Origin of the sequence: Lentzea sp. NPDC092896 (assembly GCF_044754905.1) — a bacterium.
Lineage (GTDB): Bacteria > Actinomycetota > Actinomycetes > Mycobacteriales > Pseudonocardiaceae > Lentzea.
Genome location: NZ_JBIVPX010000001.1, coordinates 2,444,729 through 2,500,224, shown reverse-complemented (window position 1 = coordinate 2,500,224; position 55,496 = coordinate 2,444,729). Strand labels below are relative to the sequence as shown.

Genomic DNA, 55,496 nt, shown 5'->3' with positions numbered 1-55,496 from the left:
CCGCCCATGCCAAGCGACGACTTGACCGTGAGCCCGTCGACGAGCGGCGTGAGCCCGTCCAGGAGGGCCGGATGCCCCGGCGCGACGACGGGCGGCGCCGGGATCACTCCGGTGTCGTACGCCATCGCGGTCACCGCGGCCTCGATCGCCGACGCCGCGCCCTGGCAGTGCCCGGTCAGCGGCTTCACGGAGTAGACCCCGGTGTCCGGCCCGAACAGCTGCTCCAGGACGGCCGCCTCGGCGGTGTCGCACTGGGCGGTGCCGGGACCGTGCGCGTTGAGGTAGCGCACGTCGGCGGCGTTCACCCCGGCGTTGTCCAGCGCGTCGGTGAAGCACGCGGTGATCTGGTCGAGCTGCGGATCGATCGACGTCACGTGGTACGCGTCGTGCGACATCGCGCCGCCCAGCGTGAGGGCGTACGGCCGGGACGCGTGCCGGGAAAGGACGAACGCCACCGACGCCTCGCCCATCACGAAACCTCTGCTGCCCTGTTGGAACGGACGGCACGCGTCGAGCGGCTCGGCGTCCACGATGGCCACACCGAGCCGGACGAAGTGAGCGACGTTCTCCGGCGTGAGAGAAAGATCCGTCGCGACGAACACGACGTCGTCGACGATTCCTGCGTCCAGCCACGCTTTCGCCGTGATCAGGCCGGCGTTGCCCGACGCGCACATCGCCGAGACGTTCATGGCCGGCCCGTGGAAACCGTATTCCTGCATCAGCATCGACATCGGCGTGGACGGCATCAGCGCCAGATAGTCGTGCACCGGCAACGATCCCCCGCGCGTGACGTAGAAATCGCGCCACAGGTCGACCTCGCCCAGCACCACGGCGTGCAGGAGACCGACCCGGCGACCGGGACGCCAGCCGCGGGTGCCCGCGTCCTCGATGGCCTCTCTGGCCGCGGCTCGCATGGCCTGCGCGAACCGGCTCGGCCCGTCGAGCGGATCACCGCCGTCGCCGACTCGCGCCGCCCAGACCGTCTCGCCGGGGTTCCTGCCCAGCTCGGGAACAACGGTGGCGGCGGGTTTCCCGCTCGCCAGACCGTCCCACAGAGACCGGCGGCTCCAGCCGTACGCGCTGACGACGCCGATTCCGCAGATGCTCACACCTCGCGCGACCATATCCAGCTCCACCACCGAGGGCCGACACCTCCTACCAGGGTAACTGCCCTGAACAGCTAGCGGGTGAGCGATCTATTGGTCCACAATGGACACTGAAGTCGACCCCCTGATCAAGCGGCGGTGTCCGGGTACCGATATAACGGCACACCATGTTTACGCCAGACGGATGCGCCTGCGGCCGCCTGTGCGGTAGGACTTCACGATGGCCACGCCACCGCGAATCCGAGGGAGCGCAGGACCTGGGAGCCACGACGTGAGCGGCCTGATCGGTGACGCCGAGTTCGACCACGAGCTGCTGGCCGGCCTCGCGCTCTCGATCGGCGCCTCGGTGGTGTGGTGGCTCGACCTGCGCGAGGACCGCCTCGGCTGGATGCCGGGCCTCGACGTGGTCGTCGGCGTGCCCGGCGCGGACCCCGAGACCGTGCGCGCCGCGCTGGCCGCCCTGGTGGCGCCGCTGACGGTGGCCGCGAGGTCGGCTCCCGCCTGGCAGGACTTCGAGCTGGAACAGCCCGTCGAGACCCCGGCCGGCACGCGCCGGCTCCAGTTCCGCGCCCGCGTGTCGACCCGCGACAACGCGCCGGCGCTGGTCGGCGTCGTCGCCGACGTGACCTGGCGGCACACCCAGCAACAGCAGCTCACCGACCTCGCGGACCGCTACCGGCTCCTGGTGGACCTCTCCCCCGACGCGATCGTGGTGCACGAGTCGGGCCGGATCGTGTACGCGAACCCGGCCGCGGTCCGGTTCGTCCGAGCGCTGTCCGACGGCGAGATCCTCGGCAGGCTGATCACCGACTTCGTCCACCCCGCCTCGCAGCAGGAGATGCTGCGCCGGATCGCGAAGCTGACCGAGCCCGGCGCCGCGAGCGAACCCGCGGACGCCGTGCTGGTCCGGTTCGACGGCGGCACGACCGACATCGAGTCGGTGTCGGTGCGCACCACGTGGGAGGGCAGGCCCGCGTTCCAGGTGATCATGCGGGACGTCACCGAGCAGAAGGCGGCCGCGGCGGCGTTGAGCTACCAGGCCGCACTCGCCGCGCACGTGAGCGACGCGCTCATCGCGACCACCGCCAGCGGTGTCGTGACCAGCTGGAACCCCAGCGCGGAGAACGTCTACGGCCACCTCGCCGCCGACGCGATCGGGCGGCCCATCGGCCTGGTGGTCGGGGCGCCGCTCGATCCGTCGGCGATCCTGGACGCGGGCGGCGTGATCCAGGCGGAGCACCGCAGATCCGGCGGCGAGGCGCTCGCGGTGCGCGTGTCGGTCGCCAGGATGGACGACGGGTACGTGCTGATCTGCGCGGACGAGACCGCGCGCAGGCGGGCCGAGCACCGCTTCACCGCGGTGGTCGACGCCATCGAGGAGGGCGTGCTCGTCGTCGGCGCCACAGGCCTCGTGGAGTCCGTCAACCCGGCCGCCGAACGGATCCTCGGCGTGGGCGCGCACGAGGCGACAGGCGAGCTCGCGTCGTCCGTCGGACTGCACGACGAGGCGGGCAGGCCCATCCCGCTCGAACGGTTCCCGTCGGCCATCACCCGCACGACCGGCAGAGCGCAGCACGGACGGATCGTCCGGGCGCCCCGGCCGGACGGCAGCCACGTCTGGCTGTCGCTCAGCGCCCGCCCGCTCAGCCAGGACGGCACGCTGCCGACGGCGACGGTGTTGTCGTTCACCGACATCACCGAACGGCGCATGATCGACACCCGGCTCGAGCACGAGGCGACGCACGACGCGTTGACCGGCCTGAGCAACCGCACGGTGACCATCAACCGGCTCAGCCCGCCCGCCAGGGCCCACCGGTCGGGACTCACCGCCGTGCTGTTCATCGACCTGGACAAGTTCAAGGTCATCAACGACTCCCTCGGCCACAGCGCGGGCGACGAGGTGCTGCGGGTCGTCGGCTCGCGGCTGAGCCTGAGCGCCCGCCGCGGCGACGTCGTGGGCAGGCTCGGCGGCGACGAGTTCACCGTCATCGCGTACGGCGTGACGGGCGAGGACGAGGCGACCGCCCTCGCCGACCACATCCGCTCCGAGATGAACCGGCCCATCACCGTGGACGGCCGGCAGCTGCACGTCGACGCGAGCGTGGGCATCGTGCTCGCCGAGCCCGGCGACCCCCGCGACGGCGCCGACCTGCTGCGCGACGCCGACCTCGCGATGTACCAGGCCAAGACCAGGGGGCGCGGGCGGATCGCGTTCTTCGACGTCGAACTCCGCGACCGCATCCAGCGCCGCCTGCAGCTGGAACAGGACCTGCGGATGGCGCCGCTCAACGACGAGCTGTGGCTCGCCTACCAGCCGATCGTCGACCTCCGCACGGATCGGCGCACCGCCGTCGAGGGCCTGCTGCGCTGGACGCATCCCCGGTACGGCCTGATCTTCCCCGGTGAGTTCATCACGCTCGCCGAAGAGAGCGATCTCATCAACATCGTCGGCGCGCACATGCTGCACACCGCCGCACGCGAGATCGCCGAGCAGGCACCGGATCTGCAGCTGACCGTGAACCTGTCCGCACGCGAGCTCGACGACCCGTGGCTCGTGTCGGCCATCCGCAACGCCACGCACAAGGCGGGACTGACGCCCGCCTCGCTGTGCCTGGAGATCACCGAGAGCGCTCTCATGCGCGACCCGGCACTGGCCGCCCGCACCCTCTCCTCGTTGCGCGACCTGGGAGTGCGGCTCGCGATCGACGACTTCGGCACCGGCCACTCCTCGCTCGCCCAGCTGCTCACGCTGCCGCTGGACACGCTCAAGATCGACCGTTCCTTCACGGCGGGCCTCGGGCGTTCCGACGAGGCGACCGCGATCGTCACCAGCATCATCGCCATGGCCCACGCGGTCGACCTGACCGTGATCGCCGAGGGGGTCGAGCACCCGGAGCAGCTGGAGATCCTGCGGGAGCTCGGATGCGACCAGGCGCAGGGGTATCACCTCGGGCGGCCGGCGCCGCTGGCCGAGCTCTGACTTTGTTGACGGTGTGACCGGGCAGGTCCTAGGGTCGGTGCAGCACCAAATTGAAACGTTTCAATCGGCCGCCTGCGTTACCAGCACTCCCCTAGCCCAGGAGAAACGCGATGCGAAGTCGATCCCTGCCGCACGCCCCCAGTCGGTTACTCTGCGTAATATTGTCGGCACTTCTAGCCATGTCCGTGATCATCGTGGTCCCCGCCGCGGCGGCTCCCGCCGATCTCACCGGAGCGCACTGGATCTGGTACCCCGAGGGCAATCCCGCGTCCTCCGCCCCTGCCGAGCACCGCTACTTCCGCCGCACCTTCACCCAGCCCGCCGGGCAGGTCGGTGAGGCCCGGCTGGTCGTCACCGGCGACGACACGGTCGACGTGTGGCTCAACGGCGAACCTCTCGCCGCGTCCGCCCGCTACGTCAGCTCCTGGCAGCGCGCGGTCACCGTCGACCTGCGCTCCGCCCTCGTCACCGGCACCAACACGCTGGCGGTCGCGGTGCGCAACACCACCGCCGGACCGGCGGGCCTCGTCGGCCGCGCGCGGATCGTCACCGGCGGCACGGCCACCGACCTGGTCACCGACGGGGCGTGGAAGGCGGGCCGGGGCGCGGGCGAAGGCTGGGAGAAGCCTGCTTTCGCCGACGGCGCCTGGCCCCAGGCCGCGGACCTCGGTTCGTACGGGATCGAGCCTTGGGGCAGCGGCGTGACCACGACCGATCCGGGCGAGGCGACGCCGTTGACGGTCGCCTCGATGACGACGGAACGGCGCGTCGCCCCACTGGGTGTGGACGCGAGGCGGCCGAGGCTGGGCTGGACGCTCACCTCCACGGCCTCCGCTCAGCGGCAGGGCTCGTACCAGGTGATCGTCGCCAGCACGAAGGCACTGGCCGAGGCCGGGACCGGTGACCTCTGGGACAGCGGCCGGGTGCACGACGAGCAGTCCGTCGACGTCCTCTACGCCGGCGCCGCGCTGACGTCGCTGACCGCCTACCACTGGCGGGTCCGCGTCTGGGACACGCAGGGCAGAGCAGGTGGCTGGAGCGCGGTCTCGTCGTTCGAGACCGGGCTCTACAACGCCGCCTCGGAGTGGCGGGGAGCGTTCGTCGGCGGGCCGGTCGGCCAGGGCTTGGACGGCGCCACCTGGATCTGGTACCCGGAAGGGTCACCGACGGCCGGTCTGCCGCCGATGACGAGGTACTTCCGCAAGACGTTCACTCTCGCGTCGGTGCCGGCCGCCGCCACGCTCGCGGTCACCGCCGACGACACGGCGACCGTGTGGGTCAACGGTGTGCAGGTCTACTCCAGTCCGCAGGTGGAGCACTCCTGGCGGCGGGCGGGCGTGATCGACCTGACCGGCCGGCTGCGGGCCGGTGCCAACACCATCGCGGTGTCGAGCGCCAACACGTCCGACTCCCCCGCGGGTCTGGTGGCCAAGCTGTCCGCGGACGCCCTCGTGGTGCAGTCCGACGGGAGCTGGAAGGCGTCGACCCAGTCCCCCGCAGGCTGGGAACAGCCGGGGTTCGACGACGGCGCCTGGGTCCAGGCGAGGGCACTGGTCGGCATCGGCGGAGCGCCGTGGGGCAACGAGGTCGTCGTGCCGCAGCCCGCACCGTTGCTGCGCAAGGGTTTCACCGTGACCAAGCAGGTGCGCAGCGCCCGGTTGCTCACCACCGCGCTCGGCATTCACGAGACGCAGCTCAACGGCGCCAAGGTCGGTGAGGACGTGCTGGCACCGGCGTGGACCGACTACAACAAGCGCGTGCAGTACAAGGTGCACGACGTCACCAGCCGCATTCGCCAGGGGGACAACGCTCTCGGCGCGTGGCTGGGCAACGGCTGGTACTCCGGCAGCCTCGGCATCGGCGGCAACAGGTTCTACGGAACACAGCCGTGGTACTCGGCGCAGCTCGTTCTGACCTATGTGGACGGTACGACGCAGACCGTGGCGACGGACGGTTCCTGGAAGTACCGGGCCAGTCCGATCATCGCCGACGACCTGTACCACGGTGAACGCCAGGACGCCCGGCTCGCGATCCCTGGATGGGACGGTGCCGGCTTCGACGACAGCGGCTGGCGGTCCGCCCAGGTCCGGCAGGGCGCGTTGCCGAACCTGGTGGCGCAGGTGGACGCCGGCACGAAGGTCCAGCGGGATCTGCGCCCGGTGGCGCTGACCCAGCCCAAGCCGGGCGTGTGGGTCTTCGACCTCGGCCAGAACTTCTCCGGCTGGAACCGGCTGCGCGTGCAGGGTCCCTCCGGCACCACCGTCACGTTGCGGCACGCGGAGGTCCTCAACTCCGACGGCACGCTCTACACCACCAACCTGCGCGGCGCGCAGGTCACCGACCAGTTCGTGCTGGCGGGCACCGGCCAGGCCGAGACCTTCGAACCGAGGTTCACGGTCCACGGCTACCGCTACGTCGAACTGACCGGTCTGCCCAGCGCGCCGACACTCGACACGATCACCGGCCGGGCGGCGTGGACGAACGGCGAGGAGATCGGCGGTTTCGACACCTCGGACGCGATGCTCGACAAGCTGCAGAACGCCATCGTGTGGGGCCAGCGGTCGAACATGCTCTACGTCCCGACCGACTGCCCGCAGCGCGATGAGCGGCTGGGGTGGACCGGGGACATCGCGTCGTTCGCCCCCACCGCCACGCACAACCTGGACGTGTCCGCGTTCCTCGACAAGTACACCGACGACCTGGTCGACGCCCAGCGCTCCGACGGCGCGTTCACTGACGTCGCACCGAACGTCGGCGGCATGGGCGGCGGCACCGCGGCGTGGGGCGACGCGGGCGTGATCGTGCCCTTCACGCTCTGGCAGCGGTACGGCGATCTGCGCGTGGTGCAGGACAACTTCGCCGCCATGACGAAGTGGGTCGACTACCTGCGTTCGACCGCGGAGGCGGATCTCATCCGTGATCGCGGCGGATTCGGCGACTGGCTCAACGTCAACGACGACACGCCTCGCAACGTCATCTCCACGGCGTACTTCGCGTGGTCCGCACGGCTGGTGTCGCGGATGGCGCAGGCCATCGGGAAGACGGCCGAGGCGGCGTCCTACGGTGCGCTCGCCGACCAGGTCTCGGCCGCGTTCACCAACCGGCTCGTGGCCGCGGACGGCACCGTCTCCGGAAACACGCAGACGGGGTACTCGCTCGCGCTGGCCTTCGGGCTGGTGCCCCAGGGGCGCGTGCAGTCCCTGGTGGACAAGCTCGTGGCCAGGATCCGGGCCGCGAACAACCACCTCACCGTCGGGTTCGTCGGGGTGTCGCACCTCCTGCCGGTGCTGGCCGACCACGGCCGGGCCGACGTCGCGTACCAGGTCCTGATGCAGCCGGACTACCCCGGCTGGGGCTACATGATGAACAAGGGAGGGACGACCGTCTGGGAGCACTGGGACAGCATCCGTCCCGACGGGTCGTTCGAGGATCCGGGCATGAACTCCTTCAACCACTACGCGATGGGCTCGGTCGGCGACTTCCTCTACCGCACCGTCGGAGGACTGAGCTCGGCCTCGCCCGGCTACCGGTCGTTGCTCATCGCGCCGAAACCGGGCGGCGGGCTGACCTCGGCCAGGTCGTCGCACCGGACGCCGTACGGGGAGGCGGTCAGCGAGTGGAACACGACCGGAGGGCGCTTCACCCTCCACGTGGTCGTGCCCACCGGGACCTCGGCCGTCGTGCGCGTGCCGGCGACCACCGCGGTGACGGCTCCGGCCGGGGCCGTTCCGCTCGGCTCCGGTTCCGGCGTGTCGTCCTTCCACGTTCCGGCCGGTGACTACACCTTCACGGTGTGACAGGTGAACGGTTCGGCGCGGAGCAGTCCGCGCCGAACCGTTCATCGCTAAATTCCCTTAATACTATTATCGGCCGTTCGCCGCCCAAATTTTTATTAGGCATCTGGACCGTTTTCCCGAAACGCAGCACTCTGGCTGTGCACCCCGCAACCCTGCCGGGGGCGATTCTCGTTGCACAGTCGGGAGTTCTCGATGCGCATTTTCCCTGCCACGCTCACGTTGGTGTCGATAGCCGCGCTGGCGGCCGGTTTCGTGTCCGCACCCGCCGCACAGGCCGATGTCTCCACTCTGGAAACAAGGCTCGGCACGTCCGCCGCCGGGTCCTATCTGGACGATTCCGGAAAGCTCGTCGTCACAGTGACCGACCAGGCCGCGCTGGCGACCGTGACCGCGTCCGGCGCACGAGCCCGGCTCGTCCAGCACAGCGCGGCCACCCTCGAGGCCGGCACCGCCGTTCTGGACCGGACGGCGAAGATCCCCGGCACCTCCTGGGGCACGGACCCGGTCACCAACCAGGTCGTCGTGTCCGCCGACACCACCGTGACCGGCACGGCGCTCGCCCGGCTGAAGACCGTCGTCGCCGGCCTGGGCGGCACCGCGCGACTGGAGCAGGTCCCCGGGTCGTTCCGGACCACCATCGCGGGCGGTGACGCCATTCTCGGTGGCGGCGTCCGCTGCTCGCTCGGGTTCAACGTCAAGAGGCCCGGCACCAGCACCGCCTACCTGCTCACCGCCGGCCACTGCGGCAACCTCACGTCCACCTGGTCCACCTCCGGCGGCCAGGTCATCGCGTCCAGGACCGGGACCAGCTTCCCCGGCAACGACTACGCGCTGTTCCAGTACACCAGCAACATCAGCAGGCCCGGTGAGGTCAACCTCTACGACGGGACCCGGCGTTCGATCGACAGCGCGGGCAACGCCGTGGTGGGTCAGACGGTCGGCCGCAGCGGCAGCACCACCGGGTTCCACCGCGGCAAGGTCACCGGCCTCAACGTCACCGTCAACTACGTGGACGGCACGACGGTCACCGGCATGATCGCGACGACGGTGTGCGTCGAGGGCGGCGACAGCGGCGGGTCGTTGTTCGCCGGCAACACCGCGCTCGGCCTCACCTCCGGCGGCAGCGGGAACTGCACCAGCGGCGGGCGGTCCTTCTACCAGCCCGTCACCGAGGCGCTCAACGCCTACGGGGTGACGGTCTACTAGCCGACCGAGTGATCGGAGCTGTGCCGGGAAAAACCGGTCCCCGCTGGGGCATCCGACGTATTGACGCTCTCGATACGTCGGATGTTAACTGGGTGTGACACCGCCCTGTTCACCTTCTCCCTGCTCCGGAAGGTGCTCCATGAGGTCGCTTCGTCTGTTGCCCATCGCCGTGCTCGCAGGCGCCACCCTGACCGCCATCGCTCCCGCCGTCGCCGCACCCGGCGACGTCGCGTTCTCGAACTCGTCGGGCCGGCTCGACGTCGACCACGCGAACTACCTGTCCCAGCACGACCTCGTCTACAACCGGCCGAACACCAACCCCGACCACGGCCTGACGGTAGGCAACGGCCGGACCGGCGCGATGGTGTGGCAGTCCGGCGGCCTGAGCATGCAGGTGTCCAATGTGGACGCCTCGCAGCAGACCGCGTTCGGCGCCGGACTGCTCAACCTCGCCACCTCGCCCGCCATGGACACCGGCTACAGCACGTTCCAGCAACGACTTTCGCTGTACGACGGCACGTTGACCACCAAGTACGACAACAACCGCACCGTCACCATCATGGGCCAGCCCAACTCCGAGGTGATGGGCATCCACGTCGAGGACACCCGCGGCGGCGTCGGCGCGGTGACGCTCGAGCTGTCGCTGTGGGACGTGGCGAACCTCGGCAACAGCGGCGACGTGCCGGACATGACCACCTGGCGGACGGTCAGCAGCTACGCGGACGCGTCCGGCGCGGGGATCAGCCGGGGCCAGACCGACGCGCAGCGCTTCGGGTACACGCTCGCCGCGACGGTCGAGGGCGCGAACTACAGCGCGTCCGTCGTGAACAACAGCCGCGTCCGCCTGTCGATCACCCCGTCGCAGAGCTACACGGTCTGGTTCACCGCCTCCACCCGGCTCAACGCCCCGGGCAACAACTCCGTCAACCAGGCGAAGAACGCCCTGAACGCGGTGAAGTCCACCGGCTACGGCACGACCTTCACCAACTACCGCAACTGGTGGCACAACTTCTGGCAGAAGTCGTTCGTGCAGTACGGCGGAATGGGCGGCGAGGCGGACTACCTGGAGAACGTGTACTACCTGTCCACCTACCTGGTCGCGGCCGGCGGGTACGGCAACTACCCGTTCCACTTCATCAACGGCGTGTTCCGCGCGACGGGCGACGCGACGAAGTGGAGCAACTCGTACTGGTACTGGAACCAGCGCGACGTCTACAACTCGTTCCTCGCGTCCAACCACGTAGACCTGATGAACACCTTCAACAACCTCTACAGCCGCAACTACAGCGCTCTCAAGGCGTACACGCAGACGCGCTACGGCGTGGACGGCCTGTGGGTGCCGGAGACCATGGGCTGGGACGGCAACGCCCGCGGCACGATCAACAGCGACTACACCAAGAACGTGCTGTCGACCGGGTACGAGGCGGCGTTCAACATGTACCTGCAATATCGGTACACCAACGACGCCGACTACCTGCGCAACGTCGCCTACCCCTACATCCGCGAGGTCACGAAGTTCTACTCCCGCACGCTGTCGGTCGACGGCGGCGGGAAGTACTACATGGCCAACTCCAACTCCCACGAGACCTACTGGAACGTGCGCAACGCGATCACCGACCTCGCGGCCGTGCGCAGCCTCTTCCCGATCGCCCTGACGGTGTCACAACAACTCGGGGTCGACGCGAACCTGCGGCCGGAGTGGCAGCGCATCCTGGACAACCTGGTCGCGTACCCGCAGGAGAACGGCGCGTACCTGCCGCACCAGCCGCCGTTGTCGCAGACCCGCAACGGCGAGAACGTGGCGTCGGAGCTGATCTGGCCGTACAACGTCACGGGTCTGGGCTACCCGGACTACCAGACCGCGCTGAACACGTGGAACAGCAGGCCTTTCCCGTACGGCAACGTGTGGGCCAACGACGCGGTCCAGGCCGCGCGGCTCGGTCTCGGCGACCAGACGTTCACCGGCATGAAGCGGATGTTGCAGCAGTACCAGAACTACCCCAACGGTTTCACCAACAACACCAACGGGGTCTTCGAGTACCACGGCGTGCACCTGTCGGCGATGAACGAGGCGTTGCTCCAGTCGTACAACGACAAGATCCGCGTGTTCCCCGCCGCACCGACCAACTCGTCGTTCGTCGGCAAGTTCACGCTGCTGGCCAAGAACGGCTTCCTCGTCAGCTCCGAACGGGAGGCGAACGAGACCAAGTACGTCGGCCTGCGCAGCCAGTGGGGCGCCACCGCACGGGTGGTGAACCCGTGGGGCGGTCAGCAGATCCGCGTCCGGCGCACCTCGGACAACGCGGTCCTGCTGACCACCTCGGCCGCCGAGTTCGAGTTCGCCACCGCGGCGAACGCCACCTACGTCGTCGAACGGACCGCCAAGCCGCTCAGTTCGTACGCCACCACCCGTCTGACCGGCAGCCAGAACCAGGGTGCGAAGTCGTTGAGCGGCAAGGCGTCCACACTCGGGCTCAACGCGAGCGGCGGCGGCCTGGTGAACAACACCGAGGGCGGCTACGACGGCAACTGGCACCTCACGACCGGCCGTGGCTACGGCGACTACAACGACGACACCCACCACTCGACCACCGTGAACGCCGCCGCGACCTACACGTTCACCGGCACCGGCATCCAGTACCTCTCCGAACGCAACGGCGACATGGGCACGGTCGACGTCTACCTCGACAACGCGTTCCAGTCCACAGTGGACCTCCGTGTCACCGGTGCACGCCAGGTGCAACAGGTGGTGTGGCAGAAGTCCGGCCTGACGCGCGGGCAGCACACGATCCGCATCGTCAACCGCAGCACGTCGGTGGGCATGATCGACGCCTACCGCGTCACACCCTGATCTCCGCGAGGCACACGCAGTCGAAGCGGGTCGCCGGGCGACGGAGTCTCCGGACTCCGTTCGCCCTCGACCTGGATCTCGATGTTCGTCCGGTGCGAGATCGGGTCCCAGATCTCCTCGATCGGCGACAGCATCGACCCGCCACCACCCCGGCGGCGGGCCCGCGCGGCGTACAGGACGAACACCGCCAGGCCGAGCGGCACGCTGAGAAACGCCGCCAGAGACCCCAGAAGCTCCATGCGCCCGACGGTACAGTAACGTCGTGTTTCCAGAAACGGTCTGTTACTGAAACGGCGGGCGATGATCCGGCTGACCCGGGCTGAGCAGCAGCAACGCACCCACGAACACCTGCTCGCCACTGGGCGCGAGGTGTTCCTGCGCCGCGGCTTCCTGGCGGCGACGGTCGAGGAGATCGCCGCCGACGCCGGGTACACCCGCGGCGCCGTCTACAAGCACTTCGGCGGCAAGGAAGGGCTGTGGCTGGCGATCGTCGAAGCCGGCGCGGACGCCCACCTGCACGGGCTGCGGGACGCGCTCGGCCGTGCCACCAGCCGCGACCAGGTGCTCGCGGCCCTCGCTCCCGCCGACCCCACCGACGAGGACGCCGCGAAGTGGAGCGCGGCGGCCGCGGAGGTGCTGGCCGCGACGGCGCAGCAACCCGAGACCGCGACCCTGGTCGCCGCCATCCAGCGGCGGCACGACGACCAGGTCGTCGCCCTGCTCACCGAGCACTCGCAGCGCCTGGACCTCGACCCCGCGATGCCGCTGGACCAGGCGGTGGTCATGCTCGGCGCCCTGGGCATCGGACTCGCCCTGCGGCAGGCGGTCGCCCCCGCGTCCGATCCCGGCGCCATCCTCGCCCACGTCCTGGGCACGATCTTCCGGTGACCGTCAGGGCTGGAGGCGCACGACGTCCTCCAGCACGGCGCGCACGGAGATCGCCGGTCGTCCGAGCAGGTTCTCCAGCGCCGGGTCGGTGACCGCGAACTGACCGGCCCGCGCCGCGCGGAACATGCCGAGCGTGAACTCGGCCGCCGCGGCCGGCATGCCCTGGGCCACCACCGTCTCCTTCCACTCCTCGTCGTCCACGACGACCCGCTTGACGTCGCGGCCGGTGATCTCGCCGAGAACGCGTGCCACGTCGGCGAAGTCGAGCAGGTCCGGCGCGGTGAGCGGCGGCGTCAGGCCGTCGAGCGCGCCGGGGCGCGTCAACGACAGGACGTCCGCCTCGACGAGGTCGGCGTGCGCGGTCCAGGAGAACGGCCCGTCCTCCGGCAGCCGGAATTCACCGGTCCGCAGCGCGGCGGGCACGTAGTGCTCCAGCGTGCTCGTGTAGAAGCCGTGCCGCAGGGCCGTGAACGCGACGCCCTGGCCGGCGAGGTGCCGCTCCGTCGACGCGTGCTGCCGTCCCGGGTCGAACAACGAGTCGGGCGAGGCCGCCTGGTGGCTGGTGTAGAGCACGCGTGACGCGCCCGCTCGCACGGCGGCGTCGATCGCGGCCACGTTGGCACCGGCGGCCTGCGGGCCCCTGATCGAGGCCGAGACGACCAGCACCTGGTCCGCGCCCTCGAAGGCGTGCTCCAAGGTGGACGGATCGGTGAAGTCGCCTGCCCGGACGCGGACGCCGCGAGCGGCGAGTGCCGCCGCCTTGTCCGGGTCGCGGACGCTGGCGCCCACGGTGCCGGCGGGAACGTGGTCCAGCAGCTTCTCGACGATCTGGGCGCCGAGCCTGCCGCTGGCTCCGGTAACGATGATCATGCTTCCTCCTGCGTGAACCAGTGATTCGTTTTCACGCTACCATCGATTCGGATCGTTGGTATCAACTTCCTGATACCATCGATCCATGTCGGAGCCGACCACCACTGACACCCGGTCCGGGATCGTCGCCGCCGCGGCCCACCTGCTCCGCACGAGCGGCGCCAAGGCGGTCACCACCCGCGCGGTCGCCCAGGAGGCGGGCGTGCCACCGCCGACGATCTTCCGCCTGTTCGGCGACAAGGACGGCCTCCTGGAGGCGGTCGCGGAGCACGTGCTGGCCGGTTACGTCGCCACGAAGGCGGCGAAGGCCGCCGGCGAGGACGGCGACCCGGTCGAGGACCTGCGGGCCGCCTGGCACGCCCACATCGCGTTCAACCTCGCCAACCCCGACGTGTTCCTGCTCCTCGTCGCGCCGGGGCGGCTGCGGAACTCCTCCACCACCAATGACGGCACCGAAGTGCTGCGGGCGCGAGTCGCACGGGTGGCGGCCGCGAGGTTGCTGAAGGTGTCCGAGGCGCGAGCGGTCGACATGATCCACGCCGCCGGCACCGGCGCGGTGTTCGCGCTGCTGGGGCAGCCGGAGGACCGCCGCGATCCGGACCTCGCCGCCGCGTTGCTGGACGCGGTTCTCGGCGAGATCCTGACCTCGGCGTCCGTCCGGCCCGACTCCGGGCCCATCGCTCTCGCCGTGGCGCTGCAGGCCGCACTGCCTGACTTCCCGGCGCTCAGCGAGGCCGAGCGCACTCTCCTGGCGGAGTGGCTCACCCGTGCTGTAGCCGAACTCCAGGACCGTCCACAGCGGTGACCGGCACGTTCCGGCGCAGCGAGATCGCCACCACCGCGACGAGAAGCTGCACCGCGAGGACCACCGCCTGCGTCATCGGCGAGTAGGCGTTCAGCACGGCCGACGTCGCGTTGACTCCGAAGTGGACGGCGATGGCCGCGGGAACACCACCGAGCTCGTAGGCGTAGCCGGTCAGCAGTGCCATCGGGAAGACGCTGAGCGTGAACAGCAACCCGCTCCAGCTCAGCAGCCCGAAGCCCGCCTGCACGGTTCCGGTCATGAAGAACAGCGGCAGGTGCCAGACCGCCCACGCCGCACCGAGAACCAGCCCGACGCGGAAGCGCCCCATCCTCGCCAGCAAGCGCGGGTAGGCCGTGCCGCGCCAGCCCGGTTCCTCGGCGAGCGGGCCACCGACGAGCATGCTGACGAAGAACGGCGCCGCGCCACCGGCGGTCGCGATCAGCGCCCGTCCCTCGTCCAGACTCAGCGCCGGACCACCAAGTGCCTGCGCGAGCACCGTGCCGCCGGCCACCGTCGCGACCGCCAGCATCAGCAGGGGTAACGCCCACAGCAGCCGGGCGTTGAGCCGGAACCTGACGGTGTGGACGGGAACCGGCCCGCCACGCCGGCGAATCCTGACCGCGATCGCGCCGAACACGGGGCCGAAACCGCCGAGCAGGAACGGGATCACGGTCGGGAACGTCGTCGGCGGCTGTCCGAGCACGATGGCGACGAGCCAGAACCCCCACGTGGTGATGAAGGTGACCGTGAAGAACGTGGCGAGGCCACTCCCCCGGCCGGCCCGCGCGTTGTCGTTCATCCTCTGCTCCTCAGGTGCGATCGCTATCAGTTTCGAGAACATTATCAGACTTGATAGCAGTGTCGAGCCCTCAGTGCCCGAGGCGGGCCAGCAGCAGGTTGGGGTCCGTCGCGGTGAGGTAGGCGGCGCTCGGCACGTAGACGGTCCGGCCTCGCACCGCGATCGAGGTCGGGCCCTGCAGGCCGTCGGCGGCGGTCAGGACGACCTCGTGCGTGCCGTCGGACTTGACGAGCGCGACCTCGTTCACGGTGTCCAGCGCGGCGATGATCTCGTCGCCCCTGCCGGTGAACGCGAAGTCGTCGATGCCGGCGAGACCGGTGGCGGCGACCTGCACGGGACCAGCGCTTCCGTTGGCGCGCAACGGGATGCGCAGGACCGTGCCCTGATCCAGGTTGGTCACCCACACCGAGCCGTCGTGCAGCTTGAGACCGTTCGCGCCGAGGAAGCCCGTCGGCTGGAGCTCCTGGCCGGACGCCCAGACGGTCGCGCCCCCGGTCGTCGGCACCTTCCACACGGCGCCGGTGGAGTCGGCGACGTAGAGGGTGCGGGTGCGCTGGTCCAGCGCGAGACCGTTGGGCAGGCTCCCTGCGGGCAACGGCGCGATGCGGCGCGGTGTCCCGCCCGGCCGCAGGCTCCAGACGCCGGTGAGGTCCGCGGTGCCGGTGGCGTAGAGGAAGTACAGGGTGCCGTCGGACGCACGATCGATGCCCACCGTGAGCGGGAAGCCCAAAGCGGGCGTGCCGGCTCCGCCGTCCGCGGGTGCGGGCAGCGTGGCCAGGATCCGGACCCGGCCACCAGGCGAGATCTCGGCGATCTGCCGGGCCTTCGCGAAGGTCACGTACGCGGTTCCGTTGGGAGACAGCACGATGCTCTCGGGCGTCTGCCCCTTGGCCAGGTCGAAGTGCTGGACGACCTGCGGAGCGCACAACGCGGCGGCGTGCGCCGGTGTCGCGGCGAAGGTGGTCGCGGCCAGGATCGCGGCGACGAAGGCCTTGCGGACATGCTTCGCAGACATGGGTTCCTCACTGTTTTCGGGCGTGCGGCAGCGCCGCACCCTTCTGATGTTGTTGCTGTGCGGGCGTTCTACGCCCGGATCAGGTGAGCGAGCAGGGACAGCGCGACGTCCGACGGGGAGCCCGGCGGGGCGGTCGCGACCACGATGCTCGGGCTCGGTCCGTTGCTCAGGGTCTGTTGCGTGACGACCAGCGGACCGACGAGTGGATGCCTCATCTCGTACACGGCCGTGGCGCAGGCTTTCACGCGATGGTCGGCCCACATCGAGGCGAAGTCCGTGCTCCTCGCGCTCAGCTGCCCGACCAGTTCGTGCAGCGCGGCGTCGTCGGGATGCTGCCCCGTCATCAGACGCAGGTTCCCCACCACCGCCTTGGCCTTGCTCTGCCAGTCCGCGTACAACTCACGGGTGTGCGCGTCCAGGAACACGAGCTGAGCCATGTTCGGCCGTTCTGCCACCCGGTCCACCGCGGTGAAGTCCAGGTGCCCCGCGAACAACGCGTGTCCCAGCCTGTTCCAGGCCAGCACCTCGCTGCGACGGCCGAGCACGATCGCGGGAACGTCCGCCAGTGCGTGGAGCAACTGGACGGTCGCCTCCGGCACGCGTTCGGGAGCGGGGCGGCGTGCCCTGCGCGCCTTCGCCGGCTTCGCCAAGGCGTGCAGGTGCTGCCGTTCCGCGTCGTCCAACTGCAGAGCGGTGGCGAGCGCGTCCAGCACCTCGGGTGAAGCGCTGAGGGAGTGTCCCTGTTCGAGCCGCGTGTAGTAGGAGACGCTCACACCGGCCAGCTGCGCCAGTTCCTCCCGGCGCAGACCTTGCACGCGTCGCCGTTCGCCGTAGGTCGGGACGCCGACGTCCTCCGGGCGAAGCTGCGATCGCCTCGTCTGGAGGAAGTCCCCGAACTGTGCGGTTCCGCTCATGGATTCGAGTATGGGCTGCGATCAGGAGCGGTACCTGTCCCAGCCAGGGATACGCAGAGCAGGGAGTGGTCCGCCCGCGAGGCACCCGCTGAAGTGGGCTCCATGAGCACAGTCACCGAGCTGGACCCGTCCGATTTCACCTTCACGCGCCGCACGTGGATCGATGCCGAGCCAGGCGACGTCTACGGCCTCGTGAGCGATGTGTCCGCGATCAGCCGCTGGAGTCCCAACGCGAGCGACGTCGCGTTCGACGAGGGTTCCGGACCCGAGGCCGGCGCGTGGTTCAGCGGCCGCAACCGCAGGGACGGCAAGGAGTGGACCACCCGGTCGCAGGTGGTGAAAGCCGAGCCGGGAGCCGTTTTCGCCTTCGTGGTCGACGGCGTCGTGGAGTGGAGCTGGACGTTCGAGGCCCACGACCGCGGCACCGTGGCGGAGCAGTCGTGGCGGTTGCTGCGCATGGATCCGGTGCTCGGGGGCACTCGCGCGGACGTGGAAGCGTTGCGCGACTACATGGCGGCCAGCGCCGAGGCCACGCTCACCGCGCTCGCCGACTGGGTCACTCGGAACCCTTCGGCTCGTCGGGCACCACGACGAGACTGACGACCCGCCGCCGACGTCCGCCGTCCCGCGCCCCGCCCATCCGCGACAGGACCGCGTGCTGGATCTCCGCGTTCATCGCGGCGAACTCCTCGTCGGTCAGCCAGACCGCGGCCTGCTGGTAGAGCACGCCGTCCGCGTGCGGATCGGCGCCGTCGTGGGCGAGATAGCGGTCGAAGTCGCCCATCAGCGAGGCGGCGAACGTCGAGTACGACCGCAGGTGGTCCTCGCGGGTCATCGCGGCGCGCGCGTCCTGGTCGACCGCGGCCTCCTCCTTGCGCACCCGGTAACTGCGCTCGACCGTGCCGCGGACACGGCGTTCGTCCGCCACTTCGAGCACGCCGCCCTCCGCGAGAACCGCGATGTGCCGGTACATGGTGGCCGGCGCGATGTCGGGCAGGCGTTCCCTCAACTGGGCCGTGGTCAGCGGATCAGTCTCGAACAACGCCTGCAGGATGCGCATCCGCACGGGATGCAGGAGGAGGTCCGCGGTCGCCATGTCCCCATCTTCTCACGTACGGTAATGTTCTCAGAGTCGAGAATATTCGTGGCGCTGAGAGACATGCGGAGCTGGGACTTTGCAGAACTTGGACCTGACGATCAACGCGAGTGACGACACGCCGTTAGCGGGCACCCTGTCGATGCCTGACGGCGCCGGACCCCATCCGGCCGTTCTGCTGCTGCACGGTTCCGGGCGGCTCGACCGCGACGGCAACGCCGGGCGGCTCAGGCAGAACCTCGGTCCGGCGCTGGCCGAATCGCTCGCCCGGCAGGGCATCGCGTCCCTGCGCTACGACCGGCGCGGTGTCGGTGCCTCCCCCGGCGACTGGCTGGCGACCGGGTTCGCCGACAACCGGGACGACGCCGCGGCGGCACTCGACGCTCTCGCGGCGCGCCCGGACATCGGAAGCGTCGGCGTCGTCGGCCACAGCGAAGGCGCGCTGCACGCCATGGCGCTCGGCTCGCGCCCCGGTGTCGCGGCCGTCGTGCTGCTGGCAGGGTTCGCGCGCACCGGCGAGGACGCCCTGCGCTGGCAGGCCGAAGCCGTCGCCCGTGGTCTTCCCGCGCCGCTGCGGCCACTGGCCCGGATGGCCGTCCGGCGGGTGATCCGGCTCAAGTCGCCCGGCCCGGACGTCGTGCGCGTCGCCGGGAAGCCGATGAACGCCCGGTGGACGCGCGAGATGCTGGGCCACGACACGAGGTCCGACCTCGCGCGCATCCGCGTTCCGGTGCTGGCCGTGACCGGCGAGAAGGACGTCCAGGTCGATCCCGACGACCTGCGGCAGATTCACGCTCTCGTCCAGGGCTCGGCGGAGGTGCGGCGAGTGCCCGACCTGACCCATCTGCTCCGCCGCGACCCCGGCCGTCCGTCGATCCTCTTCTACCCCAGGCAGTTGCGCCGGCCGGTGGACGACGAACTCGTCAGGACCACGACGACCTGGCTCGCCCGCACCCTCGCAGGAACCGAACAGGAATGACGATGCACGACCCACTCGCCCGGCCGTGCGGCGTGCATCGCGAAGGCGGGCAGCGCGTAGGCCACTTCGGCGGGCCGATCATGGTTCCCGACGAGGTCGACGAGCGGTGGTTCCCGCTGGTCGCGACGATCGACTGCGCCGCGGTGCCACCGGAGACGACCGACCTCGCGCTGCCGCCCGACGGGCTGCTGCTGTTCTTCAGCTATCCGGAGGAGGACGGCATGGGAGACGTGGTCCACGTGCCGCTGGACGCGGTGGTGCGGGAGCGACCACTGCACCCCGACATCACCCACGACGAGGACTTCGCCGAGATCTTCCAGGAGATGCAGCGCGGTGAGATCCACCTGGTGCCCGCCCTGTCCCTGCCGTTCCCCGGCGAGACGAACGACGCGGCCGAGGCTCTCGCGCGGCAGTGGGGCGACCCCGCCTCGCGGTTCCTGCTGGGCGGCTACGGCACCGAGTTCGACGGCCGCACACCGGCCGAGTGGGCCGCGGAAGTGGCCGCCTGGCAGGCGAAGGAAGGACCGCGGTCCGACCGGGCGACCGACGGCGAGCACTGGGTGCTGCTGGCCGAGCTCAACATCTACCGCCCCGGCGGTGGCGCGACCATGTTCTGGGCGATCCACCGCGACGACCTGGCCGCCCGGCGCTTCGAGCGGGCCCAGTTCGTCGTGGACTGGAACCCCTGATCGGCTAAGCCGGTAGTCCTCGCGCGGCGATCGTCAGAGCCTCGGCGGTCGCCGCCGCGAGAGACGCCGGCGTCTCGGCGTTGAACGCGTGGTGCTCCACGGCCACCCGCAACGCCCCGTTGATCATCGCCGCCTGGATCGCGGTGGCCAGGTCGGGCTCGGCCAGCCCCGCGCGGTGGGCGAGCGCCTCGGCGAAGGCCGGTTCCGCCTCCCGGTGCGCCTCCAGCCAGACCGCGCGCAGGCCCGGATCGGTCCTGGTCAGCCGGACCAGGTTCAGCATCTCGCCCGCCGCCGCGGGGGTCTCGACGTGGGCGGACGCGATCGTGCTGACCAGCTCGGCCACGCCCTGGTCACCGCGCCACGACCGCAACCGCGCCGCGGTCTGCTCGATCCCGCTGGCCAGCAGCGGCATGACACAGCTCTCCTTGCTCGGGAAGTAGCGCCACAGCGTGCGCGCGGAGATGCCCGCCTGCGCCGCGATCTCCTCGACGGACGTGTCCGCGACCCCCTTGGCCAGGAAGAGGCGGACGGCCGCGCGCGCGACCTCCAGCCTGGTCTCGGCCTTGCGCCGTTCGGTCAGCGGTGGGCGTCCGGTCCGCTCCGCCGCGCGGGTCTGCTGATGGCCGGTCATGCCACCTCCGTCCTGTGTGCTCCACATCCTACTTTTTGTCTTTCAGCGACATAGTGGCGCAGCGTGCCAATAAGTCGGTACGGTGATCGCATGACCACAACCAGTGACTTGGACGGCAGCAGTGTCGTCGTGACCGGCGCCGGATCGGGCATCGGACGGGCAGCGGCCCGTCAGTTCGCGCAACTGGGCGCGAAAGTGGTGGTCGCCGACGTCAACGGCGACGCCGCCAAGACCGTGGCCGAGGAGATCACCGCCACCGGTGGCACCGCGGTGGCCGTGGCGGGCGACCTGACCGATCCCGCCGTGGTGGACGAGGTGGTCACGACCGCGGTGAGCGCGTTCGGCGGCCTGGACGTGCTGGTGTGCAACGCCGGGATCATGGACTCGATGACGGCGGCGGCCGACGTCTCCGACGAGGAGTGGGATCGCCTCCTCGCCGTCAACCTGGCCTCGCCGTTCCGGCTCACCCGCGCCGCGTTGCCGCACCTGCTCGCCAACGGCAAGGGCGCCATCGTGTACACCGCGTCAGAGGCCGCCCTGCGCGGCAGCGCCGCCGGACTCGCTTACACGGCAGCGAAAACGGGACTCGTCGGCCTCATGCGCTCGGTCGCGGTCATGTACCGCGAGTCGGGTGTCCGGGCCAACGCCATCGCGCCCGGCGGCACGGCGACGGGCATCTCCACCTCCCCCGACCCCGCCGGGCACGGACCCCGGGTCGTCGGGCGGTACATGCCGAACGTCGGCCGCATCGCGGAGCCCGACGAGCAGGCCGCCGCGATCGTGTTCCTCGCCTCCGCCGCCGCCTCCAACATCACCGGCGTCGTCCTCCCGGTCGACAACGGCTGGTCCGCGGTCTGACGACCACTCTTTTTCAGCGAAAGGCTCCTTCTGTGCTGTCCGTTTCCGAAGACCTCGGCTTCGACCCGCACGAACTGCGCGCCAGGTACCGGGCCGAGCGGGAGCGCCGCATCCGTCCCGACGGCGCCGCCCAGTACCGCGACGCCTCCGGCGAGTTCGGCTACTACGCCGAGGACCCGCACGGCGATCCGCACTTCACCCGCGAACCGTTGCAGGACACCGTGGAGGTCATCGTCATCGGCGGCGGGCTCGGCGGCCTGCTCGCCGGGGCCCGACTCCGGCAGGCCGGTGCCGGCTCCATCCGGGTGATCGAGAAGGGCGGCGACTTCGGCGGTACCTGGTACTGGAACCGCTATCCCGGCATCCACTGCGACATCGAGTCCTACATCTACCTGCCGTTGCTGGACGAGCTCGGCTACGTCCCCGAGTGGAAGTACTCGCCCGGCGAGGAGATCCGCCTGCACGCCCGTGCCATCGGCGAGCACTTCGACCTCTACCGCGACGCGTGCTTCCAGACCGCTGTCACGGAGCTGCGGTGGGACGAGGACGCGATCGAGTGGATCGTGTCCACCGACCGAGGCGACCGGATGCGGGCTCGGTACGTCGTGATGTCCAACGGCACCCTGGACCGGCCCAAGCTGCCCGGCATCCCCGGCGTGGAGACCTTCACGGGCCACACCTTCCACACCAGCCGCTGGGACTACGGCTACACCGGCGGCGACGCGAACGGGAACCTCACCGGACTGGCCGGCAAGCGCGTCGCCCTGATCGGCACCGGCGCGACCGCGATCCAGGTCGTGCCCCACCTCGGCCGGGACGCCGGGCAGCTGTACGTCTTCCAGCGCACCCCTTCCACTGTGGACTACCGAGGCAACCGGCCGACCGAGGCGGACTGGGCCGCGTCGCTGGCACCGGGCTGGCAGCGGAACCGGATGGAGAACTTCCTCGACATCCTCAGCGGCGGCCAGACCGACGAGGACCACGTCGGCGACGCGTGGACGTCCAGCGCCCAGTTGTTGCGGAAGATGACCCAGGGCCAGGCGCACGAGTCGCTGACGCCGGAGGAACGCGAGCGCGTCGAGGAACTCCTCGACTTCCGCAAGATGAACGAGGTCCGCGCCCGCGTCGACAGCATCGTGGCGGACCCGGACACGGCCGAACTGCTCAAGCCCTGGTACCGCTACGCGTGCAAGCGGCCGACGTTCAGCGACGAGTACCTGCAGACCTTCAACCGCCCCAACGTCACGCTGGTCGACACCGCGGACCACGGCGGCGTCGAACGCGTCACGGAGAACGCGATCGTGGTCGGCGACCGCGAGTACGAGGTGGACTGCGTCATCTTCGCGACCGGGTTCCAGGTCGGCATGTCGGACCTGGTCACCGGCCGCCTGCCGGTGTACGGCCGCGACGGCGCCCACCTGCTGCAGAGCTGGAGCCGCGGCCCGCGGACGTTGCACGGCTTCTACAGCAACGGTTTCCCCAACCTGTTCACCATGGGCGCGCTGCAGAACGCCGCGTCGGTGAACTTCACACACGTCCTGGACGAGCAGGCGAGCCACATCGCGGCCGTCGTCGAGGAGGCCGGCAAGCGCGGCGCGCGGTGGGTCGAGCCGAGCGCCGAGTCCGTGGACGCCTGGGTGTCGGCTCTCGGCGCCAACGCCGAGGAGCTCTACCGGTTCCACCTCGAATGCACGCCCGGCTACTACAACAACGAGGGGAAACCCCAGCCGCGCAACGGGTACGGCGCGGGCGCCTCAGCGTTCCACGCCCTGCTCGAGGACTGGCGGGCGAACGACATCGACGACGTCATGGTGATGGGCGGATGAGCCCCTTCCGCGGTACCAACGGCATCGCGTTCGGCCCGGACGGCAGGCTCCACGTCGCCGAGTACCTCAGCGGACGCATCAGCGCCGTAGATCTCAGCACCGGCGAGATCGAGGTGATCGTGCCGATCGACAGCGTGGTCCAGTCACCGGACGACCTGGCGTTCGGTGCGGACGGCTCGATGTACGTCGCCGACCTGGTGCCCGGCCGGGTGTGGCGCCGGAACCCAGTCGGCGAGTACGCGCTGGTCAGCGACGAGGTGAAGGTGCCGAACGGCATCACGTGCGTCGGAGACCGGCTGTTCGTCAACGAGATGCGTCCCGGCGGCCGGCTGCTCGAACTGTTCCCGGACGGTGGCGAGCCCGTCGTGCTCGCCACCGGTCTGGCCATGGGCAACGCGATGCAGGCAGGCCCCGACGGACACCTGTACTACCCGCACATGCTCACCGGTGAGGTGCACCGGATCTCCCCCGACGGTGGCAGACCCGAACTCGTCGCCGACGGCCTGCACACCCCGGTCGCGGTTCGCTTCGACCGCGAAGGCGCGCTGCTGATCCTGTCCGCCGGCGCCGAGGGCGAGATCACGCGCATCTCCCCCACCGGGCAACGGGAACTCCTCACCACCGGGGTGTTCGGGCTCGACAACGCCGCGGTCGACGACGACAACCGGGTGTACGTCTCCAGTTTCGCCGGTGGCGGCATCGCCGAGGTCCACCCGGACGGCCGGATCCGGCAGATCGTGCCGCAAGGCCTGGTCGGGCCTTACGGCATCACGGTCGACTCCGGCGGCGTCGTCCACGCGGCGGACCACTATCGCGTGGCCGGCGACCGGGCGGTCAGCTTCACGCACGGCGTGGCCGCCGATCAGGACCGGCTGCACACGACCTCGCAGTACGGCGAGGTGCGCACGGACGGGAAGGTGCGCGCCAAGGGCCTGCGCTGTCCGCTCGGTCTCGCGGTGCGCGACGACGGCGTGCTCGTGGTCGCGGAGACGGGCGCCGGGCGGATCATCGCGATCGACGCCGACGACACGATCACCGTGCTGGCGGAGGGTTTCCGCGAGCCGGTGGACGTGGCGTTCGACACCGAGCAGCGTTGCTACGTCAGCGACGAGCAGGGCGTTCACCGCGTCGACGGACAGCCCGTGCTGATCGCCGGAGGTCTGGCGGCACCGCAGGGTCTGGCCGTCCGAGGTGACGAGCTGTTCGTCGTGGAGGCCGGTCGGCGGCGGCTGCTGGCGATCGACCTGGCCACCGGTGAGATCAGGACTGAGGCCGACGATCTCGCCCTCAGTCCACTGGAGACGGTTCCGCGCGCGCTGCTCGTGCACGGAATGCCGGGGTGCCCGCGTGGGTTCGCCGGGCTCGCCGTCGCACCGGACGGCACGCTGCACGTGTCCGGCGACGGCACCGTTCTCCGGATACCACCGCAGGTCAGATCACCGATTTGATCGTGCCGCCGTCGACCCTGATCGTCGCGCCGCTGACGTAGTCCCCGTACGGGCTCGCCAGGTAGGCCACGGCGCCGGCGATCTCCTCCGGACGGCCGAAGCGGCCGATGTCGTTGGGCACGAAGTCCCTGGCGGCGTTGCGTTCGATGTCCTCCCACCGCTCGCCCCAGCCGTTCGCAGGCGCGTGACCGGTCAGCCACTCGCGGACCGAGTCGACCATGATCGCGCCCGGTGAGACCACGTTCGAGGTCACACCGGTCTCCTTGAGCTCACGGGCCAGGGAGACGGCGAGGCTGTGGCGGGCGGCCAGGGTGGCGCTGTAGTGCGGCTGGACCGGGATCGGCTGGGAGCCGAGGCCGCCGCCGATCTGGATCACCCGGCCCCAGCCGCGGGCGCGCATGCCGGGGACGAAGCGCTGGATCATCCGCACCGCGGAGACCACGTTGGTCTCGTAGATGTCCCGCCACACGTCCGGGGTCGCGTCCTGCCAGCTCTCGTGGCCGTAGACGCCGGCGTTGTTCACCAGCACGTCGATCTCGCCGGCGGCCTCGGCGACCGCGTCGGCCCCGGCATCGGTCGCGAGGTCACCGATCGCCACCGCCGCGGCGCCGATGTCCGCCGCGACGGCCTTGGCTCGGACCTCGTCGCGCCCGTGCACGACGACCTCCGCTCCTTCCGCGGCCAGCAGCCGTGCGATCGCTTCGCCCAGCCCCGAGCTTGAGCCCGTGACCAGGGCACGCTTGCCCTTCAGGTTCAGTTCCACTGCGTCTCCATCAAGTCTACAGTCGTATACTTACAAGGTAAGTCTACACTCGTATACATGACGACGACACATCGCCGGGACGCGTCCGCCACTCGTTCGGCGATCCTGCGAGCGGGCATCGAGAGCTTCACCCGGCACGGCTTCGACGGGATCGGCGTCCGCGAGATCGCCCAGGCCGCCGGGGTCAGCGCGATGCTGGTGAACCGCTACTTCGGTTCCAAGGAAGGGCTGTTCGCCGAGGTCGCCGAGGTGTCCATGACCGACCGCACGGTGCTGGGCGGCGACCCGGCGACCCTGGCCCGCGACATCGCCGCCGCACTGGTCCGCCGCACGGCACCGGCCGCGGACGACCTGTCGCCGTTCCTGCTGATGCTGCGCTCGGCCGCCAACCCGCGGGCGGCCGAGATCCTGCGCGAGAACATCGAACGGCACGTCGAGGCGCACCTGCACGAGGTCGCGCCGGAGACCCGCGGCACCGGCCGCGCCGCGGTGGTGCTGTCGGTGATCGCGGGATTCTGGTTGCTGCGCAAGGTGATCGGCAGCACCGCGTTGAACGGGACGGACGAGGAGCAGCTCGAAGCCACCCTGCGGCAACTCTTCGAGCTCCTGCTGCCCTGACGTCAGCCGAGGAGCCGCACCAGATGCACGGTCCGGTCTCGAGGCCACGACTCGCGCGCACCGCCGTGGAAGTCCACCTCGACGTCCTCGCCGATCGTCACGGCCGCCACCTGACCGACGGGTCCGATCGTGCCGTACAGGCGGACGTTGTCGCCGGGCACCAGCTCGTCCGCCGTCGTGGTGCCGACGTTGCGCGCCGGGGACGCGGGCTTCAGCCGGGTGGTGAACAGCCACCACGCCCCGCCGCACACCACGGGCACCGCGAGCACCAGGACCCCGGCGGCGACGGGTTGCGCGCGCACCAACGCGGCCGCGACGACCACGGCTCCCAGCAGGCCGACCACCGCGGCGACGAGCGCCGAGCTCACGGGGTGGTCGCCGACCTGGAGCCAGCCCGTCGTGCGCACCCAGCCGCCGGGCGTCAGGCCGCGCGGGCTCCGGCCGTCGGCGAGGCCGGGCCCCGTCTCGGTGGCGGGAGCGGCCTTGCTGAACAGGTCGACGTCGTCGTCAGTCTCCACGGCGCCACCTCAGCTGGTTCTTGCCGTTGCGGGAACAGACGATCTCGTAGCCGTCCTTGGTCGTCCTGCGCGCGCCCTCGATGAGGCAGAACTTGCCCAGCCTGGAGTCGTCCCACTGCTCGTCCGGCGCCGAGGTGGTCGTGGGCGGCGGCGGAGGAGGTGGCGGAGGCGTGGAGGTCTCCGTCGTGGTCGTGACCACTGTCGTCGTGGACGAACTCGGCGCAGAGGACGACGGAGGCGTGCTGGACGCACTCGTCACCGCGCCGGGAGCACAGCCGGCTGCCCAGAGACCGACGCGACCCAGCCGGGCGCCGGACTCGTCGGGCGCCAGCTCGCCGCGGGCCGCGAGATCGGCCTGCACCACGCCGCCGCTCACCACGGTCCGCGCGTAGTCCGTGCCGTCCGGCAGTTCCACGTCGACCAGGATCCGATCGGACGCGTCGTCCCTCCTCACCACGAGACGCACGTCCTTGCCGCGCAACAGGTCCTGGGCGGTGGCGCGGGACTCCGCCACCCAGCAGCCCGCCGCCGGTCGCAACCCGGCGACGCGGGCGCGCACGACGCGTCCGGTGATGGGCTCCGCACCCTCGAAGAGATCCACCTCGGTCACCTCGCGCACGGTCACCTGGATCGAGTCGCCCCGGAACCCGCTCGCTTCAAGTCCGGCGTTCCCGCGTTCCCGGGAAAGGGCGTCGCCACTGAACGCCACCGCGCCCGTGGCGGCGAGCACGGTGACGACACCGAAACATCCGATCGCGAGCCTCGCGGGCTGGCTGGTGCGCCACCAGAATCGGCGGACGATCCCCGCGGCCGCCCCGTGAGCGGCGGATTCAGCTGTGCTGGGCAATGGCGGTCCCCGGCTTGATGAAGGTCGGACGATCCATGACACAAACGGCTGTTCTGTCTTTGACTAAATACGCGTCACCGACGAGATCGTTCATTCACAGATTGGCATTACCGTTCACAGCGAGCCGGGGGCTGTGATTGATGGCGCACGCTCTGTCACTTCTTCTTCGGCCAGGGAATCAGCATCATGACGCCGGCGCTGGCGCACAGCAGCCCGATCGTCGTCCACAGCTGCTGCCCCGTCATGAAGCTGCCCTTCAGATAACCCAGCCCCTGCGCGGTCCACACCCCGCCGACCAGCAGCAACACGATTCCGAGCCCGACCAGCAGTTTTCTGCTCATGGACGGGAGGCTACCGGCGAGTCCGGGCCAGCTGAAGGTTCGATGGCGGTCGTACTATGAACGTCATCGAAGTCGTGAGGAGTCAACCGTGGCACGTCCCCGCACCACCCCGCGGATCGTGGAGCACCCCGAGCTGTCCGAGGTCACGTTGCAGCAGGCCCTGGAGGCGCTGGCGGACCCGGTCCGGCGCATGGTCGTGTGCCAGCTGACGCGGGCGGGCGGCGAGAAGGGCTGCGGCACCTTCGACACGCCGGTGTCGGACTCGACGCTCACCCACCACTTCAACGTGCTGCGCGAGGCGGGCGTGATCCGGCAGCACTACCGCGGCACGACGAAGCTGAACTCGTTGCGCACGGAGGAGATGGAGGCCCGCTTCCCCGGCCTGCTGCCGGCTGTGGTGACCGCGGCGGACGCCGAGGCCTAACTTTGACAGCCGTCAAAGTTTGACGGCTGTCAAAGTTTGGGGCAGGGTGGGCGGCACTGCTTCCCGACCCCTGAGGACGGCTCACCATGGCCAGGCACGTGCGGTTCGACCGGCTCGGCGGCCCCGAGGTGCTGACGCTCCGCGACGTCGAGGTGGGTGATCCCGGCGCCGGTGAGGTGCGGATCCGCGTCGACGCGATCGGCCTGAACAGGGCCGAGATCATGTTCCGCGAGGGCGTCTACTACGAACAGCCGGTCTTCCCCGCCACGCTCGGCTACGAGGCCGCGGGCGTGGTCGAGGCGGTCGGCGAGGACGTGTCGCACGTCGCCGAGGGCGACCCGATCGCCGTGGTGCCGGCGTTCTCACTGACGAGGTACGGCACCTACGGCGACCACGTGATCGTGCCCGCCTCCGCCGTGTTCCCCCGCCCGGCGAACATCGGCGCGGTGCAGGCCGCGGCCGTGTGGATGGCCTACATCACCGCGTACGGACCACTTTTCGAGTCCGGCGAGGTCCGCCCCGGCGACCACGTGCTGCTCAGCGCCGCCGCGAGCAGCGTGGGCCAGGCCGCCGTCCAGATCGCCCGTCACATCGGCGCCATCCCGATCGCCACCACCCGCGACGCCTCGAAGCGGCAGCGGCTCCTGGACGCGGGCGCGGCCCACGTCGTCGTCACCGGCGACGAGGACCTGCCCACCCGCGTCAAGGAGATCACCGGCGGCGAGGGCGTCCGCCTGGCGTTCGACCCGATCGCGGGTCCCGGCGTCGAGACGATCGCCCAGGCCATCGCCCCCGGCGGCCACCTGGTGGTCTACGGCGCGCTCGACCCGCGCCCCACTCCCCTGCCGAACGCGAGCAGCTACCCGCAGCTGACCAGCCGCGCGTACTCGATGCACTCGATCAGCAGGGACCCCGAACGCCTGCGCCGCGCCGTCGCGTTCATCAACGCGGGGCTCGCGACCGGCTCGTTCACCCCGGCCGTGGACCGGACGTTCGATCTTGCCGAGATCGCCGACGCCCACCGCTACATGGAGGCGAGCAGCCACATCGGCAAGATCGTCGTCACCGTCACGCACTAGACCAGCCAGGCCGGCTCTCCGGTCACCACCTCCGCGATCGCGGACAGCGGAATGACCGTCCACTCTGGACGGAACCGGTGCTCGTGCCGCACCTCCAGCACCGCCCGGTCCAGTTCGACGGCGGTCAGCAGCGCGCCGTCGGGCCGCAGCTCCGGCGCCAGCTCGGCGTACCCGTCGCAGAACGCCTTCCGGTTGCGCTCCAGCCACCGCGCGGCACTGGGCAGCAGGGTGGCCACGTCCTCCGCGCCGACCAGCAGTTGTGCCGCCGCGTAGTGCAGCGACCGCAGGACCGTGGCCACGTCGTGCTCGGCCGGGCGGGGCCGCGCGCGTTCTGCGGCGGTGCCGTTCGGATCTCCCTCGAAGTCGACGAGCACCCACGTGCGCGGCGACCGCAGCACCTGGCCCAGGTGCAGGTCGCCGTGCACCCGTTGCAGCCGAACGGGTTCGGCGGTCGCCAGCACCGCGTCGAACCGGGCGCGCAGGCCCGCCTCGAACGGTGCCAGCGCGGGAACCTCGGCCAGCGCGGCGTCCAGGCGGCGGTGCAGGGCCGCGGCGAACTCGACCTCGTCGTCCGGTCCGGCGATCTGCTCGCCGAGCGTCTCGCGCAGGTCGGCGTGCACGCGGGCGACGGCCCGGCCCAGCCGGTGCGCCTCCGCGGCGAAGTCGCCGCCCGCGTCCTGCGGATCCGCGCCGGGGCCCGCCAGGAAGTCCCGGACGCTGGCGGTGGCCATCGGCCAGCCGAGGGCGCCGAGCGGCACGAACTCGTGCAGCACCGCGAAGGTCGTGCGCACTCCGTCCAGTTCGGACTCCAGCGCGCCCAGCGGCGGTGCGATGTGCGGGTCGTCGATCTCGTGCAGTGCGTTGTGCAGCACGAGTTCCGGGTTGTCGCCGGGCACCAGCTCGCGGAAGAACTTCAGCACGTGCCGCTGGCCGTAGACGATCGAGAAGTTGCGCTGCGGCCCCGGGAACGGACGGCCGACCGGTGCGGCGGTGTACCTGGGCGGCAGCGCGCCGCGGAACCGCAGCTCCTCCACCTCCGAGGGCTTCTCGAACTGGTCGAGCAGCACGGCCGTCAGCTCCGGGTCGTACACCGCCTCGTACACCTGGCGCTTCCCCGCGGTGCCGATCCGGGCGTGCACGAGCCGTTCGGGCAGCTCGTCCCGCAGGCCCAGCAGCAGCTGGTAGCGGCGCCCGTCGGCCGCGAGCACGACGTGGACCAGCGCCGGATCGCCGTCGCGCAGGACGGTCACGTGTTCGCACACCACCGGCGCGCGGCCGCGGAACCACGGCTGCGCGTGCAGCCAGCGGTCCAGTTGCTCGGGGGCCGGGACGACCTCGACGGCCTCGCTCGTCGTCACTTCTTGTCGCCGCCTTCCACGTCGGAGCTCAGCTGGAACCAGTAGAAACCGTGGCCGGGCAGGGTCAGCTGGTACGGCAGCTCACCGACCGCGGGGAACGCCACCCCGCCGGTGAGTTCCAACGGCACCGTGCCGGCGTGCTCGGACAGGTCGAGCTCGACGGGTTGCGGGAAGCGCGAGAGGTTGTTGACGCACAGGACCACGTCGGCGCCGAGCGTGCGGCGGTACGCGAGCACCGTGGGGTTGGACGCCCCGAGCTCGGTGAAGTCGCCGTGACCGAACGCGCGGTGCTGCTTGCGCACCTCGATCATCCGGCGGGTCCAGTTCAGCAGCGACGACTGGTTGCGGGTCTGCGCCTCGACGTTGAGGCCCTGGTAGCCGTAGACCGGGTCCATGATCACCGGCAGGTAGATCCGGCCCGGGTCGCACGACGAGAAGCCCGCGTTGCGGTCCGGGGTCCACTGCATCGGCGTGCGCACCGCGTCGCGGTCCTGCAGCCAGATGTTGTCGCCCATGCCGATCTCGTCGCCGTAGTACAGAACGGGCGAACCCGGCAACGACAGCAACATGGCGGTGAACAGCTCGTGCTGGTTGCGGTCGTTCTCCAGCAGCGGGGCGAGGCGGCGGCGGATGCCGATGTTCGCCTTCATCCGCGGGTCTTTGGCGTACTCGGTGTACATGTAGTCACGTTCGTCGTCCGTGACCATTTCCAGCGTCAGCTCGTCGTGGTTGCGCAGGAAGATGCCCCACTGGGCGTTCTCCGGGATGGCCGGCGTCTGCGCCAGGATCTCCGAGATCGGGAACCGCGACTCCCGCCGCACCGCCATGAAGATCCGCGGCATCAGCGGGAAGTGGAACGCCATGTGGCACTCGTCGCCGCCGACGGCCTGATCACCGAAGTACTCGACCACGTCCGACGGCCACTGGTTCGCCTCGGCCAGCAACACCCGCCCCGGGAACTCGTCGTCGACGACCTTGCGGCACTTGCGCAGGAAGTCGTGGGTCTCGGGCAGGTTCTCGCAGTTCGTGCCCTCGCGCTCGAACAGGTACGGCACCGCATCGAGACGGAAGCCGTCGATGCCCAGCTCCAGCCAGAACCGCAGGATGTCGAGCATCGCGTCCTGGACGGCGGGGTTGTCGAAGTTGAGGTCCGGCTGGTGGCTGAAGAAGCGGTGCCAGAAGAACTGCCCGCGCACCGGGTCGTACGTCCAGTTCGACGACTCCGTGTCCACGAAGATGATCCGCGCGTCGCTGTAACGCGAGTCGTCGTCGCTCCACACGTAGTAGTCGCCGTACGGGCCCGTCGGGTCCTGCCGCGACTGCTGGAACCACGGATGCGCGTCGCTGGTGTGGTTGAGCACCAGGTCGGTGATCACCCGGATGCCCCGCCGGTGCGCCTCCTCCAGCAGGTACACGAAGTCCTCGACCGTGCCGAACTCCGGCAGCACCGCCCGGAAGTCGCTGATGTCGTACCCGCCGTCGCGCAACGGCGACGCGTAGAACGGCGGCAGCCACAGGCAATCGACGCCCAGCCACTGGAGGTAGTCCAGTTTGGACGCGAGTCCGCGGAGATCGCCGGTGCCGTCTCCGTTGGAGTCGCTGAACGCCCGGACCAGAACCTCGTAGAAGACCGCGCCCTTGAACCAGTTCGCCTCGTGCTCCATGGCACCTCTCGCTCGCACGTAGTGGGAATTGCGGCAGAGTGCGGCACAGCGGGCGCCAAGATCAAATCGTTCACCTGACCGTGTGAACGCCCGAATCTCGGCGTCTGCCAACGACTTTCACCGGATCAGGTGAGGTCCGGCCGCGAACCGTTCGGCGCAGGCTCGGCGCAGGACCCGCATCGGGGTGACAGGATGCCCACATGGACGCACGGCGGAAGAACAACGTGACCGTCATCGGTCGCGAGGACGGTCCGACCGTGTTGCTCGCGCACGGGTTCGGCTGCGACCAGAACCTGTGGAGGCTGGTGGCGCCGAAGCTCGCCGAACGGTTCCGCGTCGTGCTGTTCGACCACGTCGGCTCCGGCAGGTCCGACACGGCGGCGTGGTCGCCGCAGCGCTACTCCACCCTCGACGGCTACGCCGAGGACGTCCTGGACATCTGCGCCGAGCTCGACCTGCGCGACGTCGTGCTGGTCGGGCACTCGGTCAGCGCGATGATCGCCGTGCTCGCCGCCCGCCGCGAACCCGCGCGATTCGCCAAGCTCGTGCTGCTGACCCCGTCGCCCTGCTACCTCGACGACGGCGACTACCGCGGCGGGTTCTCCCGCGCCGACATCGACGAGCTGCTCGACTCGCTGGAGTCCAACTACCTCGGCTGGTCCGCGGCGATGGCACCGGTCATCGCCGGCAACCCGGACCGTCCCGAGGTCGCCGGTGAGCTGGAGGCCTCGTTCTGCCGCACCGATCCGGCGATCGCGCGGGTGTTCGCGCGCACCACGTTCCTGTCCGACAACCGCGCGGACCTCGCGGGCGTCACCGTTCCCACCGCGGTGGTGCAGTGCTCGGCGGACGCGATCGCGCCTCCGGAGGTCGGCCGGTACGTGCACGACCAGATCCGGGGCAGCGTCCTGGTGACGCTGGACGCGACGGGGCACTGCCCGCAGCTGAGCGCGCCCGAGCAGACCGCGGCGGCGATCGCCGGGTTCGCGAGCGCCGGGTGATCAGCCACGACAACGACGCCCGCGACAACTTCGCGGATCTCTACGAGAACGCGCCGTGCGGCTACCTGTCCACGTCGATGGACGGGACGATCGTCAAGGTCAACGGAACGCTGCTGGGATGGCTCGGCATCGGGCGCGACGAACTGGTCGGCCGGCGCAGGTTCGCCGACCTGCTCACCGTCGGCGGTCGCATCTACCACGAGACGCACTTCGCGCCGATGCTGCACATGCACGGTGAAGCCGGTGGCATCGCGCTGGAACTGGTGCGCGCCGACGGCACCCGGCTGCCGGTGCTGGTGAGCTCGACCGTCAAGACGAGCGCGAACGGCACCGCCGAGCTGATCCGCACCACCGTCTTCGACGCCGGCGACCGCCGCTCCTACGAACAGGAGCTGCTGCGCGCCCTGCAGGAGGCCGAGCAGGAACGCGACCGGGTGCAGCTGCTGGCCACGACGTTGCAACGCACCCTGCTGCCGCCCTCGTTGCCGGACATCCCCGGCATGGACGTCGCGGCCTACTACCACCCGGCCTCGGCCGACGAGGTCGGCGGCGACTTCTACGACCTCTTCCCGCTGGCCGACGGCACCTGGGCGTTCTTCCTCGGCGACGTGTCGGGCAAGGGGGCGGAGGCCGCCGTGATCACGTCGCTGGTCCGCTACACGCTGCGCGCCGCCGCCGTGTACGACCCGCATCCCGTCGCCGTGCTGGAACACCTCAACACGGTGCTCATCCAGGAGCAGATCAGCACCACGGCACGCTTCTGCACCGCCATCCACGGCCTGCTCGAGCCGGCCGACGGCGGCGCCACGATCACGCTCGCCAGCGGTGGGCACCCGCCCGCTCTGCTGATCCGCCACGACGGCACGGCCGAGCTGCTCTCCACCCTCGGTGGCCAGCTGATCGGCGCGCTGCACGACGCGCGGTTCGTCGAGCTCCAGGTGCACCTGCGGCCCGGCGACACGCTGCTGCTCTACTCCGACGGCCTCACCGAGGCCAGGACCCACGGCCGCGTCCGCTACGACGAGGAGTACCTGCGCGACTTCGCCGCCACCCTCGGCACCAGCAGTGCGACCGAGACCGTGGCCGCCGTGTCCGGGTTGCTCGCCGGCTTCGGCGACGGCGTGGACGACGACACCGCCCTGCTCGCGCTGAGCGTCCGCCTCGACGAGGAAGGCCAGTCATGACCGCGTTCACCGTCGTCACCCACGACACCCCTGCCGGGCCGGTGCTCGAGCTCGCGGGAGACCTCGACGTCGCCACCGCTCCCCTGGCGCTGCGGGCGGTCGAGGCCATGGCACCGCGCGCCGGCCAGCAGGTGGTCGTCGACCTGACCGGACTGCGGTTCTGCGACTCCACCGGGATCTCCACGCTGATCGCCGTCCACAACCTGGCGCACGCGGCCGACGCCGGCGTCGCGCTGGCGGGCGTGCCACGCCACCTCGCCCGCACGCTGGCACTCGTCGGGCTGGACGGCTTCTTCGTCACCCACCCCACCGCCGAGCACGCCCTGGCCGCCTGGCCGGACCCGCCTGGCGGATGAGCGGCGACTGGCCCCTCGACGCGCACCGGCCCCGTTCGGGACAATCGTCCACCTCGTGCTGGTTCCCACACCACTGACGGAGGCTGAACGGCGGCCCGCGGGGTGCGAGCCGTAAGCTGGGTGAGTTGAACCTGATGCGGTCACGCAAGGCGTACGCCCAGACCTCGCTACGTCCAGGGACGACTGAGATCAGTCGACGTGGTGGAGGAATCCGGTGCCAGCCGTGGATGTTCGGCCGTTTCCCGGTGGTGTGACCACCGGTGCCCGTACCTGAAAGACCTCGAGAGGCGTTGAGCCTCGCGCGCGCGACGGTGATGGCCGCGCTTCGTGACAGCGAGAGCAAACTCGACACGCTGGCACGCGTGATTCGCGCGTGCGTGGACGTGTTGCCGGTCGACGGCGCCTCCATCTCCGTGATGAGCGGTCCGCGCGAGCGGGAGACCCTGTACGCCAGCGACGAGATCGCGGCGAAGATCGAGGACGTGCAGTTCAGCCTGGGCGAGGGTCCGTGCTTCGAGGCGTTCGCCACGCGAAGACCCGTGCTGGTTCCCGACCTGCCCCAGGCATCGGTCACGGAATGGCCGGTGTTCGCCACGGCGATCGCCGCGCTGCCCATCGGCGCGATCTTCGCGTTCCCGTTGCAGGCGGGAGCGATCGGCATCGGCGCGGTCGACCTGTACCGCCGTCGGCCCGGCTGGTTGTCGGGCGACGAACTCGCTGTCGCGCTGGAGGTCGTCGACCTGGTGACCGCGGTGCTGCTCGGGCTGCTGCTCGGGGAAGCCGGTGACGCCGAAGGGTTCCGGGGTGTGCTGTCGCCAGGACGGGAACAGGTGCACCAGGCGACCGGCATGCTCATCGCGGCCTTCGACATCTCCGCGGAGGAGGCGCTGGCCCGGCTGCGGGGCTACGCCTTCGTCACCGACAGATCGCTCGACGACGTCGCCAAGGACATCGTGAGCCGGACGCTGTCCCCGCTGGAACTCGGCAAGTGATCGCGCACGAAGTGTCGATGGCAACCCGATGCGGTCAGCACTACCGTCGGACGAAGATGACAGGAGCAGGACATGAGCGGTAGCGCACCTTCCAGAACGGAGCGAGAATCCCGGCTGCTCCAGGCCTTCGTGCAGCTGGCGGACACTCTCGTCGACGACTACGACGTGGTGGACGTGCTGCACCGGTTGGTCGATCACTGCGTCCAGTTGCTGGACGCGACGGCCGCCGGGTTGATGCTGTCCGACCAGCGCGGTGGCCTGCGGGTGGTGGCCTACTCATCCGACCAGACGCGGATGCTGGAGTTGTTCCAGCTCCAGGCGAGTGAAGGTCCCTGTCTGGAGTGCGTCCACAACGGTGAACCGGTGCTGGTCGCGGACCTGACGACCTCGGTGGAGCGTTGGCCCCGGTTCGCGCCGCTCGCCATCGAGGAGGGCTTCGCGTCCGTGCACGCGGTGCCGATGAGGTTGCGCCGCGAGACGATCGGCGCGTTGAACCTGTTCCGCCGTGAGACCGGCTTGCTGGGCGACGAGGACCTGATGGTCGTGCGCGCCCTGGCGGACACCGCCACGATCGGAATCCTGCAGGAACGTGCCATCCGGCGCGGCGAGGTCGTCACCGAGCAACTCCAGACGGCGCTGAACAGCCGGGTCGTCATCGAACAGGCCAAGGGCGTGCTCGCGTTCGCCGGCAACCTGGAGATGGAGAAGGCGTTCCAGGCGTTGCGCGACTACTCGCGCAACCGAGGTCGCCGGCTGGCCGACGTCGCGCGGGAGCTCGTTCTCGGAGAACTTCGCCCGGACGACCTGCTCACCTCATCGCCGCGCCCCACCGAGGCGTGACCTTGGTAGCCTGAACCCGCTGGCAGATGCAGCAACCGCCCGGACCCCGCGGTCTCGTCACCTCGTCGTGAGGAGATCACCGTGGCCGGCGGTGTCGAGCCAATCGCGTTCACGCGGATGACGGTCGCGCTCGTCTCCGAGCACGCCAGCCCACTGACCCCGCCCGGCGCGTTCGGCGCCGGAAGCCAGAACCTCCACGTGGCGGGGCTCGCGACGGCGTTGTCCGCGCTCGGCCACCAGGTGGTCGTCTACACGCGGCGCGACCATCCCCACCTGCCGCAGCGCGTGCGGGCCGCTGACGGCTACGACGTGGTGCACGTGCCGGCCGGGCCCGCCACGAAGCTGAACGGGGAGGAGGTCCTCGCCTACATCGGGGACTTCGTCGGATTCCTCAAGCTCACCTGGAAAACACAACGACCCGACGTCGTGCACGCCCACGGCTGGTTGTCCGGTATCGCGGCCGTGCTCAGCACACGGAACATCTCGGTGCCGGTGGTGCAGACGTATCACTCGGTGGGCAGCGTGCCACTGCCCGACCGCCGGTCGAACGGTCCGGCGTCGACCAAACGGCTGGCCGTGGAACGCCTGGTCGGTCACGAGGTCGCCCGAGTGGTCGCGCTCTGTTCGACTGAAGCACGTGCCGTGCTGGGAATGGGAATAGACCGGGCGAAGCTCGCCGTGGTGCCCAGAGGCGTCGATCTCGACCTGTTCACCCCAGGACGGGAACCGGTGCACCGGTTGCGCCCGCGCAAGATCGTTTCGGTCGGCCGGCTGTTGCCGCGCAAGGGATTCGACGCCGTGATCCGCGCCGTGTCCACAATGGATGGAGCTGAGCTGGTGATCGCCGGCTGCGGCGCCCAGGGTGACGTCTACGGTGATCCGGAGACCAAGCGTCTGCTGACGTTGGCCCGGTCGATGGGAATCGGAGACCGGGTGGTGTTCGCCGGCCATGTGCCGTACGCCGAGTTGCCCGATCTGCTGCGGTCCGCGGACGTGGTGGCGTGCACTCCGAGACACCAGTCGTCCGGCAGTGTGGCACTGGAAGCGATGGCGTGCGGCGTACCGGTCGTCGCCACCGCGGTCGGCGGTCTCATCGACGCCGTGGTGGACGGGCTGACGGGAGTGCTGGTCCCACAGGGAAAACCGGACGCGATCGGCAAGGCGCTGAGAGCGTTGTTCGCCGACAGCTCACGCCGGGACCTGCTCAGCGTCGGCGGGCACGACCGTGCGCACGCGCGGTACTCGTGGCAACGCGCCGCCACCGACCTGACGCGGAACTACGCCGCGGCGGCGGGCCTGCGACCGTCCTTTGCGGACGGACGTACCGCCACGCGAGGTAACGCCCTCGCTCCGCAGCGCGACAGCCGGTAGCCTGAACCCGTTCAACCGCCCGGCCCCCGCGGACTCGTCACCTCGCTGTGAGGAGATCCACCGATGGGCAGGATCGCGCTGGTGTCCGAGCACGCCAGCCCGCTGACAGCACCCGGTCAGCTCGACGCGGGAAGCCAGAACGTCTACGTCGCCGCTCTGTCGGGCGCGCTGTGCGGCCTCGGCCACGAGGTCGTCGTCTACACCCGGCGCACCGCGACGCGTGTTCCGAGCCGGGTGCGCACCCAGGCCGGTTACGAAGTGGTCCACGTGCATTCCGGCCCGTCGAGAAAACTCGCCGAGGACGAGTCCACCGCCCGCGTCGCGGACTTCGCCCGGTTCCTCAGCGCCGACTGGAACACGAAGCGGCCCGATGTCGTGCACGCGCAAGGCTGGCTGTCCGGGATAACGGCGGTGCTGGGAGCCCGCGACCGGCAGGTACCGGTCGTGCAGACGTTCCACACGCTGGACTCCGCCCACGGGAGCCTGGCGGTGGAACGGCTGCTCGGCCAGGAGGTGGCACGGGTGGTGGCCACCCACTCGGACGAGGCGGACGACGTGCTCAGGATGGGGATCTGCGGATCGAAGGTGTCCGTGATTCCCCACGGTGTCGACTTGAAGCTGTTCACACCACGCGGTGCGATCGCGCCACGCGACCGCGCACGCCGCGTCGTGACGGTCGGCCAGCTGGCTCCGCACCAGGGATTCGACGACCTGATCCGCGCTCTGTCCACTGTGGAGGACACCGAGCTGGTGATCGTCGGCGGATCCGCGAACGGGCGGTTGCGCGGCGATCCGGAGGCGAGACGACTGCGGACGCTGGCCCGTGCCCGCGGCGTCGCGGACCGGGTCACGTTCACCGGCCCGCTGCGCCAGTCCGAGTTGCCCGCCCTGCTGCGGTCGGCCGACGTCGTGGCGTGCACGCCGTGGCACGGCTCGTTCGGCGTCACCGCGCTCGAAGCCATGGCCTGCGGTGTGCCGGTGGTGGTGACGGCCGTGGGAGGCCTGGTCGACGCCGTGGTCGACGAGCAGACCGGCGTGCGGGTTCCGCCGCAGGACCCGCAGGCGATCGCCGAGGCGTTGAGAGCGCTGCTCCGCAACACCACCCGGCGAAAATCGCTCGGTGCCGCGGGGCAGGAGAAGATTCGCGCGCGGTACTCCTGGGATCGCGTCGCCGCCGAACTGGTGCGGGTCTACGCCGATGTCATCCGGCCGTCACCTGACGCAACCGGCGCGCGCGAACCGTGGGCGTAGTGTGAGGATTCCGAGGGTACTTCGCGCATCCGCGACCGAGCAGGTGCCTCCTCCGGAGCATCACAACCCCGCCCGGCTCGTCCGGACGGAGGCGGGAGAACCGAGATGATCTCGGGTCCCATCAGCACGGGCGTCGACCTCACCCAACCCCACGGCCCGCGGATGACGAGAAAGCCGGACGCCCTGTCCGACGGACAGCTCACCGGCGGCTGGCGTCCCCTGGCGACCGACCCCGCCACCACCGTTCCCGCGCTGAACCCGCCGACCTGGCGAACGCGGCCGTGACACAGCACGGCTGACCGCCACCCCAAGACAGTCCTCTGTGGACTTCTGCTCGGCAGCCGACCCGAAAGGCCGTCCGCTTCATGGTTCGCACCTATGGCTTCATGAGCACGTATCCGCCCACACAATGCGGGCTCGCCACGTTCACCGCCGCCCTCCGGCGCCACCTGACCGCCGCCACCCCCGGCAGCAGGAGCCGGGTCGTCCGCGTTCTCACGGACGCGGACGCCGGCGCCGCCGCGACGACACCGGCGGTGCACCACATGTTTCCCGGCGCGGTGGACTCCGCCGCCCGTGTGCTCAACCGTTGCGACGTCGCGGTGGTCCAGCACGAGTACGGGATCTACGCCGGGCAGGACGGCGCGGAGGCGCTGAGCGTGCTGGCCCGGCTGCGGGTCCCGGTGATCGTCGTGCTGCACACGGTGCTCACCGCGCCCACGCCAGGACAGCGTCAGGTGCTCGAAGCCGTCGTCGACCACGCCGACGCCGTGGTCACCATGTCCGAGACGGCGCGAGAGCGTCTCCTGGCCGGTTACGCGGTCGAACGGCCCGGCGAGGTCGTGGTGATCCCGCACGGCGCCGTCCCCACCGGCAGAACCGCGCCCGCCACGCCGGGACGCGAACCGCTGATCCTCACCTGGGGTCTGCTCGGGCGCGGCAAGGGCGTCGAGTGGGGCATCGCGGCGCTCGGCGACCTGCGCGACCTGCGGCCGCGTTACCTGGTGGCGGGGCAGACCCATCCCAAGGTGCTCGCCCACGAGGGTGAGGCCTATCGGACACACCTGCGGGAGCACGCCGCCAAGTCCGGTGTCGCGAACCTGGTCGAGTTCGACCCCGCCTACCTGGAAGCGAAGGCGCTGGCGGACCTGGTCGGCCGGGCCGACGTCGTCCTGCTGCCGTACGACTCGTCCGAGCAGGTCACGTCCGGGGTGCTGGTCGAGGCGCTCGCGGCACGGAAACCCGTGGTGGCGACGATGTTCCCGCACGCCGTGGAACTGCTGGCGGACGGCGCCGGTCTCCTGGTGCCGCACCGGGATCCGGCCGCCATCGCCGCGGCGCTGCGCCGGGTGCTGACCGAGCCGGGACTCGCCGCGGGGATGCGCGACCGTTCCGCCGACCTGGGTCCGGTGCTGAGCTGGGCCGCCGTGGCGGGCCGCTATCGCAGGCTCGCCGAGAACCTGGTGGCGGAGAAGCTCACCGCGCGAGTGGTCGTGACGACGTGATCGGCCCCGACTTCGCCCACCTCGTCCGGCTCAGCGACGACACCGGCCTGTACGAGCACGCGGAAGGCCCGCTGCCGCGCATCGAGCACGGTTACTGCCTCGACGACGTCGCCAGGGGCCTGGTCGTCCTGAGCCGCGAACCGAACCTGTCCGCCGAGCTCACGGCTCTGGCGGAGCAGTACCTCGCCTTCGTCGCCTACGCGCAGAGCGAGGACGGCCGCTTCCACAACCGGCTCGGTCCCGCGCGCGTCTGGCTGGACGAACCGGGCCTGGGCGACTGGTGGGGACGTGCGCTGTGGGGGCTCGGCACCGCCGCCGCCCGCTCCCCCGTGCCCGCGGTCCGGCAGGCCGCGCTGGAGTGCTTCGACCGCGGCGCCCGTCACCGCCCGCCGTCGGTGCGCACGATGGCGTTCGCCGCGCTCGGTGCCGCCGAGGTGCTGGCCGCCGATCCCGTGCACGCTCCCGCCGCCGAGTTGCTCGGCGACATCACGACCTACGTCGGCGCGCCGCGTCCCGACGAGAACTGGCCGTGGCCGGAGGACCGGCTGTTCTACGCCAACGCCGTGCTGCCGGAGGCGTTGATCGCCGCGGGCGACCTCCTCTCCGACGACAAGGTCCGCGACGACGGCCTGCGGCTGCTGGACTGGCTGCTGGCCGTGGAGTCCACGGACTTCCACCTCTCGCCGGTCCCGGCGGGAGGGTGGTCGCTCGGCGAGTCGCGCCCGGCGTTCGACCAGCAACCCATCGAGGCCGCCGCGCTGGCCGACGCCTGTGCCCGCGCCTACCGGATCACCTCCGACCCGCGGTGGCTCGCCGGAGTCCGTCGTTCGATCGCGTGGTTCAACGGCGACAACGATCTCGCCACGCTGATGCACGACGAGCAGACCGGCGGCTGCTACGACGGACTGACGCCGGACGGCCCCAACACCAACCAGGGCGCCGAGTCGACCCTGGCGCTGATCTCCACCATGCAACACCTGCGCACGCTCCTGGAGAGCACCGGATGAACCCCCGCGTCACGCGCAGCCTCCTGCGGCTGCGACCGGACCCGCGACGGGTCATCACCAAGCTGTTCGTACCAGGAGAAGAGGTTCCGGAGCACGAGTCGCGGTCCGCGGCCGTGATCCGGCGGGTGATGGCACTCGACGAGGACACCGTGTGCGCCGCGCTGGAGCGCACGGTCCGCCTGTTCGCGGGACGGCATCGGGACGTCCGAGTGACCTTCGCGGACAACTTCGCGAGCGTGAGCCACCGGCTGGCCGAGGACGCCGGCCTGTCCGAGCCCCGCCGGTTGCTGATCGGCGCGTACTTCACCCACGAGTACTCCGTGGAGGGTGCCGCGCTGTGCAACCCGTCCATGGTCGCGCACCCCGACCAGAGCGGGACGGCACCGGGACAGCTGCGGTTCGTGCTGAGCGTCCGCGGCATCGGAGAGGGGCACCTGTCCTCGATCGGCTTCCGGACCGGGCTGGCCGGGCCCGGCGGTGCGCTCACCGTGGATCCGCAGCCTGGCATCATCAGCACCGGCCTGCACCGGGACTCGATCTACGAGAAGAGCCTCTTCCAGGGCAAGCTCGCCGATCGCGGCCACCACGACGAGGTCTCCGCCGTGCTGGACCGGTGGCTGCCCGCGAAGTTCACCGGCGCCGAACTGGACGAACTGCTGGCGGGCCTGCACCCGAAACTGGTCGCCAGGCAGGCGGCGCACCGCACCGTCGAACTGATCAGGTGGATCGCCGCGTGCAACTACACCACGGAGTTCGCGGAGGACTCGGTGGTGAGCGGGCGCGTGCTCTGGCCGATCGGCCCGTCCGAACGCCACGGCATGGAGGACGCGAGGTTCGTCCTCTTCACCGACGACGACGGCGATCAGACCTACTACGCGACCTACACCGCCTACGACGGGGTCGACGTCGAACCACAGCTCTTGCAGACCAACGACTTCCGCACCTTCCGGGTGTCGCAGACGACCGGTTCCGCGGCACGCAACAAGGGCATGGCGCTGTTCCCCCGGCGGATCGGCGGCAGGTTCGCGGCGTTGTCCCGCGGGGACGGCGAGAGCACGGCCGTGACGACCACCGACGACATCAGGACGTGGAACGATCCCCGGCCGGTGGCGGTGCCGGCCAGGGACTGGGACCTCGTCCAGGTCGGCAACTGCGGTTCGCCGATCGAGACACCCGAGGGCTGGCTGGTGCTGACCCACGGCGTCGGCCCGATGCGGCTCTACTCGATGGGCGCGATGCTGCTCGACCTCGACGAACCCTGGAAGGTGCTGGCCACGCTGCCGGAACCGTTGCTGGTGCCCAGTTCCACCGAACGCGACGGATACGTGCCCAACGTCGTCTACTCGTGCGGCGGCCTGCTGCACGACGACACGCTGGTCATCCCGTACGGCGCGAGCGACGCGACCATCGGCCTGGCGACGACGTCAGTGCGCGCCCTGATCGACGCCATGGAGCGGTGACGGCGGCTCGCCGACGAGGAGGTGCGCGACCGTGCCGTAGCTCGCAGCCTGCCACCGACCACGCCGCGCCCGTTCCTGCGTCGGCTTCGCCCTCGATCTGTGGCTGCGTGCCGCAAGGCCTGGTAGCAGCGCTTCCGCACCGCGGGGTTTCGCCGGCGCGCGACTCCGGGTAGACACCAGGTGCCTGCGCTTCGGCATCGCTGCCCGCGCCGGCCCTTCCCGTTCGCCCGAGACCCCGGCGGCACCGACGAGATCGCCGTCCGGAGGTTCGCGACGTGAGCACGACAACCAGCACCACAGCATCCGGTGTGCAGGCCGCACAGCCGCTGCTGGCGGGTGAGAACTCCCCGTTCGAAAGATTCCTGATCAAGCTCTTCACGGTGGTGCCGGCGCTGGCGCTGGCCGCCGCGGTCCCGCTCGCGTGGGGCTGGGGCCTGGGCTGGACCGACATCGGTCTCGCCGTCTTCTTCTACAGCCTGACCTCCCTCGGCGTGACGATCGGGTTCCACCGCTACTTCACCCACGGCGCGTTCAAGGCCAACCGGACGCTGCGGATCGCGTTGGCGGTGGCCGGCAGCATGTCGATGCAGGGTCCGATCATCGGCTGGGTCGCCGACCACCGCCGGCACCACGCGTTCGCCGACCGCGAGGGCGATCCGCACTCCCCCTGGTTGTTCGGCACGTCGATCGGCGCGCTGGCCAAGGGTTTCTGGCACGCGCACCTGGGCTGGATGTTCCGCCGCGACCTGACCAACGCCGCCCGCTTCGCCCCCGACCTGCTCGCCGATCCCGACATCGGGCGCGTCAACCGGCTGTTCCCCGTGCTGACGGCCGTCACGCTGATCGCGCCGGCCGTGGCGGGCGGGCTGATCAGCTGGAGCTGGTGGGGCGCGCTGACCGCGTTCTTCTGGGCGAGTCTCGTACGAGTGGCCGTGCTGCACCACATCACGTGGTCGGTCAACTCCATCTGCCACATGATCGGCGACCGGCCGTTCGAGGCACGCGACAAGTCGGCGAACTTCTGGCCGCTCGCGATCCTGTCCATGGGCGAGTCCTGGCACAACTCCCACCACGCCGACCCCACCTGCGCACGGCACGGCGTTCGCCGTGGTCAGATCGACATCTCCGCGCGATTCATCCGGGTGTTCGAGATCTTCGGCTGGGCCACCGCCGTCCGCTGGCCGCGGCCGGAGCGGCTGGCGCGCAAGTTGAAGGCGCCCGGCGACGTCCAAACGGCGGCGTAACTCGGGATGGCGGAGCACTAAGATCAACGACACGCCTGACCCGCGTCAGGTGAGAAAGCGACATCCGCCCCGGCCCCCGGCGGTGCCACTTCCACCACCACTGGTCTGGAGTGCTGCCTGCCATGATCGGTCTCTCCGACGTCACCCGTCTGGAAGAGGACACCCGCGCGTTGCGCGAAATGGACTACCGCCACGGCGGCGAGCCCTGTCTGGACCGGGTGCGGCGGCGGATCCGCGACAACCTCCCGCTGCTCACCGCTCCCGTGGCCGCGGAGATGCGGCAACGGCTGCACGTCGCCATGGCCGACCTGCGCAACCTGGCCGGCTGGGTCTGCTTCGACGCCGGGCTGGTCTCCAACGCGCACAACCACTTCTCGCACGCGCTCGCGCTGGCCGGGATCGCCGGTGACGACGGGTTGATCGCCAACGTGTGCTACCGCCTCGGGCGGGTCTACCTGCACCACGGACACCTCGACGAGGCGCTGCGGTACTTCGACCTCGGCCGGCTCGCCGCCTCCCGATCAGGCGACCGGCTCGCCGCCGGCATCCTCTCGGTCAACTCGGCGTGGGCCTGCGCGTGCAAGGGCGACGAGTACGGCGCACTCACGTTGCTCGACCGCGGTCGCGAGCAGTTCACCGCCTCGAACCGCACCGAGGTGGCGGCGTGGGCGAGGTTCTTCACCGAGTCCGACCTGTCGGCCATGGCGGGGGCGGTGCACACGACCCTGGCGGGCACCGCGGGGCGGCACCACGCGCTCGCAGCGGTGCCGTTGCTCAGGACGGCGGTCAACGGCTACGGCGAGGACATGGTCCGCAGCCGCATCTTCAGCCTGGTCCTGCTGTCCACCGGCCAGTTGATCGAGGGGGACGTCGAGATCGGGGTCGGCACCGGACTGCGGGCACTGGACTCCGCCGCCTCTGTAGGGTCGGCCCGCATGCGCGACCGCTTCCGCCCACTCGCCGTCCAGGCCCGCAGACACGACCACGCCGGCGCGCTCGACCTCGCCGAGCGGATAGACGCGCGCACCACTCCGACGGGCGCGCTGTGAGCGGCGAGCGGCTCGCGAAGGTGCTGGCGCGTCTCACCGGCGACGCGGCTCATCGCGGCGTCACGATGCCCAGCGAGGCGGCGTGCGAAGCGTGTGTGGCGTTGCTCGGGGTGAGCGGCGCTCAGTTGACCTTGAGGCGCGGCACGGGCCGGAATGCCTACAGCTACGCCACCAACCAGATCGGCACGCTTCTCGAGAACATGCGGTTCGTGCTCGGCGAGGGGCCGGGCGAGCACTCCCTGCGGTCCGGCGTTCCGGTGCTGGTGGACGAACTGGACTCATGGGAGAACCATCAGCGGTGGCCGCTGTTCACGCTGTCCGCCGGCGCCACCGGAGCACGGGCGGTGTTCGCGTTCCCGTTGCGCAGCGGCGCGATCCACCTGGGTGCGCTCGTGCTGCACAGAACGAGCCCGGGACCGTTGACCTCAGAACAGGTGGCCGACGCGCACGTCGTGACGGACATCGTCATGTCGTTGGTGCTGGACGAATTAACACGTGTGCACGTCGACGTTCCTCCGTCGGACGACATGCCGCTCCGCCGGGCCGAAGTGCACCAGGCCACCGGGATGCTGTCCGTCCAACTGGGAGTGAGCATGGACGAAGCGCTCGTGCGACTGCGCGCGCACTCGTTCGCACACGACAAGCCGGTCGTCGACGTCGCCCGCGACATCGTCACCCGGCACCTTCGACTGAGTCCGGACGGCCGATCCGATCCCCGATGATCGGGCCTGCCCCGGCGAGAACCGACAGAGGTGACTTGTCATGTTCGTGGAGAAATTGGCGGAGACGTTCGTCGAACTGGCCGACACACTGGTCGCCGATTTCGACCCGGCCGAGTTCCTGCACCGGCTGGCCGACCGCTGCGTCAGCACCCTGGGGGTGGACGCGGCCGGCATTCTGCTCGTCGACCACCTCGGTGAGCTGCAGGTGGTCGGTGCCTCCAGCGACCGGGCCCGGCTGCTCGAACTCTTCGAGCTCCAGCACCGGCAGGGCCCGTGCATGGAGTGCTACCTCACCGGTGCGCCGATCACGGTCACCGGTTTCACCGAACCACCCCAGCGCTGGCCCGAGTTCTCCGCGGCCGCGGCGGCCGCGGGGTTCGGCACGGTGCACGCCCTCCCGATGCGCCTGCGCGAGCAGACCGTCGGGGCGCTGAACCTGTTCGCCGTCACCGAGAACGAGCTCGGCGAGACGCGGATCAGGGTGGCGCGGGCCATGGCGGACATCGCCACCATCGGTCTGCTCCAGGCCCAGGTCATCAGCCACCGCGAACTGCTCGCGGGCCAGTTGCAACACGCGTTGCAGAGCAGAGTCCTCATCGAACAGGCCAAGGGCGTGCTCGCCGAACGGCTGCAGATCGACATCGGCGAGGCCTTCCACACCCTGCGGCAGCACGCGCGGAACAACCGCCTTCACCTGAGCAAGGTGGCGGAGGACGTCATCGCCGGCACGATCGACATGACCGCGCTGACGGCCTCGAGGTCATAGCCTCCAGGCCGGCGCCCCACCGTCGTGGCGTCAGGTCACCGCACCCGCTCCGGGATGTGGTCCAGCGCGCGCAGCACCTGCACCGCCACCTCCCGCGTGTCCTTGGCACCGAGCTCGGTGCGGCCGGTCAGCACGTCCTCCACCATCTTGAGCCTGCGGTCGTAGGCGGACGTGTAGGTGGAATCCGTCATGCGGGAACTCCCGACTTCGGCCAGAAGAAGGCCGGTTCACGTTTCATCGAGCACGACAGGAGCTTGAACGCTCAGGTGCGAAATGTTCTCGACGTATTGACAATACACTCTTTTGGACGCGTTCGACCGAGGAAGAGCTCGCCATTTCCGAAAGCGGTATTTCCCGGAAAAGCACGTCGTCCGCCGTCGCGGCGCTAGTGTGATCTGAACCGCCGAGACCCCGCGGCTGCCACATCGACGAGCGAGAGGTGACCGGCGTGTCGGACCAGCGGGTGGCACGGACGTTCGCCGAACTGGCGGACGCACTCGTGGAACGGTTCGACAGCATCGAGTTCCTGCACGTGCTGGCCGAGCGCAGCGTCGAGCTGCTGCCCGTGGACGCGGCGGGAATCCTGCTGGCCGACGGTCAGAGCGCGCTCAGGCTGATGGCCACCTCCAGCCACCTGACCCGGCCGCTGGAAAACCTGTTGCCGCACAGCGAGGACAGCCCGTCCACCGAATGCGTCCACTCCGGACAGACGGTGCGCTGCCCCGATCTGCGCGGGCAGGCGCGGTGGCCGCGGTTCACCGCCGCTGCCGTGGAACTCGGGTTCGCCGCGGTCGACGCGGTGCCGATGCGGTCGGGGGACGAGGTCATCGGTGCGCTGAACCTGTTCCGCAGATCGCCGGGCGCGCTGCCCGCGGAGACCGCCGCACTGGCCCAGTCCTTCGCGAACGTCGCCACGATCAGTCTGCTCCAGGTGCGCGCCACCGCGCAGGGCCAGGCGGTCGCCGAGCAACTCCGAGCCGCGCTGACCAGCCGTGTAGTGATCGAGCAGGCCAAGGGCGTGCTGACCGAACGGCTGGAGATCGACGTCGCGGATGCCTTCTCCCTCATGCGGAACTACGCGCGCAACACCGGTCAGCTGCTGTCCGACGTCGCCCGGCTGGTCAACGAACGATCGCCGGAGGCCGCCGGGCTGACGAGGGTCGACAAACCGCGGCCGCGGTGGTGACGGAGTAGCGTCGACCCATCGACACCTCTGCGAACGACGAACGCCCTGGCACGGACTCGGCTCAGGTCACGGAGAGGGTCCGGGCCGGCGCCGTGGTGGTCGCGGTCCTGCTCGCGCTCCTCGCGGTGACACTCGCGGTCCTGCTCGGGATCTCGCAGGCGGGCACGGCGCTGGTGGGCGTCCTGGGCTGGCTGACCGCACTGGCGGCACGGCTGCCGGCGCTGGCCACGGCCGGCAGGCTGCACGCTGTTCGCCGGCGGGACACGATCATCGGGGTGTCGTCGGGCATCACCGACGAGCTGGTCCGGCTCGCGCTGGTCCTGGTCGCCGTCAGCGGCGTCGAGTCCGCGCTCTGGGCCGGGTTCGGCTGGGCGCTGGCGCAGCTCGTGTTCATCGCCGCCATCGAGCTGACGACGTTCACCTGGCCCATCGGGCGTCAGGCCGCCGAACAGCTGAAGGCGCAGGGCGGGTTCGTCAGCACGCATCCCGTGCACAGCGGCGTTCGCGGCGTCACGGCGATGTCGTTCTACCTCGGTGCGACTCTGCTGCTGAGCGCCGGGCCGTGGTGGGTGCTGGCCACGGCGACCGCGCACGTCCTGGTGAACCTGGGTTTCGCGCGGCAGGCCAGGAAACGGCTCTTGCAGGTCGAGGTGTTCGGCGCGGTGGTGAGCGTGGCGCTGTTGCTGGCCGGCTCCGCAGTGCTCGCCTGAACGCACAGTGCGCGCCTGAACGAAAACGGGAGCGTGCACCCGAAGATGCACACTCCCGTTTCGGTGGTACGCCGGTCAGTCCTTCTTGAAGACGTCCTTCACCTTCTCCGCCGCTTCCTTGAGGTGGCCCTTCGACTGGTCGACCTGGCCCTCGGTCTGCAGTCCCTGGTCGCCGGTCGCGTCGCCGACGCCTTCCTTGACCTTGCCCTTGAGCTGGTCGGCCTTGGCGTCGATCTTGTCGTCGGTGCCCATGTCTTCCTCTCCTCCACCCGAATCTCAGATGGGAACGTCCCTCATCGGGTGCCCCCGGCGAGCGACCTCAACCATCGGTCACGCCACGTTTGCGGTGTGACCGGCGGGGAATCCCGGGCAGAGATGGGCATGCGTCGCCCATCTCACCGATGACCCCGGACCCCGGCGTCGGAGACCGACACCGGAGGTACGAACGTCGTGAGCCCAGACCGCCGGAACACACGGGACCCCGTTCCACTCGGGCTGCGCGTCAGCGCCGCACTGGGCTGGCGCTTCCTCGTCGTGGTGGCCTCGCTCTACGTCATCGGCGTGATCTTCGGCAGGCTGGCCTCGCTCGTCGTCCCGCTCGCGATCGCGTTGCTGCTGGCCGCTTTGCTCACCCCCGCCGTCGGTTTCCTGACGCGGCACACGTTCCCGCGAGGCTTCGCCACCCTGATCGTGCTCGTCGGCGGCCTGGCCGTTCTGGGCGGACTGCTCACGTTCGTCGTGAGGACCTTCATCAACGGCCTGCCGGACCTGGCGGCACAACTGGTCCGCAGCATCGACGCGGTGTCCGACTGGCTCGTCAACGGGCCGTTGCAGCTCAGCGAGACGCAGCTGCGCGAGTTCGCCGACCGGATCGTGAAGACCTTGCAGGACAACCAGTCCGGCATCACCTCCAGCGCACTCACCACCGCCGCGACGGTCGGCGAGACCCTCGTCGAGATGCTGCTGGTGCTGTTCGCGCTCGCGTTCTTCCTCTACGACGGCCCGCGCATCTGGCAGTTCCTCATCCGCATCGTCCCCGACGGGCCCCGCAGGCGGGTCGACGTCGCGGGCAGGCGCAGCCTCGCGGCGCTCGTGAGCTACGTCCGCGCGACCGGAGCCGTCGCCGTGGTGGACGCGCTCGGCATCGGCATCGGACTGGCCATCCTGCGCGTGCCGCTCGCGGTTCCGTTGGCAGCGCTGGTGTTCATCGGCGCGTTCGTCCCGATCTTCGGCGCCGTGGTGGCGGGCGCCGTGGCCGTTCTCATCGCGCTCGTCGCGAACGGCCCGGTGACCGCGGCGATCGTCCTGGCCATCGTCATCGCCGTCAACCAGCTGGAAAGCCATGTCCTGCAACCGTTCCTGCTGGGACGGGCGGTGAAGCTGCACCCGCTCGCGGTGGTGCTGGCCATCGCGGCCGGGCTCCTCGTCGCGGGCATCGCGGGCGCGCTGCTGGCGGTGCCGTTGCTGGCGGTGCTCAACTCCGCGATCCGTTCCCTGCTGAGCGAGGCGGACGAACACGTGGCCCCCGCCGACGTGCACACCAGCGAACCGGAGGAGTCCGGACCGGACGAACCCGGCCTGGACAGGGAATCCGACGAGGCACCGCCCGGCTGAGTCAGACCGTGCGGGACACGGTCTGCGGGGCGTCGGAGGTGATGCGGGCGACGGAGTCCGCGAGCCGGCGCCGTTCGTCCGCCGACAGTGCGGCGGTGATGTCGGGCATGCGCGCGGCGACGTCGGCGTAGAGCGCGCCCACGACCTTCTCCCCCAGCGGAGTGGTGGTGAGGGTGATCGCCCGCCGATCGCGTTCGTGCGTTTCCCTGCGCACGAGCCCGAGGCGTTCGACGCGGTCCACGAGGCCGCTGAGGGCGTTCTTCGCCACGCCGAGCAGCTGCGCCAGTTCGCCCATGCCCTGCGGCCGGTCCTTGATCGCGCACAGCAGCGTCGCCTGGGCCGAGGTGAGGTCGTGGTCGGCGCAGATCTGCGCGTACCGGCGCTGCACCAGCACCGACAGCCAGACGAGGTCGTTCCCGAAGCCGTTCTCCGCCACCTGGGCAGCCTACCTTGCGGAAGTTCTCGACGTGAACTACTTTAGTTCGTGTCGCGAACTGTTCACATCAAGAACTAAGTGAGGAACCGTGAGCACACAGGCATCCGGCACCATCGCCGTCTTCGGCGGCACGGGCAAACAGGGTGGATCGGTCGTCGACGCGCTGCTCTCCCGCGGCGCGCAGGTCCGTGCCCTGGTCCGCGATCCCGGCTCGGACAGGGCGCGGGCGCTGGCCGGACGAGGGGTCGAACTCGCCCGAGTGGAGATCGGCGACGCCGCGTCGTTGTCGGCCGGACTCGAGGACGTGGACGCGTTCTTCTTCATGACCACGCCCGAAGGTCACACCCTCGCCGACATCGATGGCGAGACACGGCAAGGCATCGCGCTGGTAGACGCGGCGGTCACGGCGACCGTGCCGCACGTGGTGTTCAGCTCGGTCGGGGGCGCCGAACGCGACTCGGGCGTGCCGCACTTCGAGTCCAAGCGGCGCGTGGAGGAACACCTCCAGCGGTCCGGCCTGCGGGCGACGATCGTCCGTCCGGTCGCCTTCATGGACAACTTCGCGTTCATGGGACCGAACGTGGAGATCGGCGAGATCGTGCTGCGCTGGCCGTTGCCGGACCACATCCCGCTCCAGCTGGTCGCCGTGCGCGACATCGGGCAGATCAGCGCGTCGCTGTTGCTCGGAACCGCGCAGGCGCCCGGCGGCACTATCGAGATCGCCGGCGACTCACGCACCGGCGGCGAGATCGCCGCCGCGTTCGGCGAGCACCTCGGCCTGCCCGCGCGCTACGAAGGCCTGCCCCTGCAGGTGCTCGCGGACAACCCGGACTCGCAGGCGATGTTCCGCTGGTTCGCGGAGACGCCCGCCTACCAGGCCGACCTCGAGGCGGTGCGGACGATCGAGCCGAGCACGTGGGACCTGCCGACCTGGCTCCGCACCACCGGCTGGGCCCCGAATCACTGAGCCTGCGCGCGGAGCGCCTCGACGAGAGTCGTGACGCACGGCTGGTCTCGGCAGCTCAGCGTGGCGGCACCGATGTGGCGGATCGGCCCCGGCTCCGTGATGGCGACGACGCACAGGCCGGGGATCTCCGGGGCGAGCGCGATGGAGGGGATCAGCGAGATCCCCATGCCCGCGGCGACGAGTGAGCGGGCGAAGAAGTAGTCGGTGGTGGTGCCGCGGATGTCCGGGGCGAACCCGGCGCGCTCGGCGTAGCGGCGCAGGTAGGCCTCGGTCTTCAGACAGCCGAGCACCCACGGTTCGGCGGCCAGTTCGGCGAGGTCGAGCGAGTCCTGACCGGCGAGCTGATGCCCTTGGGGCAGAACGACGTGCAGCGGGTCTTCGAGGAGCGGGGTCCACTCCAGACCGGCGCCCGGACCCGTGGGGAGCGGGCCGTCGAAGTGGTAGGCGAGGGCGAGGTCCACGGCACCCTGGCGGACCAGCGGCAGCGCCTCCTCGGGTTCGCTCTCCCTGATGTGCACGACGGTGCCGGGGTGGACCGTCGTGAGCCGGGTGAGGGCGGCGGGCAGCAGGACCCTGCCGCCGCTGGTGAAGGTGGCGACGGTGATCTGTGTGCGGCCGGTGCGCAGCCGCGCGACCTCCCGCTGGGCGTGTTCGAGCTCGGCGGCCACGGACTCGGCGGCGCGGACCATGATCTCGCCGGCCCTGGTCAGGGTGACCCCGCGGGTGCTCCGGCTGACGACTTCCGTGCCAACGCTTCGTTCCAGTGCGGCCACCTGCTGGGAGACGGCCGACGGGGTGAGGCGGAGTGCGGCGGCCGCCTGGTTGAAGCTGCCGTGCTCCGCCACTGCTCGCAGAACGCGGAGCCGTTGCACGTCGATCAACAGTTTTCCTTAATGCCAGTACAGTAGGTCGGGACTTCTGCTGATGATCGCAGGACCTCACGATGAGGGCATGCACAAGGTCTGCGTCATCGGCGGAAGCCGGTACTTCGGAACGCTCCTGGTGGAGCGCCTGCACGTGGAAGGCCACCAGGTCACCGTGATCAACCGCGGTTCCACCACACCACCCGCCGGTGTGGAGCACCTCGTCGCCGACCGGAACGACGAGGCCGCGCTGACGGCGGCGCTCGGCGACCGCGCGTTCGACGTCGTGGTGGACCAGGTCTGCTACACCCCGGTGCAGGCCGCGATCGCCGCCCGCGCCTTCACCGGGCGGACCCGGCGCTACGTCATGACGTCCACGATCGAGGTCTACGACCCCGCGACCGCCGCGCTGACCGTGTCTCCCGGTACGCCGGTACCGGAGGACGTCGTGGACCCGTCCACCTGGCTGGTGGCCCTGGACCTGCCGTGGCACGACGACAGCTACCTGGAGGCGCACTACGCCGAGGGCAAGCGTCAGGCGGAGGCGGTGTTCACGCGCACCGGCGGCTTCGACTTCGTCAGCGTGCGCAGTGCGCACGTGCTCGGCGGCGGCGCCAAGGAGTTCACCGGCCGCCTCTCGCACTACGTGGAGCGCGTCCTGCGCGGCGGCGAGATCCTGGTGCACGCCACCGCGTTCCCCACCGTCTTCGTCCACTGGGAGGAGCTGGCGGACGTGCTGCGGTGGACGGCCACCGGCGACTTCACCGGCCCGGTCAACGCCTGTTCCGACGGCCCGCTCGACGTGCACGAGCTTCTCGCGGTCGTCGCCGCGCAGACCGGCCGGGAACCTGTCCGCCGAACGGTTCCGGCGGAGGCTTCACCGTTCTCGTTCGACCGCCACTACGCCATGAGCAACGCCCGCGCGAAGTCGCTGGGCCTGTTCGTCTCGCACACCCGTGACTGGCTGCCTGGTGCCGTCACCGAACTTCTGGGGAACTGATGCGCCACCGCTTCATCGCGACCAACGCCGTCAGCGCCATCGGTCTGGGCGCCATGCCGTTGTCGATCGAGCACCGTCCGGACAAGACACGGGCCATCGCCACGATCCACGCCGCCCTGAACGCCGGGGTCACGCTCATCGACACCGCCGACAGCTACCACTGGCACGCCGGCGAGGAAGGCCACAACGAACTGCTGATCGCCCGCGCCCTGGCCCGCCGCGGCGACGTTCTGGTGGCCACCAAGGGCGGCCGCGGCCGTCCCGGCGACGGCGGCTGGACCGTCACGGCCACCCCGGAGCACCTCAAGCGGGCCGCCGAGGCCTCTGCCCGACGTCTGAGGGTCGACGCGATCGGCCTGTACCAGCTGCACAAGCCGGATCCCGCCGTGCCGTGGGCCGAGTCGGTCGGGGCGCTGCGCGACCTGCTCGACGCCGGCACGATCCGCGCCGCCGGCATCTCCAACGTCACCACGGCCCAGGTCCTCGAAGCACGCGAGATCCTTGGTGACGGGCTCGCGTCCGTGCAGAACAGGTACTCCCCGGCCGTTCGCGACAGCGAGCCTGTTTTGGCGCTGTGCACCGAACTCGGCCTGGCGTTCCTGCCCTGGAGCCCGCTCGGCGGCATCTCCCGCAGCTCCCTCGACGGCCCCGGCCCTGCCTCGGCGGGCACCGCGTTCCACGACGTCGCGGCCGAACGGGGCACGAGCGCGCAGCAGATCGCCCTGGCGTGGCTGCTCGCGCGTTCTCCCGCCGTGATCCCGATTCCGGGAGCGAGCCGGCCGGCGTCCATCACCGCCTCCGCTCAGGCCGTGGACCTCACGCTGAGCGCGGACGAACTGGCCCGGCTCGGCTAGTGGTGCGGCTCACGCCACTAGGTGAGTTCCGCGAGCCGTTCCACCTCTGCCGTCCTGCCCGCCACGATGAGCACGTCGCCGGCGTGCACCATCGTCTCCGCGGTGGCGTAGGTGAAGCCCTCACCGGGACGCTTCACGCCGACCACGGTCACGCCGTACTTCCTGCGCAAACTGCTCTCACCCAGGGTGTGCCCGACGGCCTCCTTCGGCGCGCGGGTCTTGACGATCGCGTAGTCGTCCTCGAACTCGATGAAGTCGAGCATGCGGCCGGTGACGAGGTGGGCTACGCGTTCGCCCATCTCGTGCTCCGGCAGGACGACGTGGTGCGCGCCGATGCGTTGCAGGATCCGGCCGTGCTCGCGGCTGATCGCCTTGGCCCAGATCTTCGTGATGCCGAAGTCGGCCAGCACGGCGGTGGTCAGGATGCTCGCCTCCAGGTTCGTGCCGATGCCGACCACGGCGAGCTGGAACTCGTCCACGCCCAGCTGCCGCATCACCTCGGCGTCGGTGCTGTCGGCGACCACGGCGTGCGTGACGTCGTCGGCGAGGCGTTGGACCAGCTTGGGGTCCTGGTCGATCGCCATGACCTCGGTGCCGTGGCTGACCAGTTCGAGTGCCAGGGAGCTGCCGAACCGGCCGAGGCCGATCACGACCACCCGGTTGGCCTGCCTATCCGACAATGGGGCGCTCCTCGGGTAGTTCGTAGCGGCGCCCGCGTTCGCGCAGCGCCAGCGTGGACACCAGTGTG

Annotated in this window: 56 protein-coding genes (2 of these 56 running past the window's edge); 36 read left to right on the top strand and 20 right to left on the bottom strand. The window is 70.3% G+C overall.

All coding sequences use genetic code 11. The features are described 5' to 3' along the window. On the bottom strand, window positions 1–1,124 hold the 5' portion of the coding sequence (locus ACIQF0_RS11100) for a beta-ketoacyl synthase N-terminal-like domain-containing protein (protein ID WP_401027791.1). Its footprint begins 37 nt before the window's first position; 1,124 of the gene's 1,161 nt are visible here — the first part of the coding sequence; it begins with the start codon at window positions 1,122–1,124; its stop codon lies beyond the left edge, outside the window. Window positions 1,125–1,326: 202 nt separating this feature from the next. Here ACIQF0_RS11100 and ACIQF0_RS11095 point away from each other — a divergent pair, with 202 nt between their 5' ends. From ACIQF0_RS11095 to ACIQF0_RS11080, 4 genes are all read left to right on the top strand, one after another. Next, entirely contained in the window at window positions 1,327–4,086 is a 2,760-nt protein-coding gene (locus tag ACIQF0_RS11095) for an EAL domain-containing protein (RefSeq protein ID WP_401027385.1), read from the top strand. 179 nt (window positions 4,087–4,265) lie between these two features. Then, window positions 4,266–7,883: a family 78 glycoside hydrolase catalytic domain gene (locus ACIQF0_RS11090; RefSeq protein ID WP_401027383.1), complete on the top strand. Its 3,618-nt coding sequence runs from the start codon at window positions 4,266–4,268 to the stop codon at window positions 7,881–7,883. Between the two features lie 192 nt (window positions 7,884–8,075). Then, complete coding sequence (locus tag ACIQF0_RS11085) at window positions 8,076–9,089, top strand: S1 family peptidase (protein WP_401027380.1); 1,014 nt, start codon at window positions 8,076–8,078, stop codon at window positions 9,087–9,089. Window positions 9,090–9,228: 139 nt separating this feature from the next. Continuing rightward, window positions 9,229–11,940, top strand: a complete 2,712-nt coding sequence (locus tag ACIQF0_RS11080; protein WP_401027377.1) for a glycosyl hydrolase family 95 catalytic domain-containing protein — start codon at window positions 9,229–9,231, stop codon at window positions 11,938–11,940. On the opposite strand, the gene ACIQF0_RS11075 is transcribed toward ACIQF0_RS11080, so the two are convergent. Beyond that, window positions 11,922–12,179 carry a hypothetical protein gene (locus tag ACIQF0_RS11075; RefSeq protein WP_401027374.1) on the bottom strand — a complete coding sequence of 86 codons (258 nt, stop codon included), beginning with the start codon at window positions 12,177–12,179 and terminating at the stop codon, window positions 11,922–11,924. The genes ACIQF0_RS11080 and ACIQF0_RS11075 overlap by 19 nt on opposite strands. Before the next feature lie 61 nt (window positions 12,180–12,240). Between ACIQF0_RS11075 and ACIQF0_RS11070 the strand changes: the two genes are divergently transcribed. Further along, window positions 12,241–12,828, top strand: coding sequence for a TetR/AcrR family transcriptional regulator (locus tag ACIQF0_RS11070; RefSeq protein ID WP_401027371.1), 588 nt, complete (start codon window positions 12,241–12,243; stop codon window positions 12,826–12,828). A 3-nt stretch (window positions 12,829–12,831) separates the two neighbouring features. On the opposite strand, the gene ACIQF0_RS11065 is transcribed toward ACIQF0_RS11070, so the two are convergent. Next, window positions 12,832–13,698 carry an NAD(P)H-binding protein gene (locus ACIQF0_RS11065; RefSeq protein ID WP_401027368.1) on the bottom strand — a complete coding sequence of 289 codons (867 nt, stop codon included), beginning with the start codon at window positions 13,696–13,698 and terminating at the stop codon, window positions 12,832–12,834. Window positions 13,699–13,783: 85 nt separating this feature from the next. Here ACIQF0_RS11065 and ACIQF0_RS11060 point away from each other — a divergent pair, with 85 nt between their 5' ends. Beyond that, window positions 13,784–14,503 carry a TetR/AcrR family transcriptional regulator gene (locus tag ACIQF0_RS11060; protein WP_401027365.1) on the top strand — a complete coding sequence of 240 codons (720 nt, stop codon included), beginning with the start codon at window positions 13,784–13,786 and terminating at the stop codon, window positions 14,501–14,503. Here ACIQF0_RS11060 and ACIQF0_RS11055 read toward each other — a convergent pair. The 3 genes from ACIQF0_RS11055 to ACIQF0_RS11045 form a co-directional block, all read right to left on the bottom strand. Continuing rightward, window positions 14,460–15,302 (bottom strand): lysostaphin resistance A-like protein, encoded by an 843-nt coding sequence (locus tag ACIQF0_RS11055; protein WP_401027362.1) that lies wholly within the window; start codon window positions 15,300–15,302, stop codon window positions 14,460–14,462. The genes ACIQF0_RS11060 and ACIQF0_RS11055 overlap by 44 nt on opposite strands. Window positions 15,303–15,372: 70 nt before the next feature. Further along, window positions 15,373–16,317, bottom strand: a complete 945-nt coding sequence (locus ACIQF0_RS11050) for an SMP-30/gluconolactonase/LRE family protein (RefSeq protein ID WP_401027360.1) — start codon at window positions 16,315–16,317, stop codon at window positions 15,373–15,375. Window positions 16,318–16,385: 68 nt separating this feature from the next. Further along, window positions 16,386–17,231, bottom strand: coding sequence for a helix-turn-helix domain-containing protein (locus ACIQF0_RS11045; RefSeq protein ID WP_401027357.1), 846 nt, complete (start codon window positions 17,229–17,231; stop codon window positions 16,386–16,388). 102 nt (window positions 17,232–17,333) lie between these two features. Between ACIQF0_RS11045 and ACIQF0_RS11040 the strand changes: the two genes are divergently transcribed. Beyond that, window positions 17,334–17,831, top strand: coding sequence for an SRPBCC family protein (locus ACIQF0_RS11040; protein WP_401027354.1), 498 nt, complete (start codon window positions 17,334–17,336; stop codon window positions 17,829–17,831). On the opposite strand, the gene ACIQF0_RS11035 is transcribed toward ACIQF0_RS11040, so the two are convergent. Next, the gene (locus ACIQF0_RS11035; protein WP_401027351.1) at window positions 17,788–18,327 is read right to left on the bottom strand and encodes a helix-turn-helix domain-containing protein; all 540 of its coding nucleotides are present in this window, start codon (window positions 18,325–18,327) and stop codon (window positions 17,788–17,790) included. The genes ACIQF0_RS11040 and ACIQF0_RS11035 overlap by 44 nt on opposite strands. Window positions 18,328–18,406: 79 nt before the next feature. Between ACIQF0_RS11035 and ACIQF0_RS11030 the strand changes: the two genes are divergently transcribed. Together ACIQF0_RS11030 and ACIQF0_RS11025 are read left to right on the top strand one after the other, a co-directional pair. Further along, window positions 18,407–19,306, top strand: coding sequence for an alpha/beta hydrolase (locus ACIQF0_RS11030; protein WP_401027349.1), 900 nt, complete (start codon window positions 18,407–18,409; stop codon window positions 19,304–19,306). Window positions 19,307–19,308: 2 nt separating this feature from the next. Beyond that, window positions 19,309–19,995: a DUF1963 domain-containing protein gene (locus ACIQF0_RS11025; RefSeq protein ID WP_401027346.1), complete on the top strand. Its 687-nt coding sequence runs from the start codon at window positions 19,309–19,311 to the stop codon at window positions 19,993–19,995. A gap of 4 nt (window positions 19,996–19,999) precedes the next feature. On the opposite strand, the gene ACIQF0_RS11020 is transcribed toward ACIQF0_RS11025, so the two are convergent. Next, window positions 20,000–20,626, bottom strand: coding sequence for a TetR/AcrR family transcriptional regulator (locus ACIQF0_RS11020; protein WP_401027344.1), 627 nt, complete (start codon window positions 20,624–20,626; stop codon window positions 20,000–20,002). Between the two features lie 90 nt (window positions 20,627–20,716). On the opposite strand from ACIQF0_RS11020, the gene ACIQF0_RS11015 reads away from it, so the two are divergent. The 3 genes from ACIQF0_RS11015 to ACIQF0_RS11005 are packed head-to-tail and all read left to right on the top strand — an operon-like array spanning window position 20,717 to window position 24,758. Then, on the top strand, window positions 20,717–21,484 hold the full coding sequence (locus ACIQF0_RS11015) for an SDR family NAD(P)-dependent oxidoreductase (RefSeq protein ID WP_401027341.1): 768 nt from the start codon (window positions 20,717–20,719) through the stop codon (window positions 21,482–21,484). Window positions 21,485–21,516: 32 nt separating this feature from the next. Beyond that, window positions 21,517–23,310, top strand: coding sequence for a flavin-containing monooxygenase (locus ACIQF0_RS11010; RefSeq protein ID WP_401027338.1), 1,794 nt, complete (start codon window positions 21,517–21,519; stop codon window positions 23,308–23,310). Further along, a complete protein-coding gene (locus tag ACIQF0_RS11005) occupies window positions 23,307–24,758 on the top strand; it encodes a hypothetical protein (RefSeq protein ID WP_401027336.1) in 1,452 nt (483 codons plus the stop codon). Before ACIQF0_RS11010 ends, ACIQF0_RS11005 begins: the two co-directional genes overlap by 4 nt. On the opposite strand, the gene ACIQF0_RS11000 is transcribed toward ACIQF0_RS11005, so the two are convergent. Continuing rightward, a complete protein-coding gene (locus tag ACIQF0_RS11000; RefSeq protein WP_401027333.1) occupies window positions 24,742–25,521 on the bottom strand; it encodes an SDR family NAD(P)-dependent oxidoreductase in 780 nt (259 codons plus the stop codon). The two genes, ACIQF0_RS11005 and ACIQF0_RS11000, sit on opposite strands and share 17 nt — an antisense overlap. A 57-nt stretch (window positions 25,522–25,578) precedes the next feature. On the opposite strand from ACIQF0_RS11000, the gene ACIQF0_RS10995 reads away from it, so the two are divergent. Further along, window positions 25,579–26,139, top strand: a complete 561-nt coding sequence (locus ACIQF0_RS10995; protein WP_401027331.1) for a TetR/AcrR family transcriptional regulator — start codon at window positions 25,579–25,581, stop codon at window positions 26,137–26,139. Window positions 26,140–26,141: 2 nt separating this feature from the next. Here the strand turns inward: ACIQF0_RS10995 and ACIQF0_RS10990 are convergent, their stop codons facing one another. From ACIQF0_RS10990 to ACIQF0_RS10980, 3 genes are all read right to left on the bottom strand, one after another. After that, window positions 26,142–26,657: a hypothetical protein gene (locus ACIQF0_RS10990; protein ID WP_401027328.1), complete on the bottom strand. Its 516-nt coding sequence runs from the start codon at window positions 26,655–26,657 to the stop codon at window positions 26,142–26,144. Further along, complete coding sequence (locus ACIQF0_RS10985) at window positions 26,647–27,504, bottom strand: hypothetical protein (RefSeq protein WP_401027325.1); 858 nt, start codon at window positions 27,502–27,504, stop codon at window positions 26,647–26,649. The genes ACIQF0_RS10990 and ACIQF0_RS10985 overlap by 11 nt, the downstream gene beginning before the upstream one ends. A gap of 155 nt (window positions 27,505–27,659) precedes the next feature. Further along, a complete protein-coding gene (locus tag ACIQF0_RS10980; protein WP_319974135.1) occupies window positions 27,660–27,845 on the bottom strand; it encodes a hypothetical protein in 186 nt (61 codons plus the stop codon). 88 nt (window positions 27,846–27,933) lie between these two features. Between ACIQF0_RS10980 and ACIQF0_RS10975 the strand changes: the two genes are divergently transcribed. Continuing rightward, window positions 27,934–28,269, top strand: a complete 336-nt coding sequence (locus tag ACIQF0_RS10975; RefSeq protein WP_401027322.1) for an ArsR/SmtB family transcription factor — start codon at window positions 27,934–27,936, stop codon at window positions 28,267–28,269. An 86-nt stretch (window positions 28,270–28,355) separates the two neighbouring features. Continuing rightward, the gene (locus ACIQF0_RS10970; RefSeq protein ID WP_401027320.1) at window positions 28,356–29,348 is read left to right on the top strand and encodes a zinc-dependent alcohol dehydrogenase family protein; all 993 of its coding nucleotides are present in this window, start codon (window positions 28,356–28,358) and stop codon (window positions 29,346–29,348) included. Here the strand turns inward: ACIQF0_RS10970 and ACIQF0_RS10965 are convergent. Both ACIQF0_RS10965 and treS read right to left on the bottom strand, forming a co-directional pair. Continuing rightward, on the bottom strand, window positions 29,345–30,706 hold the full coding sequence (locus ACIQF0_RS10965) for an aminoglycoside phosphotransferase (RefSeq protein ID WP_401027317.1): 1,362 nt from the start codon (window positions 30,704–30,706) through the stop codon (window positions 29,345–29,347). The two genes, ACIQF0_RS10970 and ACIQF0_RS10965, sit on opposite strands and share 4 nt — an antisense overlap. Then, a complete protein-coding gene (gene treS, locus ACIQF0_RS10960) occupies window positions 30,703–32,370 on the bottom strand; it encodes a maltose alpha-D-glucosyltransferase (RefSeq protein WP_401027314.1) in 1,668 nt (555 codons plus the stop codon). The genes ACIQF0_RS10965 and treS overlap by 4 nt, the downstream gene beginning before the upstream one ends. A 200-nt stretch (window positions 32,371–32,570) precedes the next feature. Between treS and ACIQF0_RS10955 the strand changes: the two genes are divergently transcribed. The 15 genes from ACIQF0_RS10955 to ACIQF0_RS10885 all read left to right on the top strand — a co-directional run bounded on the left by ACIQF0_RS10955 (window position 32,571) and on the right by ACIQF0_RS10885 (window position 47,118). Then, window positions 32,571–33,371, top strand: coding sequence for an alpha/beta fold hydrolase (locus ACIQF0_RS10955; protein ID WP_401027311.1), 801 nt, complete (start codon window positions 32,571–32,573; stop codon window positions 33,369–33,371). After that, window positions 33,368–34,555, top strand: a complete 1,188-nt coding sequence (locus tag ACIQF0_RS10950) for a SpoIIE family protein phosphatase (RefSeq protein ID WP_401027308.1) — start codon at window positions 33,368–33,370, stop codon at window positions 34,553–34,555. Before ACIQF0_RS10955 ends, ACIQF0_RS10950 begins: the two co-directional genes overlap by 4 nt. Next, window positions 34,552–34,911, top strand: coding sequence for an STAS domain-containing protein (locus ACIQF0_RS10945; RefSeq protein WP_401027305.1), 360 nt, complete (start codon window positions 34,552–34,554; stop codon window positions 34,909–34,911). The genes ACIQF0_RS10950 and ACIQF0_RS10945 overlap by 4 nt, the downstream gene beginning before the upstream one ends. A gap of 290 nt (window positions 34,912–35,201) precedes the next feature. Next, the gene (locus tag ACIQF0_RS10940; protein ID WP_401027302.1) at window positions 35,202–35,903 is read left to right on the top strand and encodes a GAF and ANTAR domain-containing protein; all 702 of its coding nucleotides are present in this window, start codon (window positions 35,202–35,204) and stop codon (window positions 35,901–35,903) included. A 72-nt stretch (window positions 35,904–35,975) separates the two neighbouring features. Then, window positions 35,976–36,743, top strand: coding sequence for an ANTAR domain-containing protein (locus ACIQF0_RS10935; protein ID WP_401027299.1), 768 nt, complete (start codon window positions 35,976–35,978; stop codon window positions 36,741–36,743). Window positions 36,744–36,824: 81 nt separating this feature from the next. Then, window positions 36,825–38,114 carry a glycosyltransferase gene (locus ACIQF0_RS10930; protein WP_401027297.1) on the top strand — a complete coding sequence of 430 codons (1,290 nt, stop codon included), beginning with the start codon at window positions 36,825–36,827 and terminating at the stop codon, window positions 38,112–38,114. 63 nt (window positions 38,115–38,177) lie between these two features. Next, window positions 38,178–39,365: a glycosyltransferase gene (locus ACIQF0_RS10925; protein ID WP_401027294.1), complete on the top strand. Its 1,188-nt coding sequence runs from the start codon at window positions 38,178–38,180 to the stop codon at window positions 39,363–39,365. 105 nt (window positions 39,366–39,470) lie between these two features. After that, entirely contained in the window at window positions 39,471–39,650 is a 180-nt protein-coding gene (locus ACIQF0_RS10920) for a hypothetical protein (protein ID WP_401027292.1), read from the top strand. 101 nt (window positions 39,651–39,751) lie between these two features. After that, window positions 39,752–40,870, top strand: a complete 1,119-nt coding sequence (locus ACIQF0_RS10915) for a glycosyltransferase (protein ID WP_401027289.1) — start codon at window positions 39,752–39,754, stop codon at window positions 40,868–40,870. Continuing rightward, window positions 40,867–41,877 carry a hypothetical protein gene (locus ACIQF0_RS10910; protein ID WP_401027287.1) on the top strand — a complete coding sequence of 337 codons (1,011 nt, stop codon included), beginning with the start codon at window positions 40,867–40,869 and terminating at the stop codon, window positions 41,875–41,877. The genes ACIQF0_RS10915 and ACIQF0_RS10910 overlap by 4 nt, the downstream gene beginning before the upstream one ends. After that, window positions 41,874–43,337, top strand: a complete 1,464-nt coding sequence (locus ACIQF0_RS10905) for a glycoside hydrolase family 130 protein (protein ID WP_401027284.1) — start codon at window positions 41,874–41,876, stop codon at window positions 43,335–43,337. Before ACIQF0_RS10910 ends, ACIQF0_RS10905 begins: the two co-directional genes overlap by 4 nt. A 326-nt stretch (window positions 43,338–43,663) precedes the next feature. Further along, on the top strand, window positions 43,664–44,581 hold the full coding sequence (locus tag ACIQF0_RS10900; protein WP_401027788.1) for an acyl-CoA desaturase: 918 nt from the start codon (window positions 43,664–43,666) through the stop codon (window positions 44,579–44,581). A 122-nt stretch (window positions 44,582–44,703) separates the two neighbouring features. Continuing rightward, on the top strand, window positions 44,704–45,630 hold the full coding sequence (locus ACIQF0_RS10895) for a hypothetical protein (RefSeq protein WP_401027281.1): 927 nt from the start codon (window positions 44,704–44,706) through the stop codon (window positions 45,628–45,630). Continuing rightward, entirely contained in the window at window positions 45,627–46,352 is a 726-nt protein-coding gene (locus tag ACIQF0_RS10890) for a GAF and ANTAR domain-containing protein (RefSeq protein WP_401027278.1), read from the top strand. Before ACIQF0_RS10895 ends, ACIQF0_RS10890 begins: the two co-directional genes overlap by 4 nt. A gap of 40 nt (window positions 46,353–46,392) precedes the next feature. Continuing rightward, a complete protein-coding gene (locus ACIQF0_RS10885) occupies window positions 46,393–47,118 on the top strand; it encodes a GAF and ANTAR domain-containing protein (RefSeq protein WP_401027275.1) in 726 nt (241 codons plus the stop codon). 35 nt (window positions 47,119–47,153) lie between these two features. Here the strand turns inward: ACIQF0_RS10885 and ACIQF0_RS10880 are convergent, their stop codons facing one another. After that, the gene (locus ACIQF0_RS10880) at window positions 47,154–47,309 is read right to left on the bottom strand and encodes a DUF6307 family protein (protein WP_401027272.1); all 156 of its coding nucleotides are present in this window, start codon (window positions 47,307–47,309) and stop codon (window positions 47,154–47,156) included. Window positions 47,310–47,566: 257 nt separating this feature from the next. Between ACIQF0_RS10880 and ACIQF0_RS10875 the strand changes: the two genes are divergently transcribed. Together ACIQF0_RS10875 and ACIQF0_RS10870 are read left to right on the top strand one after the other, a co-directional pair. Continuing rightward, on the top strand, window positions 47,567–48,304 hold the full coding sequence (locus tag ACIQF0_RS10875) for an ANTAR domain-containing protein (RefSeq protein ID WP_401027269.1): 738 nt from the start codon (window positions 47,567–47,569) through the stop codon (window positions 48,302–48,304). A gap of 92 nt (window positions 48,305–48,396) precedes the next feature. Next, a complete protein-coding gene (locus ACIQF0_RS10870) occupies window positions 48,397–49,014 on the top strand; it encodes a hypothetical protein (RefSeq protein ID WP_401027267.1) in 618 nt (205 codons plus the stop codon). Window positions 49,015–49,089: 75 nt separating this feature from the next. On the opposite strand, the gene ACIQF0_RS10865 is transcribed toward ACIQF0_RS10870, so the two are convergent. Continuing rightward, window positions 49,090–49,266: a CsbD family protein gene (locus ACIQF0_RS10865; protein WP_401027265.1), complete on the bottom strand. Its 177-nt coding sequence runs from the start codon at window positions 49,264–49,266 to the stop codon at window positions 49,090–49,092. Window positions 49,267–49,464: 198 nt separating this feature from the next. Here ACIQF0_RS10865 and ACIQF0_RS10860 point away from each other — a divergent pair, with 198 nt between their 5' ends. Continuing rightward, complete coding sequence (locus ACIQF0_RS10860) at window positions 49,465–50,628, top strand: AI-2E family transporter (RefSeq protein ID WP_401027263.1); 1,164 nt, start codon at window positions 49,465–49,467, stop codon at window positions 50,626–50,628. Between the two features lies 1 nt (window position 50,629). Here ACIQF0_RS10860 and ACIQF0_RS10855 read toward each other — a convergent pair whose 3' ends face one another. Next, complete coding sequence (locus ACIQF0_RS10855; RefSeq protein WP_401027260.1) at window positions 50,630–51,064, bottom strand: MarR family winged helix-turn-helix transcriptional regulator; 435 nt, start codon at window positions 51,062–51,064, stop codon at window positions 50,630–50,632. Window positions 51,065–51,152: 88 nt separating this feature from the next. On the opposite strand from ACIQF0_RS10855, the gene ACIQF0_RS10850 reads away from it, so the two are divergent. Continuing rightward, window positions 51,153–52,031 carry an NmrA/HSCARG family protein gene (locus ACIQF0_RS10850; RefSeq protein WP_401027257.1) on the top strand — a complete coding sequence of 293 codons (879 nt, stop codon included), beginning with the start codon at window positions 51,153–51,155 and terminating at the stop codon, window positions 52,029–52,031. Here ACIQF0_RS10850 and ACIQF0_RS10845 read toward each other — a convergent pair. Then, window positions 52,025–52,903, bottom strand: a complete 879-nt coding sequence (locus ACIQF0_RS10845) for a LysR family transcriptional regulator (protein WP_401027785.1) — start codon at window positions 52,901–52,903, stop codon at window positions 52,025–52,027. The two genes, ACIQF0_RS10850 and ACIQF0_RS10845, sit on opposite strands and share 7 nt — an antisense overlap. 79 nt (window positions 52,904–52,982) lie before the next feature. Here ACIQF0_RS10845 and ACIQF0_RS10840 point away from each other — a divergent pair, with 79 nt between their 5' ends. Together ACIQF0_RS10840 and ACIQF0_RS10835 are read left to right on the top strand one after the other, a co-directional pair. Then, window positions 52,983–53,894 carry an NAD-dependent epimerase/dehydratase family protein gene (locus tag ACIQF0_RS10840; protein WP_401027254.1) on the top strand — a complete coding sequence of 304 codons (912 nt, stop codon included), beginning with the start codon at window positions 52,983–52,985 and terminating at the stop codon, window positions 53,892–53,894. Then, a complete protein-coding gene (locus tag ACIQF0_RS10835) occupies window positions 53,894–54,748 on the top strand; it encodes an aldo/keto reductase (RefSeq protein ID WP_401027251.1) in 855 nt (284 codons plus the stop codon). Before ACIQF0_RS10840 ends, ACIQF0_RS10835 begins: the two co-directional genes overlap by 1 nt. Window positions 54,749–54,765: 17 nt before the next feature. On the opposite strand, the gene ACIQF0_RS10830 is transcribed toward ACIQF0_RS10835, so the two are convergent. Together ACIQF0_RS10830 and ACIQF0_RS10825 are read right to left on the bottom strand one after the other, a co-directional pair. Further along, entirely contained in the window at window positions 54,766–55,428 is a 663-nt protein-coding gene (locus ACIQF0_RS10830) for a TrkA family potassium uptake protein (protein ID WP_360042898.1), read from the bottom strand. Beyond that, window positions 55,418–55,496: the final stretch of a TrkH family potassium uptake protein gene (locus ACIQF0_RS10825; RefSeq protein ID WP_401027247.1), read on the bottom strand. It continues 1,250 nt past the right edge of the window; 79 of the gene's 1,329 nt are visible here — the last part of the coding sequence; its start codon lies off the right edge, out of view; it ends in the stop codon at window positions 55,418–55,420. The genes ACIQF0_RS10830 and ACIQF0_RS10825 overlap by 11 nt, the downstream gene beginning before the upstream one ends.

Excerpts from the sequence above, each read along its gene's own strand:
- ACIQF0_RS11095 (WP_401027385.1), top strand. The coding sequence starts at position 1,327 with ATGGCCACGCCACCGCGAATCCGAGGGAGCGCAGGACCTGGGAGCCAC.
- ACIQF0_RS11090 (WP_401027383.1), top strand. The coding sequence starts at position 4,266 with ATGTCCGTGATCATCGTGGTCCCCGCCGCGGCGGCTCCCGCCGATCTC.
- ACIQF0_RS11085 (WP_401027380.1), top strand. The coding sequence starts at position 8,076 with ATGCGCATTTTCCCTGCCACGCTCACGTTGGTGTCGATAGCCGCGCTG.
- ACIQF0_RS11080 (WP_401027377.1), top strand. The coding sequence starts at position 9,229 with ATGAGGTCGCTTCGTCTGTTGCCCATCGCCGTGCTCGCAGGCGCCACC.
- ACIQF0_RS11075 (WP_401027374.1), bottom strand. The coding sequence starts at position 12,179 with ATGGAGCTTCTGGGGTCTCTGGCGGCGTTTCTCAGCGTGCCGCTCGGC.
- ACIQF0_RS11070 (WP_401027371.1), top strand. The coding sequence starts at position 12,241 with ATGATCCGGCTGACCCGGGCTGAGCAGCAGCAACGCACCCACGAACAC.
- ACIQF0_RS11065 (WP_401027368.1), bottom strand. The coding sequence starts at position 13,698 with ATGATCATCGTTACCGGAGCCAGCGGCAGGCTCGGCGCCCAGATCGTC.
- ACIQF0_RS11060 (WP_401027365.1), top strand. The coding sequence starts at position 13,784 with ATGTCGGAGCCGACCACCACTGACACCCGGTCCGGGATCGTCGCCGCC.
- ACIQF0_RS11055 (WP_401027362.1), bottom strand. The coding sequence starts at position 15,302 with ATGAACGACAACGCGCGGGCCGGCCGGGGGAGTGGCCTCGCCACGTTC.
- ACIQF0_RS11050 (WP_401027360.1), bottom strand. The coding sequence starts at position 16,317 with ATGTCTGCGAAGCATGTCCGCAAGGCCTTCGTCGCCGCGATCCTGGCC.
- ACIQF0_RS11045 (WP_401027357.1), bottom strand. The coding sequence starts at position 17,231 with ATGAGCGGAACCGCACAGTTCGGGGACTTCCTCCAGACGAGGCGATCG.
- ACIQF0_RS11040 (WP_401027354.1), top strand. The coding sequence starts at position 17,334 with ATGAGCACAGTCACCGAGCTGGACCCGTCCGATTTCACCTTCACGCGC.
- ACIQF0_RS11035 (WP_401027351.1), bottom strand. The coding sequence starts at position 18,327 with ATGGCGACCGCGGACCTCCTCCTGCATCCCGTGCGGATGCGCATCCTG.
- ACIQF0_RS11025 (WP_401027346.1), top strand. The coding sequence starts at position 19,309 with ATGCACGACCCACTCGCCCGGCCGTGCGGCGTGCATCGCGAAGGCGGG.
- ACIQF0_RS11020 (WP_401027344.1), bottom strand. The coding sequence starts at position 20,626 with ATGACCGGCCATCAGCAGACCCGCGCGGCGGAGCGGACCGGACGCCCA.
- ACIQF0_RS11015 (WP_401027341.1), top strand. The coding sequence starts at position 20,717 with ATGACCACAACCAGTGACTTGGACGGCAGCAGTGTCGTCGTGACCGGC.
- ACIQF0_RS11005 (WP_401027336.1), top strand. The coding sequence starts at position 23,307 with ATGAGCCCCTTCCGCGGTACCAACGGCATCGCGTTCGGCCCGGACGGC.
- ACIQF0_RS10995 (WP_401027331.1), top strand. The coding sequence starts at position 25,579 with ATGACGACGACACATCGCCGGGACGCGTCCGCCACTCGTTCGGCGATC.
- ACIQF0_RS10980 (WP_319974135.1), bottom strand. The coding sequence starts at position 27,845 with ATGAGCAGAAAACTGCTGGTCGGGCTCGGAATCGTGTTGCTGCTGGTC.
- ACIQF0_RS10970 (WP_401027320.1), top strand. The coding sequence starts at position 28,356 with ATGGCCAGGCACGTGCGGTTCGACCGGCTCGGCGGCCCCGAGGTGCTG.
- treS (WP_401027314.1), bottom strand. The coding sequence starts at position 32,370 with ATGGAGCACGAGGCGAACTGGTTCAAGGGCGCGGTCTTCTACGAGGTT.
- ACIQF0_RS10955 (WP_401027311.1), top strand. The coding sequence starts at position 32,571 with ATGGACGCACGGCGGAAGAACAACGTGACCGTCATCGGTCGCGAGGAC.
- ACIQF0_RS10945 (WP_401027305.1), top strand. The coding sequence starts at position 34,552 with ATGACCGCGTTCACCGTCGTCACCCACGACACCCCTGCCGGGCCGGTG.
- ACIQF0_RS10935 (WP_401027299.1), top strand. The coding sequence starts at position 35,976 with ATGAGCGGTAGCGCACCTTCCAGAACGGAGCGAGAATCCCGGCTGCTC.
- ACIQF0_RS10925 (WP_401027294.1), top strand. The coding sequence starts at position 38,178 with ATGGGCAGGATCGCGCTGGTGTCCGAGCACGCCAGCCCGCTGACAGCA.
- ACIQF0_RS10920 (WP_401027292.1), top strand. The coding sequence starts at position 39,471 with ATGATCTCGGGTCCCATCAGCACGGGCGTCGACCTCACCCAACCCCAC.
- ACIQF0_RS10915 (WP_401027289.1), top strand. The coding sequence starts at position 39,752 with ATGAGCACGTATCCGCCCACACAATGCGGGCTCGCCACGTTCACCGCC.
- ACIQF0_RS10905 (WP_401027284.1), top strand. The coding sequence starts at position 41,874 with ATGAACCCCCGCGTCACGCGCAGCCTCCTGCGGCTGCGACCGGACCCG.
- ACIQF0_RS10895 (WP_401027281.1), top strand. The coding sequence starts at position 44,704 with ATGATCGGTCTCTCCGACGTCACCCGTCTGGAAGAGGACACCCGCGCG.
- ACIQF0_RS10885 (WP_401027275.1), top strand. The coding sequence starts at position 46,393 with ATGTTCGTGGAGAAATTGGCGGAGACGTTCGTCGAACTGGCCGACACA.
- ACIQF0_RS10880 (WP_401027272.1), bottom strand. The coding sequence starts at position 47,309 with ATGACGGATTCCACCTACACGTCCGCCTACGACCGCAGGCTCAAGATG.
- ACIQF0_RS10865 (WP_401027265.1), bottom strand. The coding sequence starts at position 49,266 with ATGGGCACCGACGACAAGATCGACGCCAAGGCCGACCAGCTCAAGGGC.
- ACIQF0_RS10840 (WP_401027254.1), top strand. The coding sequence starts at position 52,983 with ATGCACAAGGTCTGCGTCATCGGCGGAAGCCGGTACTTCGGAACGCTC.
- ACIQF0_RS10835 (WP_401027251.1), top strand. The coding sequence starts at position 53,894 with ATGCGCCACCGCTTCATCGCGACCAACGCCGTCAGCGCCATCGGTCTG.